General features: G+C 69.4%; 48 protein-coding genes, 1 tRNA gene and 1 riboswitch (1 of these 50 only partly in view). Of the genes, 24 read left to right on the top strand and 25 right to left on the bottom strand.

The features are described from left to right. The 3 genes from ACFVXA_RS11485 to ACFVXA_RS11475 all read right to left on the bottom strand — a co-directional run. Positions 1 to 404, bottom strand: the 5' portion of a protein-coding gene (locus tag ACFVXA_RS11485) for a GntR family transcriptional regulator (RefSeq protein ID WP_362017785.1). Its footprint begins 355 nt before the window's first position; 404 of the gene's 759 nt are visible here — the first part of the coding sequence; the start codon lies at positions 402 to 404; the stop codon falls past the left edge of the window. Positions 405 to 448: 44 nt separating this feature from the next. After that, positions 449 to 1,393, bottom strand: a complete 945-nt coding sequence (locus ACFVXA_RS11480; protein ID WP_390024742.1) for a hypothetical protein — start codon at positions 1,391 to 1,393, stop codon at positions 449 to 451. A 314-nt stretch (positions 1,394 to 1,707) separates the two neighbouring features. Then, a complete protein-coding gene (locus ACFVXA_RS11475) occupies positions 1,708 to 3,027 on the bottom strand; it encodes an ROK family protein (RefSeq protein ID WP_390024740.1) in 1,320 nt (439 codons plus the stop codon). 143 nt (positions 3,028 to 3,170) lie between these two features. Between ACFVXA_RS11475 and ACFVXA_RS11470 the strand changes: the two genes are divergently transcribed. The 3 genes from ACFVXA_RS11470 to ACFVXA_RS11460 all read left to right on the top strand — a co-directional run bounded on the left by ACFVXA_RS11470 (position 3,171) and on the right by ACFVXA_RS11460 (position 5,756). Next, positions 3,171 to 4,247 carry a Gfo/Idh/MocA family oxidoreductase gene (locus ACFVXA_RS11470; protein WP_390024738.1) on the top strand — a complete coding sequence of 359 codons (1,077 nt, stop codon included), beginning with the start codon at positions 3,171 to 3,173 and terminating at the stop codon, positions 4,245 to 4,247. Further along, the gene (locus ACFVXA_RS11465) at positions 4,244 to 4,708 is read left to right on the top strand and encodes a heme-degrading domain-containing protein (RefSeq protein ID WP_362017781.1); all 465 of its coding nucleotides are present in this window, start codon (positions 4,244 to 4,246) and stop codon (positions 4,706 to 4,708) included. Before ACFVXA_RS11470 ends, ACFVXA_RS11465 begins: the two co-directional genes overlap by 4 nt. A 181-nt stretch (positions 4,709 to 4,889) precedes the next feature. Further along, positions 4,890 to 5,756, top strand: a complete 867-nt coding sequence (locus ACFVXA_RS11460) for an LLM class F420-dependent oxidoreductase (protein ID WP_389464531.1) — start codon at positions 4,890 to 4,892, stop codon at positions 5,754 to 5,756. Between the two features lie 126 nt (positions 5,757 to 5,882). Here the strand turns inward: ACFVXA_RS11460 and ACFVXA_RS11455 are convergent, their stop codons facing one another. The 4 genes from ACFVXA_RS11455 to ACFVXA_RS11440 all read right to left on the bottom strand — a co-directional run bounded on the left by ACFVXA_RS11455 (position 5,883) and on the right by ACFVXA_RS11440 (position 8,753). Next, positions 5,883 to 6,755 (bottom strand): fumarylacetoacetate hydrolase family protein, encoded by an 873-nt coding sequence (locus ACFVXA_RS11455; RefSeq protein WP_362017779.1) that lies wholly within the window; start codon positions 6,753 to 6,755, stop codon positions 5,883 to 5,885. A 159-nt stretch (positions 6,756 to 6,914) separates the two neighbouring features. After that, positions 6,915 to 7,646, bottom strand: coding sequence for a YidC/Oxa1 family membrane protein insertase (locus ACFVXA_RS11450; protein WP_390024908.1), 732 nt, complete (start codon positions 7,644 to 7,646; stop codon positions 6,915 to 6,917). Positions 7,647 to 7,772: 126 nt separating this feature from the next. Continuing rightward, positions 7,773 to 8,090 (bottom strand): DUF6412 domain-containing protein, encoded by a 318-nt coding sequence (locus ACFVXA_RS11445; protein ID WP_362017778.1) that lies wholly within the window; start codon positions 8,088 to 8,090, stop codon positions 7,773 to 7,775. Between the two features lie 135 nt (positions 8,091 to 8,225). Next, positions 8,226 to 8,753, bottom strand: coding sequence for a winged helix-turn-helix transcriptional regulator (locus ACFVXA_RS11440; RefSeq protein ID WP_390024736.1), 528 nt, complete (start codon positions 8,751 to 8,753; stop codon positions 8,226 to 8,228). Between the two features lie 146 nt (positions 8,754 to 8,899). Here ACFVXA_RS11440 and ACFVXA_RS11435 point away from each other — a divergent pair, with 146 nt between their 5' ends. Beyond that, complete coding sequence (locus tag ACFVXA_RS11435) at positions 8,900 to 10,408, top strand: MFS transporter (protein ID WP_390024734.1); 1,509 nt, start codon at positions 8,900 to 8,902, stop codon at positions 10,406 to 10,408. 28 nt (positions 10,409 to 10,436) lie between these two features. Here the strand turns inward: ACFVXA_RS11435 and ACFVXA_RS11430 are convergent, their stop codons facing one another. Continuing rightward, complete coding sequence (locus tag ACFVXA_RS11430) at positions 10,437 to 11,240, bottom strand: class E sortase (protein WP_390024732.1); 804 nt, start codon at positions 11,238 to 11,240, stop codon at positions 10,437 to 10,439. A 338-nt stretch (positions 11,241 to 11,578) separates the two neighbouring features. On the opposite strand from ACFVXA_RS11430, the gene ACFVXA_RS11425 reads away from it, so the two are divergent. From ACFVXA_RS11425 to ACFVXA_RS11405, 5 genes are all read left to right on the top strand, one after another. Continuing rightward, positions 11,579 to 13,051, top strand: coding sequence for a beta-1,6-galactanase (locus ACFVXA_RS11425; protein WP_390024730.1), 1,473 nt, complete (start codon positions 11,579 to 11,581; stop codon positions 13,049 to 13,051). A gap of 236 nt (positions 13,052 to 13,287) precedes the next feature. Beyond that, positions 13,288 to 14,310, top strand: a complete 1,023-nt coding sequence (locus tag ACFVXA_RS11420; protein WP_390024728.1) for an SEC-C domain-containing protein — start codon at positions 13,288 to 13,290, stop codon at positions 14,308 to 14,310. Between the two features lie 301 nt (positions 14,311 to 14,611). After that, on the top strand, positions 14,612 to 15,049 hold the full coding sequence (locus ACFVXA_RS11415; RefSeq protein ID WP_362017915.1) for a very short patch repair endonuclease: 438 nt from the start codon (positions 14,612 to 14,614) through the stop codon (positions 15,047 to 15,049). Between the two features lie 10 nt (positions 15,050 to 15,059). Then, on the top strand, positions 15,060 to 16,046 hold the full coding sequence (locus ACFVXA_RS11410) for a DNA cytosine methyltransferase (RefSeq protein WP_390024726.1): 987 nt from the start codon (positions 15,060 to 15,062) through the stop codon (positions 16,044 to 16,046). A 46-nt stretch (positions 16,047 to 16,092) separates the two neighbouring features. Beyond that, positions 16,093 to 17,631: a DNA cytosine methyltransferase gene (locus ACFVXA_RS11405; RefSeq protein WP_362017772.1), complete on the top strand. Its 1,539-nt coding sequence runs from the start codon at positions 16,093 to 16,095 to the stop codon at positions 17,629 to 17,631. Here ACFVXA_RS11405 and ACFVXA_RS11400 read toward each other — a convergent pair. Genes ACFVXA_RS11400 through ACFVXA_RS11390 form a run of 3 tightly spaced genes read right to left on the bottom strand, consistent with a single transcriptional unit; the run spans position 17,622 to position 21,580 of the window. Beyond that, complete coding sequence (locus ACFVXA_RS11400) at positions 17,622 to 18,500, bottom strand: DUF6339 family protein (RefSeq protein ID WP_389933120.1); 879 nt, start codon at positions 18,498 to 18,500, stop codon at positions 17,622 to 17,624. The two genes, ACFVXA_RS11405 and ACFVXA_RS11400, sit on opposite strands and share 10 nt — an antisense overlap. Further along, the gene (locus ACFVXA_RS11395; RefSeq protein WP_362017770.1) at positions 18,497 to 19,492 is read right to left on the bottom strand and encodes a hypothetical protein; all 996 of its coding nucleotides are present in this window, start codon (positions 19,490 to 19,492) and stop codon (positions 18,497 to 18,499) included. The genes ACFVXA_RS11400 and ACFVXA_RS11395 overlap by 4 nt, the downstream gene beginning before the upstream one ends. A 3-nt stretch (positions 19,493 to 19,495) precedes the next feature. Continuing rightward, positions 19,496 to 21,580, bottom strand: coding sequence for a helix-turn-helix transcriptional regulator (locus ACFVXA_RS11390; RefSeq protein ID WP_390024724.1), 2,085 nt, complete (start codon positions 21,578 to 21,580; stop codon positions 19,496 to 19,498). Between the two features lie 576 nt (positions 21,581 to 22,156). Between ACFVXA_RS11390 and ACFVXA_RS11385 the strand changes: the two genes are divergently transcribed. From ACFVXA_RS11385 to drmB, 4 genes are read left to right on the top strand one after another with little or no spacing between them, the layout of a single operon-like run. Then, complete coding sequence (locus ACFVXA_RS11385) at positions 22,157 to 26,935, top strand: DEAD/DEAH box helicase (protein ID WP_390024722.1); 4,779 nt, start codon at positions 22,157 to 22,159, stop codon at positions 26,933 to 26,935. Continuing rightward, positions 26,932 to 28,836 (top strand): UvrD-helicase domain-containing protein, encoded by a 1,905-nt coding sequence (locus ACFVXA_RS11380; protein WP_390024720.1) that lies wholly within the window; start codon positions 26,932 to 26,934, stop codon positions 28,834 to 28,836. The genes ACFVXA_RS11385 and ACFVXA_RS11380 overlap by 4 nt, the downstream gene beginning before the upstream one ends. Beyond that, positions 28,833 to 32,075, top strand: coding sequence for a helicase-related protein (locus tag ACFVXA_RS11375; protein WP_362017767.1), 3,243 nt, complete (start codon positions 28,833 to 28,835; stop codon positions 32,073 to 32,075). The genes ACFVXA_RS11380 and ACFVXA_RS11375 overlap by 4 nt, the downstream gene beginning before the upstream one ends. Beyond that, positions 32,072 to 33,937, top strand: a complete 1,866-nt coding sequence (gene drmB, locus ACFVXA_RS11370; protein ID WP_383735090.1) for a DrmB family protein — start codon at positions 32,072 to 32,074, stop codon at positions 33,935 to 33,937. Before ACFVXA_RS11375 ends, drmB begins: the two co-directional genes overlap by 4 nt. Positions 33,938 to 34,149: 212 nt before the next feature. Here the strand turns inward: drmB and ACFVXA_RS11365 are convergent, their stop codons facing one another. Continuing rightward, positions 34,150 to 34,806: an ATP-binding protein gene (locus ACFVXA_RS11365; protein WP_390024718.1), complete on the bottom strand. Its 657-nt coding sequence runs from the start codon at positions 34,804 to 34,806 to the stop codon at positions 34,150 to 34,152. A gap of 226 nt (positions 34,807 to 35,032) precedes the next feature. On the opposite strand from ACFVXA_RS11365, the gene ACFVXA_RS11360 reads away from it, so the two are divergent. From ACFVXA_RS11360 to ACFVXA_RS11350, 3 genes are all read left to right on the top strand, one after another. After that, positions 35,033 to 35,881: a helix-turn-helix transcriptional regulator gene (locus ACFVXA_RS11360; protein ID WP_362017764.1), complete on the top strand. Its 849-nt coding sequence runs from the start codon at positions 35,033 to 35,035 to the stop codon at positions 35,879 to 35,881. After that, positions 35,878 to 36,084, top strand: coding sequence for a DUF397 domain-containing protein (locus ACFVXA_RS11355; protein ID WP_362017763.1), 207 nt, complete (start codon positions 35,878 to 35,880; stop codon positions 36,082 to 36,084). Before ACFVXA_RS11360 ends, ACFVXA_RS11355 begins: the two co-directional genes overlap by 4 nt. A 751-nt stretch (positions 36,085 to 36,835) precedes the next feature. Beyond that, positions 36,836 to 37,138 (top strand): hypothetical protein, encoded by a 303-nt coding sequence (locus tag ACFVXA_RS11350; protein ID WP_362017762.1) that lies wholly within the window; start codon positions 36,836 to 36,838, stop codon positions 37,136 to 37,138. 79 nt (positions 37,139 to 37,217) lie between these two features. Here ACFVXA_RS11350 and ACFVXA_RS11345 read toward each other — a convergent pair whose 3' ends face one another. Next, entirely contained in the window at positions 37,218 to 37,496 is a 279-nt protein-coding gene (locus tag ACFVXA_RS11345) for a tautomerase family protein (RefSeq protein ID WP_390024716.1), read from the bottom strand. A 252-nt stretch (positions 37,497 to 37,748) separates the two neighbouring features. Here ACFVXA_RS11345 and ACFVXA_RS11340 point away from each other — a divergent pair, with 252 nt between their 5' ends. Next, on the top strand, positions 37,749 to 38,270 hold the full coding sequence (locus ACFVXA_RS11340) for a MarR family winged helix-turn-helix transcriptional regulator (protein ID WP_384396066.1): 522 nt from the start codon (positions 37,749 to 37,751) through the stop codon (positions 38,268 to 38,270). Here the strand turns inward: ACFVXA_RS11340 and ACFVXA_RS11335 are convergent. Continuing rightward, positions 38,165 to 39,208 (bottom strand): GlxA family transcriptional regulator, encoded by a 1,044-nt coding sequence (locus ACFVXA_RS11335; protein WP_389512114.1) that lies wholly within the window; start codon positions 39,206 to 39,208, stop codon positions 38,165 to 38,167. The two genes, ACFVXA_RS11340 and ACFVXA_RS11335, sit on opposite strands and share 106 nt — an antisense overlap. A 354-nt stretch (positions 39,209 to 39,562) precedes the next feature. Between ACFVXA_RS11335 and ACFVXA_RS11330 the strand changes: the two genes are divergently transcribed. Beyond that, complete coding sequence (locus ACFVXA_RS11330; protein WP_389512116.1) at positions 39,563 to 40,024, top strand: hypothetical protein; 462 nt, start codon at positions 39,563 to 39,565, stop codon at positions 40,022 to 40,024. Positions 40,025 to 40,069: 45 nt separating this feature from the next. Continuing rightward, positions 40,070 to 40,588 carry a levansucrase gene (locus tag ACFVXA_RS11325; RefSeq protein ID WP_362017757.1) on the top strand — a complete coding sequence of 173 codons (519 nt, stop codon included), beginning with the start codon at positions 40,070 to 40,072 and terminating at the stop codon, positions 40,586 to 40,588. A 34-nt stretch (positions 40,589 to 40,622) separates the two neighbouring features. Here the strand turns inward: ACFVXA_RS11325 and ACFVXA_RS11320 are convergent, their stop codons facing one another. The 4 genes from ACFVXA_RS11320 to ACFVXA_RS11305 form a co-directional block, all read right to left on the bottom strand. Beyond that, positions 40,623 to 40,982 (bottom strand): VOC family protein, encoded by a 360-nt coding sequence (locus ACFVXA_RS11320; protein ID WP_389464510.1) that lies wholly within the window; start codon positions 40,980 to 40,982, stop codon positions 40,623 to 40,625. A 117-nt stretch (positions 40,983 to 41,099) separates the two neighbouring features. After that, on the bottom strand, positions 41,100 to 41,564 hold the full coding sequence (locus ACFVXA_RS11315; protein ID WP_389464508.1) for a hypothetical protein: 465 nt from the start codon (positions 41,562 to 41,564) through the stop codon (positions 41,100 to 41,102). Between the two features lie 402 nt (positions 41,565 to 41,966). After that, positions 41,967 to 43,475 carry an MFS transporter gene (locus ACFVXA_RS11310; protein ID WP_389512118.1) on the bottom strand — a complete coding sequence of 503 codons (1,509 nt, stop codon included), beginning with the start codon at positions 43,473 to 43,475 and terminating at the stop codon, positions 41,967 to 41,969. A 131-nt stretch (positions 43,476 to 43,606) separates the two neighbouring features. Next, positions 43,607 to 45,034 carry a DUF445 domain-containing protein gene (locus tag ACFVXA_RS11305; protein WP_362017753.1) on the bottom strand — a complete coding sequence of 476 codons (1,428 nt, stop codon included), beginning with the start codon at positions 45,032 to 45,034 and terminating at the stop codon, positions 43,607 to 43,609. A 209-nt stretch (positions 45,035 to 45,243) separates the two neighbouring features. On the opposite strand from ACFVXA_RS11305, the gene ACFVXA_RS11300 reads away from it, so the two are divergent. Further along, positions 45,244 to 46,602, top strand: a complete 1,359-nt coding sequence (locus ACFVXA_RS11300; protein WP_390024714.1) for an SGNH/GDSL hydrolase family protein — start codon at positions 45,244 to 45,246, stop codon at positions 46,600 to 46,602. Positions 46,603 to 46,717: 115 nt separating this feature from the next. Here the strand turns inward: ACFVXA_RS11300 and ACFVXA_RS11295 are convergent, their stop codons facing one another. From ACFVXA_RS11295 to ACFVXA_RS11280, 4 genes are read right to left on the bottom strand one after another with little or no spacing between them, the layout of a single operon-like run. Then, positions 46,718 to 47,620, bottom strand: coding sequence for a DUF1707 domain-containing protein (locus tag ACFVXA_RS11295; RefSeq protein WP_390024712.1), 903 nt, complete (start codon positions 47,618 to 47,620; stop codon positions 46,718 to 46,720). A 10-nt stretch (positions 47,621 to 47,630) separates the two neighbouring features. Beyond that, positions 47,631 to 48,608 (bottom strand): ATP-binding cassette domain-containing protein, encoded by a 978-nt coding sequence (locus ACFVXA_RS11290; RefSeq protein ID WP_389512136.1) that lies wholly within the window; start codon positions 48,606 to 48,608, stop codon positions 47,631 to 47,633. A gap of 59 nt (positions 48,609 to 48,667) precedes the next feature. Beyond that, positions 48,668 to 49,513 carry an ABC transporter permease gene (locus ACFVXA_RS11285; protein WP_362017750.1) on the bottom strand — a complete coding sequence of 282 codons (846 nt, stop codon included), beginning with the start codon at positions 49,511 to 49,513 and terminating at the stop codon, positions 48,668 to 48,670. A gap of 40 nt (positions 49,514 to 49,553) precedes the next feature. Beyond that, the gene (locus ACFVXA_RS11280) at positions 49,554 to 50,354 is read right to left on the bottom strand and encodes an ABC-2 family transporter protein (RefSeq protein ID WP_362017749.1); all 801 of its coding nucleotides are present in this window, start codon (positions 50,352 to 50,354) and stop codon (positions 49,554 to 49,556) included. Positions 50,355 to 50,556: 202 nt separating this feature from the next. Here ACFVXA_RS11280 and ACFVXA_RS11275 point away from each other — a divergent pair, with 202 nt between their 5' ends. Further along, a complete protein-coding gene (locus ACFVXA_RS11275) occupies positions 50,557 to 53,091 on the top strand; it encodes a transglycosylase domain-containing protein (protein WP_390024710.1) in 2,535 nt (844 codons plus the stop codon). Positions 53,092 to 53,170: 79 nt separating this feature from the next. Here the strand turns inward: ACFVXA_RS11275 and sugE are convergent, their stop codons facing one another. The 3 genes from sugE to ACFVXA_RS11260 all read right to left on the bottom strand — a co-directional run bounded on the left by sugE (position 53,171) and on the right by ACFVXA_RS11260 (position 54,384). Beyond that, positions 53,171 to 53,491 carry a quaternary ammonium compound efflux SMR transporter SugE gene (gene sugE / locus ACFVXA_RS11270; protein ID WP_384017341.1) on the bottom strand — a complete coding sequence of 107 codons (321 nt, stop codon included), beginning with the start codon at positions 53,489 to 53,491 and terminating at the stop codon, positions 53,171 to 53,173. A 32-nt stretch (positions 53,492 to 53,523) separates the two neighbouring features. Next, a riboswitch (guanidine-III (ykkC-III) riboswitch) is annotated at positions 53,524 to 53,595 on the bottom strand. Between the two features lie 50 nt (positions 53,596 to 53,645). Next, on the bottom strand, positions 53,646 to 53,948 hold the full coding sequence (locus tag ACFVXA_RS11265) for a co-chaperone GroES (RefSeq protein WP_103554526.1): 303 nt from the start codon (positions 53,946 to 53,948) through the stop codon (positions 53,646 to 53,648). Positions 53,949 to 54,045: 97 nt separating this feature from the next. Then, entirely contained in the window at positions 54,046 to 54,384 is a 339-nt protein-coding gene (locus ACFVXA_RS11260) for a DUF3618 domain-containing protein (RefSeq protein WP_362017746.1), read from the bottom strand. Between the two features lie 145 nt (positions 54,385 to 54,529). Between ACFVXA_RS11260 and bcp the strand changes: the two genes are divergently transcribed. From bcp to ACFVXA_RS11245, 3 genes are all read left to right on the top strand, one after another. Beyond that, positions 54,530 to 54,997 carry a thioredoxin-dependent thiol peroxidase gene (bcp, locus tag ACFVXA_RS11255; protein WP_390024708.1) on the top strand — a complete coding sequence of 156 codons (468 nt, stop codon included), beginning with the start codon at positions 54,530 to 54,532 and terminating at the stop codon, positions 54,995 to 54,997. 207 nt (positions 54,998 to 55,204) lie between these two features. Further along, positions 55,205 to 56,257 carry an HNH endonuclease signature motif containing protein gene (locus ACFVXA_RS11250; protein ID WP_390024706.1) on the top strand — a complete coding sequence of 351 codons (1,053 nt, stop codon included), beginning with the start codon at positions 55,205 to 55,207 and terminating at the stop codon, positions 56,255 to 56,257. A gap of 54 nt (positions 56,258 to 56,311) precedes the next feature. Then, positions 56,312 to 56,396 (top strand) — tRNA-Leu (locus ACFVXA_RS11245). Positions 56,397 to 56,509: the final 113 nt, after the last annotated feature.

Below are 56,509 nucleotides of genomic sequence, written 5' to 3'. Positions count from 1 at the left end.
CCCCGCGTCAGCCCGGCCTCGGCGGCGAGGGCCTCGGGGCAGGGGAAGCGGTCCAGCGAGATGAGCGTACGTCCGGGGGTGCGCCCCTGCCGCCGTACGCCTTCGGTGTAGCTGGCCAGCGAGAGCGGCTGCTCCAGTTTCGGTCCGGCGACGACCGTCCCCCGCCCCTGCCGCCGCAGCTTCCCTTCGAGCAGCAGCTCACGCAGCGCCTGGCGCACGGTCTCACGGGCGACCTCGTACTTCTCGGCGAGGTCCCGCTCGGTGGGAAGGAGGCCCCCCTCCCCCAACTCCTCGATGAGCAGGGCGAGGTGCGCCTTCACCGCGTAGTACTTCGGAATACGCCCGTGCTCCGGGATTCCGGAGCGGACGGGGGCGCCGGGGGCCTGATCGTTCGGGTAGTCCACGAGGGGATCGTCGCAGACCGGGTGCGCGCGAGGGGTTCCAGGTGTCAGCGGCGGCGTACCCGGCGGGATGCGGCGAGCAGGACCGCCCCCGCCCCGAACAGCACGAAGCCGACCGTCACACCGATGCGGTGCGGTGCGCCGGGCCCGGTGCGGGCCAACTCGTACGCGGATGGTGGTCCGCCCCTGTCATGTGCGCCGCCACGGCCCCCACCACCACGGCCGCGACTGCCGCCGCCGCCGCTGTCACCACTGCTCCCGCTGCTGCTGGTGCCGGCGCCGGCGCTGGTGTTGCTGCTGCTGCTACTGCTGCTGCTACTGCTGGCGCTGTCGGGAACGCCGCCGCCATCGGCTCCCGCGCTGTTCCCGGCGAGGGTCTCGTCGCCGCTCTCGGGTGTGCTCTTGTCGCCGTTCTCGTCCTCGATGCGGAACCGGTAGTCGTTCGACTGACCCACCCAGTCGCCGTCCTCGTTGCGGCGCTGCACGACGGCCGCGTTCGCGACGACGTCGTCGGGTGCGGTCGCGTCGGAGGTCAGGGAGAGGCGGACCTTCACGGTGAGCGTCCGCCCGGGTCCCACGGTGAACCCCGGGAACCCGTCGTCGAAGGCCCCCACGTTCTCGGCCTGGTCGGTCGTCTCGAACGTCACCGCATGCGGTTGATCCCCTTCGTAGAACTCCAGCCGCGCCTGGGCGGGCCGCAGCACCCGCTTCTGGTCCACCAGCACGACGACCGGGTGAATGTCGCCGCAGGAGTGGGCGGTGGTGTTGGTGAGGTCGATGTACCAGGTCCCGAAGTCACCGCCGACTTCGTAGGCGGCCGGCCCACCGTGGATCCGCGTCTTGATGGGGAAGTCCCGGGTGTCGGGGGCGGCGCAGGTGGGACGGGGGCTGGAGAGGGCATGGGCGGGGGCCGGGGGGAGAACCAGGCCCACCAGTGCGGCGGCCGGGGCGGCGGCGATCAGGGCGAACGGGAGGGATGTGCGCAGTCGCATGAGAAGCCTTTGGCCGATCGAGGGCGGCGGGGATCGGGATCGGAAGCGTCAGGCGGAAGCGGGCAACGGCTCCCGTGACGCTGCCACGCCCCCGCGCCGACGCCCGACCGCCACGCCGGTCCACGTCGCCGTCGGGTCCCGAAATCCCCCCGCCCGGCGGAGCTCAGCCCGTCCGGCGTTTGAGGACGAAGCCGTTCAGGCCGATGCGGGGGTCTGGGGGCGGAGCCCACAGATACGGGACGGGTAGGGGCGGAGGGGGCGAAAACCCCGTTGGGCCACGCCCTGTCACCTCACCCTCACCCTCACCGTCGCCCCTACCCTCGCCCTTCCCCCCGCCCGAACAACGGCGCCAACAGCAACTGCGCCGCCCCCTCCGCAACCCCCCGCGCCCCGCCAGGGGCAATACCCACCGGAACCGCAGCCCCCGCCCCCTCCCGCCGGGCCAGTTCGTCGAGGACCGCCCCGACACCCTCCACAAAGGCCTCCCGATGGGCCGCGACGGTCCGCCCGCCCAGCAGCACCAGATCGATATCCAGCAGCCCCACCAGATTCGCCGCCCCCGCCCCGAGCACCCGCGCCGCCTCCCCCACGGCCCCCCGCGCCACCGCATCCAGACACAGCACCTCGATGCACCCCCGGTTCCCGCACCCGCACACCGGCCCGTCCAGCTGAATGACCTGATGCCCGAACTCCCCCGCACCGGTCCGGGCCCCCCGATGCACGGCCCCACCGATCACCAGCCCGGCCCCCAGCCCCGTACCAAGATGCAGATACGCGAAGGACCCTCCGAAGCCCCCACCACTCCCGAGGCCCCCGCCACCCCCGAGGCCCCCGCCACCCCGGAAGCCCTCACCACTCCCGGAACCCCCGCCGGCCCCGAGACCCCCGTCACTTCCGAAGCCCTCACCACCCGCCAAGCCCCCGACGGGCCCGGCACCCCCCACGGCAACCCCCAGCGCCGCCGCGTTCGTGTCCTTGTCCACCACCACCGGCACCCCCAACCGCCCCACCAACGCGTCCCGCAGCGGAAACCCGTCCCACTCCGGAAAACCGGTGACCCGGTGCAACACCCCCCGCGCGTGATCGAGCGGTCCGGGCAGCGCGACCCCGACCCCCAGCACGGACACCGCCGCGTCCGCGATCAGGGTCTCCACCTCCCCGGCCGCGCCCTCGACGACCGCGTCCGCCCCGGCTCCGAGATCCAGCGGAGCCCTCCGTTCGGCCACCACGGTCCCCGTGAGATCACAGAGGACCGCCGTCAGCTCGTCCCGGTCCAGGTGGAGCCCGACCGCGTGACCGGCCTCGGGGACGAGCCGCAGCACGGTGCGCGGCTTGCCGCCGGTGGAGGCCCGGCGACCGGCCTCCGTCGCGAGGCCGTCCGCCCGCAGCCGCGCGGTGATCTTGCTGACGGCCTGCGGGGTCAGCCCGGTCCGCTCGGCGAGTTCGAGCCGGCTGATCCCGGCGGGGCCGGCCGTGCGCAGCAGGTCGAGCACGAGCGCGGCGTTGTGACTGCGCAGGCCGAGCAGATTCACCCCGGCCGGCCCGCTCCCTCCGACAGCCCCCGGCCCGACCCCCTCGACGGCCCCCGGCCCGACCCCCTCGACGGCCCCCGGCCCGCTCCCTCCGACGGTCATGGCCCCCGCACCACTGCTCCCGCCGCTGCTCCCGCCGTCAGTCCCGCCACCACTCCCGGGAACGCCACCCGCATAGCTCCTGTTCACACACCCATTGTCCCCCGCGCTTGCACTTTGGCAACAGCGTTGCGAAAGTAGAACCCATGACTGGTACTCCCCTCCGCGTGGGCCTCGTCGGCTACGGCCTCGCGGGCTCCGTCTTCCACGCCCCGCTGATCGCCGCGACCGAGGGGCTCACCCTCGACACGGTCGTCACGTCCAACCCGGAGCGGCAGGAACAGGCCCGCGCCGAGTTCGGCGACGGCCTCCGGTTCGCCGCCACGCCCGACGAGCTGTGGGCGCGCGCCGACGAACTGGACCTGATCGTCATCGCGTCCCCGAACAAGACCCACGTCCCGCTCGCGACGGCCGCCCTGAAGGCCGGTCTGCCCGTGGTCGTGGACAAGCCCCTCGCCGGTACCGCCGCCGAGGCCCGCGAGCTGGCCGGCCTGGCCGACGACCGCGGTCTCCTCCTCTCCGTCTTCCAGAACCGCCGCTGGGACAACGACTTCCTGACCCTCCGTAAGCTCCTCGACGAGGGCGAACTCGGCGACGCCTACCGCTTCGAGTCCCGTTTCGAGCGCTGGCGCCCGCAGCCCAAGGGCGGTTGGCGCGAGTCCGGCGACCCGGCAGAGATCGGAGGTCTCCTCTACGACCTCGGCAGCCACGTCGTCGACCAGGCTCTCGTCCTCTTCGGCCCCGCCACCGCGGTCTACGCCGAGTCCGACATCCGCCGCCCGGGCGCACAGGCCGACGACGACACCTTCATCGCGATCACCCACGCGAACGGGGTGCGCTCCCACCTCTATGTCTCCGCGACGACCGCCCAACTCGGCCCGCGCTTCCGCGTGCTGGGCTCACGGGCGGGTTACGTGAAGTACGGCCTCGACCCGCAGGAGGCGGACCTGCGCGAGGGCAAGCGCCCCGGCGAGGTGGCCGAGTGGGGCGTCGAGCCCGAGTCCCTGTGGGGCCGCGTCGGCGCCGGAGAGTCCCCGCTCACGGGCGGCGGCGGCCCTGTGCCCACGCTCCCCGGCGCGTACCCCGCGTACTACGCGGCGATCGCCGCCGCCCTTCGCGACGGCGCCCCCAACCCGGTCACCGCGCATGAGGCCGCGGCAGCGCTCGACGTCCTGGAGGCGGCCCGCCGCTCCGCCCACGAGGGAGTGGTGGTGTCCCTGTGAACGCGCCGGAGATCGCCGAACTGGAACAGCAGGAGAGCCGGTTCGTCCTGTCCCACTTCACGTACGACGACGCGTGGGCCCTCGGCACCATGCTCGTCGAGCTGGCCCGGGACCGGCACGCCCCCGTCGCCATCGACATCCGCCGCGGCGGCCAGCAGCTCTTCCACGCCGCACTGCCCGGCTCGACCCCGGACAACGACGCCTGGATCGACCGCAAGCGCCGCGTCGTCGAACGCTACGGCTGCTCCTCGCTCCTGGTCGGCTCCCGGTTCCGCGCCAAGGGCACGACGTTCGAGGACTCCTCGCGCCTGGACCCCGACATGTACGCGGCGCACGGCGGCGCGTTCCCGATCGCGGTCGAGGGCGCGGGCGTCATCGGCACGGTGGTGGTCTCCGGGCTGCCGCAGGTGGAGGACCACGCGATGGTGGTGGAGGCGCTGGAGCTGTTCCTGGCCAAGTAGCACCGCGGGATTAACCCGAGGCTCCCTCCGGTTGGGACTGTCGCACGAGACAGCGATCATGGAACGACGGATCATGGAACGACGGATCGCGGAACAACGGATCGCGGAACGACGGATCGCGGAACGACGGATCGTGGAACGACGGATCGTGGAACGACACCCAACCGGAGGGAACGGAACCATGAGCACCGCCCTGAAGGAAACAGTCGGCCGGTACGGCATCTGGAGCGTCGGACTCCGCTCGGAGGACCCGGACCGGCGCGCCGAAATCGCCGAGGCCGCCGCCGAGCTCGAGCAACTCGGCTACGGCGCCGTCTGGCTGGGCGGCAGCAGCGCCGCCCGTCAGGCCGTACCCCTGCTGGAAGCCACCTCGCGGCTCACGGTCGGTACCAGCATCCAGAGCATCTGGCAGTACGACGCCGACGCGAGCGCGGCGGCCTTCGCCGAGGTGGAGTCGGCCCACCCCGGCCGTTTCGTGCTCGGCCTCGGAGTGAGCCACGCCAAGCTCGCGGACCAGTACCGCCGCCCGTACTCGGCCCTGGCCTCCTACCTCGACGCGCTGGACGCGGCCGGAGTCCCCACCGAGCGCCGGGTCCTGGCGGCCCTCGGCCCGAAGACGCTGCACCTGTCGGCCGACCGGGCGGCGGGCGCGATCCCCTACCTGGTCACGCCCGAGCACACCGCCCAGGCCCGCGAGATCCTGGGCGAAGCCCCGCTGCTGGCCCCCGAGTTCAAGGTCGTCCTGGAGGCAGACCCGGGCCGCGCCCGCGCCCTGGCCCGCGAGACCCTCGCCATGTATCTCTCCCTCCCCAACTACACCAACAGCTTCCTGCGCCTCGGCTTCACCGAGGACGACCTGGCCGCCGGCGGCAGCGACCGCCTGGTCGACGCGCTGTTCGCATGGGGCGACGAGGACCGCATCCGCGAGCGCATCAACGCCTTCCACGACGCGGGCGCGGACCACGTGGCGATCCAGGTGCTGGACGGCGGCCCGAGGGACGGCCTGCAGCGGGAGGGATGGCGCCGGCTCGCCGCTGTCCTGACATGACCGGTCCGACCCAAGGGGTGCGGGGCCGCGGCGATATGCGGCTCCGCCACGAGGGCGGCGCGACAAGCCCCGCACAACCCGCGGCCGAACAGGCACCCGCGGTTCCCCGCCCTCCCGGCGGAGCACTTACGCGTCCTTCAGCTCCTGTCGCTGCCGCCCCAGCCCCTCGATCTCCAGCTCGACGACGTCCCCGGCCTTCAGGTACGGCTTCGGCTCGGGCTGCCCGAGAGCAACCCCGGCCGGCGTTCCGGTGTTGATGACATCGCCCGGGTACAGGGTCATGAACTGGCTGACGTACCGGACGACTTCCGCCACCGGGAAGATCTGCTCGGCCGTCGTACCGTCCTGCTTGAGTTCGCCGTTGACCCAGAGCTTCAGCGACAGGTTCTGCGGGTCCGGGACCTCGTCCGCGGTCACCAGCCACGGCCCGAGCGGGTTGAACGTCTCGCAGTTCTTGCCCTTGTCCCAGGTTCCGCCGCGCTCGATCTGGAACTCGCGCTCCGAGACGTCGTGCGCCACCGCGTACCCGGCGACGTGCGCGAGCGCCTCCTCATGGGACTCCAGGTAGCGGGCCGTACGGCCGATGACGACCGCCAGCTCGACCTCCCAGTCGGTCTTCACCGACCCGCGCGGCACGAGCACCGTGTCGTTCGGGCCGATCACGGTGTCCGCCGCCTTGAAGAAGATCACCGGCTCGGCGGGCGGCTCGGCGCCGGTCTCGCGGGCGTGGTCGTGGTAGTTCAGCCCGATGCACACGACCTTGCCGATACGGGCGAGCGGCGGCCCGACGCGCAGCCCGGACGCGTCCACCCCGGCCTCGTCCAGCGCGGGCAGCTCCCCGGCCTCGGCGGCGGAACGGATCCGGCCGAGCGCCGCGTCGTCGGCGAGCAGCGGCCCGTCGATGTCCGGGACGATGCCGGACAGATCCCGGAGGGTCCCCTCGGCGTCGAGCAGCGCGGGCCGCTCCGACCCCGCCGTACCGACTCGCAGCAGCTTCATGATCACAATCTCCCTCGATCGCGGGCGGTCGACCGATGGGTGCAGCCATCGGAGGACTGGTCGATCCTCCAAGCTCGGCGTCCAGTCCGCAATACCCCGTTCACGGACTGGACCGTCACCGCCCGCCAGCCACTCGTTCAGGTGGCAGCGACCACTCGTTCAGGCGGCTTCAGCGGGTCGGGGGTACAGCACCGCCCGCTCCACCGCGCTCCATGTCGTACTGGTCACCACGTACAGCGCGGCGGCCAGCGGCATCACCGCCACGGTGAAGAGCGTGAAGAAGGACATGAACGGCATGAACTTGTTGACCGAGGCGAGCCCGGGCACCTGCTGGTCCCCGTCGGCCACCGGAACGGCGGAGGCGGCCATCATCATCTTCGTACGCCGGTAGTTGAAGGTCGCGACAGCGGCGACCAGGACGAACAGCCCGAGGTACACGAGCCCCGCCGCTCCGAACACTCCCCCGCTCCCCAGCGCGTCCGCCCACCGGCCGCCGAGCGGCGCGGCGAAGAGCGCGTGCGACAGCAGCCCGTTGCTCTTGCCGCCGATCGTCGAGTTCGAGAACAGGTGGTAGAGGAGGAAGAAGGCCGGCAGCTGGAACAGGCTGGGCAGACAGCCCGACAGCGGCGACACCTTCTCCTCCGCGTGCAGCTCCAGCACCGCCTTCTGCAACTTCTGCGGATCCTTCGCGTGCTTCTTGCGCAGCTCCGCGACGCGCGGCTGGAGCTTGGCGCGCGCCCGCTGCCCGCGCGCCGCCGCCCGCGACAGGGGATGCACGAGCAGTCGTACGAGCGCGGTGAACAGGACGATCGCGGCAGCCGCCGCCGAGGCGTGGAACAGCGGCTGGAGCAGATCGGCGAGCTGCTCGACCACCCGCGCGAAAACGGACATGAACGTGGACAGGAATGTGGACATGGGTGAGCCCTCCGAGGGTCTCGTCGTGCCGAATGCGAATGCGGAATGCGGCATGACGACCCGCGCGGGGTCCGGCTACGGAGATGCGGTGCGGAGATTCCCCTACGCGGCGGCCGTCAGGAGGGCACGCCCGGGCGCTCGGGGGCGCGTACGCCCCGCCGCGTCGGGATCGCGTTGGGGCAGGAAGGCCGTACGGTGCTCACGGTCCCGGATGGCCGTCCGGACCCGCGTACGGGGGACGGCGGGCGCGCAGCGCGAGCCGATGAGGGCGCAGACGGCGAGCGCGGAACCGGCGCCGGCGGTCGCGGCCAGGGCCACGGCGACGGCGGCGGGGAGGCTGCCGGTGTCGAGCAGCGCGACTTCGAGCAGCAGAAGCAGCAGCACGGCGGCGGGGCGCATGCTCGCCCAGCTCCGGATCATCTGCTGCCCCCCTGTCCTGTCGTACGTCACGCGTCTCTTGTACGTCGGCCGGCTCACGCACTCCGGCCGGCTCTCGTGCGTCGGCCGGCTCGCGTACGTCGGCTTGCACTCGTACGTCGGCTTGCTCTGCGTTTGTTATACAGGAGCCGTCTCGATCGGTTCCAGCAGGCGCTTCGGCTTGAGCAGTGCGCGGCTGACCGGATCCGTCGGGTCGGGGTCGAGGCCGGGCCCCGGCACCATCTCGACGTCACGGACGGGGACGACGAACCCGCAGGCGGGGCACTCACCGTAGGGGCCGAGCTCCGTGCCGCAGGCCGCGTGGCGGAAGTAGCGCAGCTGCGTCTCGCTGAAGTGCTCGCGGCCCCACAGCCCGAGTGAGCGCAGGGTGGGCCAGAGCGCGATGCCGCGGTCGGTGACGACGTACTCGTCGCGCGACGGCGACTCCTGGTAGCGGCGCTTTTCCAGGATGCCCTCGGCGGTGAGCGTCTGGAGGCGGGCCGCGAGGACCGCGCGCGGGATGCCGAGGTGGCCGAGGAAGTCGTTGTAGCGCCGTACGCCGTAGAGCGCGTCGCGCATGACGAGGAGCGTCCAGCGCTCGCCGACGATTTCGAGCGCGCGGGCGATCGAGCATTCCTGCGTCGCGTAGTCCTTGCCGAGAGCCATGCCCTCCACTGTAGCCACTTTCCGACATCTTGGTTCAGTGAACGAACCTAGGTGCTACTGTCGTCTCGTAGCCATGGTTCATTGAATGAACCCACTCGGCCCGGACCCAAGCAGACTGACCCCCTACGGAGCCCGAAGGGCAGGCCATGTCCCAGCTCGACCGCACCCACACCACCGTGACGACCCCCTCGGCGCACCCAGGGCGGGAAGCCCGACGGGCGCCGGCCTCCGACCCTCGCGCCGCACCCTCCACACAGGAGACTCCCGGCGCGGCCCCGTCCGGAGAGCACACATCCCGCGCGGCCCCGTCCGGAGAGCAGTCGCCCCGCGCGGCCCCCACCCTCGCCCTCACCAGCGCGGCCACCGCCGTGGCCCTGATGACGTACACGGCGCCGTTGGTCACACTCCCCGACACCGCCGCCGCGCTGCACACCTCGGTCTCCGCCCAGGCCTGGCTGCTCAACGGCACCCCGCTGGGCCTGGCCGCGCTGCTCCTGGTCGCCGGCAGCCTCGCGGACGACTACGGCCGCCGCCGGATCTTCCTCGGCGGCACGGTCGCGCTCGGTATCACCACGGCGCTGGGCGCGCTCGCGTCGTCGACCTGGCTGTTCACACTGGCCCGTGTCGCGCAGGGCGCGGCGAGCGCGGCGATCCTCGCGAGCAGCCTGGGGCTGATCGTCCACGCCTTCCCGAACCCGCGCGAACGCCTGCATGCCACCGGCGTCTGGGGCGCCTTCGTCAGCGGCGGCATCGCGGTGGGCCCGCTGCTCGCGGGCGCGATAGCGGGATGGAACTGGCGGGGGGCCTACGCGGTGCTGGGCGCGGCGGCGTTGATCGTCGCCCTGTTGGGCACCCGGGCGCTCACCGAGTCCCGCGCACCGCGCGGTGGCCGCCCCGACCTGGCGGGCGCGCTGACGTTCGGCCTCGCACTGGTGGCCCTGGTGGCCGCGCTCACGTTCGGCCGCGACGGGTGGCTGCGCGCGCCGGTGGGCCTGCTGCTGGCGGCGTTCCTCATCCTGATGGCCGGCTTCGTCGTCATCGAGCGCCGGGCCCGTACGCCCATGATCGACCTCGGCCTGCTCCGCCACCGCCGCTTCCTCGTCTCCTCGGCCGGTGGACTCTTCACGGGCCTCGGGGTGATCGGCCTGTTCAGCTTCCTGCCGACGCTGCTTCAGCGGACGCTCGGGCTGTCCGCGATGGACACGGCGTGGCTGTTCCTGCTCTGGTCCGGCCTGTCCTTCGCGGTCGCCCTGCAGGCGCGCCGGCTCGCCGGCCGGGTCTCGCCGCGCCACCAGCTCGCCCTCGGCTTCGCGCTGCACGCGGTCGGCGTCCTGACGATGCTGGGCGCGCTCGACTCCGGTTCCTGGACGCGCCTGCTCCCCGGCTTCCTCGTCTCCGGAGTGGGCAGCGGCCTGCTCAACGCCTCGCTCCCGCACCTCGCGGTGGAGTCCGTCCCCGCCGCACGCGCCGCGATGGGCTCGGGCGCGCAGCAGACCCTCCGCTACATCGGTTCCTGCGCCGGGGTCGCCCTGACGATCGCCCTGGTGACCTCCACGGGTGGGCTCGCGCACGGCGCGGACATCGCCATCGGCGTCTCGGCTGCGCTCACGGGCGTGGCCGCGGTGAGCGTGCTGGCACTTCGCCGACGGGTCTGACGACGTCGGCGCGCTTCGGCCCCGGCCGCTAGCGAGGCCGCATGGACCGCAGCTTCCCCCACACCGCCATCCGGTACTTGGATGTGTACTCGGGGGTGCAGGTGGTGAGGGTGATGTAGTACCCCGGCTCGCTGTACCCGTACGACGGGCGGACGGTGCTGCGCGGCACCCTGGCGATGACCCCGCCGTCCCGCGCCGAGGTCTGCGGCAGGGCCGTGTCGACGACGTACGTGTAGAGCGCGGCCTTGGTCTCGACCGTGATCGTGTCTCCGCGCCTGAGCCGGTTGATGTACCGGAAGGGTTCGCCGTGCGTGTTCCGGTGCCCGGCGAGCGCGAAGTTCCCTGCCTGGCCCGGCTGTTGGGTGCCCTTGTAGTGGCCGACGTACCCCTTGTTGAGGACGTCCTGCTTGCCGACGCCCTCGGCGACGGGGACGCGGAGGGAGAGCCGGGGGATGGTGAGGACGGCGTAGGCCTGGGAGAGATCGGGGAGGGCGCGGGCGGCGGTGACGGCGCCGCCGCCTTGCCGCTGTCCACCCGTGGGGCTCGGGGTGTCCCGACCGTCGGAGCTCCCGGGGCTCGGGGAGCTGCCGCCGTCCCCCGCGCTGTCCGCGCCCCCCGGCGACGCAGACGGGCTCCCCCACTCCCTCTCCAGCGCCTGCACCTTGCGCTCGGCGTTGTGCTGGGCCTGCCGGTTGGTCCACCACAGCTGGTGGACGACGAGGAGCAGGAGGACGACTCCTACGGTGACGAGGAGTTCGCCGCCGGTCCACAGGGTGCGCCGGCGGAGGGCGCGCCGCCGACGGGTGCTGTGCTGCACCACGGGAACCCGCATGCGTACGCCTCCTTCGCCCGCTCGCTCGCCCGCTCGCCCGCTCGCCCGCTCGGCCGGTCGGCGGGCCGGGCCCGCACGATAGGCGCTGCCCCCTCAAGTCACCAGCCCCGTACACCTCCTGGCACGGGCCTCTCCCAGGGCGCCGCCCGAAACCCTTCGTACACCGGTTTTAGAAAGGGGCTCGAAAAGTGCGGTCACACCTCTCGACAACCCCACCCGCCGCGCCCGATGCTTCCTGATGGCATCAGCGGGACAGGCCGGGGCCGGTGGGACGACCGGTGCCGAATGGACGCGCAACTCCGCTGGGGCGAGCGGAAGTTGAGCGGAACGGAGAAGCCATGATCCGACGCAGAACACTGCTGGCCGCGGCGGGCGGCACGGTCCTGGGCGGCGCCCTGGCGACGGGCACCGCCCACGCGGACGCGACCATCGCCGTCAACCCCGCCACGACGTACGGGAAATGGGAGGGCTGGGGCACCTCGCTGGCGTGGTGGGCCAACGTGTTCGGCGCCCGCGACGACTTCGCCGACATCTTCTTCACCACCAAGTCGACGACGTACAACGGAACGTCGCTTCCGGGCCTCGGCCTGAACATCGCCCGCTACAACCTCGGCGCGTGCAGCTGGAACAGCGTGAACGGCGAGTCGATGGCCGCCTCCGCCAACATCCCCGCCTTCAAACAGATCGAGGGCTACTGGCAGGACTGGAACAACGAGGACCCGACCTCCTCGGCCTGGAAGTGGACGGCGGACGCCACCCAGCGGGCCATGCTGCTGAAGGCGACCGCGCGGGGCGCGACGAGCGAGCTGTTCGCCAACTCCCCGATGTGGTGGATGTGCCTGAACCACAACCCCTCGGGCGCGGCCGGCGGCGGCAACAACCTCCAGTCCTGGAACTACCGCCAGCACGCCTCCCACCTGGCGGCCGTGGCCCTCTACGCGAAGACGAACTGGGGCGTGACCTTCTCGACCGTCGAGGCCTTCAACGAACCGTCCTCCAACTGGTGGACGGCCACCGGCACCCAGGAGGGCTGCCACATCGACGCGTCCGTCCAGGCGGCCGTACTCCCTTACCTGCGCGGCGAGTTGGACAAGCGGGGTCTGACCGGCATCAGGATCTCGGCCTCGGACGAGACGAGCTACGACCTGGCCCGTACGACGTGGAGTTCTTTCAGTTCGACGACAAAGGCGCAGGTCAACCGCGTCAACGTGCACGGCTACCAGGGTTCGGGCGGCCGCCGCGACCTCCTCTACACGGACGTGGTGACGACCGCGGGCAAGGGCCTGTGGAACTCCGAGTACGGCGACGGCTCCGGCCTCACCCTGGCGGGCAACCTGTGCCTGGACTTCCGCTGGCTGCACCCGACCGCCTGGGTCTACTGGCAGGTGGTGGACCCGTCGGCAGGCTGGGCGACGATCGCGTACGACGCGAGCACACTGACACCCGGGCCCATCCAGACGAAGTACTACGTGATGGCCCAATTCACCCGCCACATCCGCCCCGGAATGACGATCGTCGACACGGGAGTGGACTACGCGGCGGCGGCCTACGACGCGACGGCGAAACGCCTGGTGATCGTGGCCGTGAACAAGGCGTCCTCCTCCCAGACCCTGACGTTCGACCTGTCCCGCTTCACCACCGCGTCCGGCGGCACGGGCGGCCTGGTCCCCCGCTGGAACACCCTGACATCGGGCACGACGGGCGACCGGTACGCGGCGCACTCGGACACGCACGTGAGCGGCAAGTCGATCGCGGTGCCGTTCGCGGCGGGGGCGGTGCAGACGTTGCAGGTGGACGGGGTGGCGATCTGAGAAGAGCGGAGAGGGGGGCAGCGACAATCAGCCACAACCATCCCCAACTAGAAATAATCATCCATAATTCTTCTCAACCAGGCGTAACCAGGCGCAATATGACGCCACCGGTGGAACTTGGCCGGCCCCACCCGGCGGAATGCGGCTGCCCGGGCGGAATATGCCCCCGGAGACTCCCGCCCCCCTGGCCTGCACCTCTCTCTTCTTTGTCGGTCAACGGCAGTACGGTGTCACCCATGCGCCCCGACACGCCTGCCGAGAACGTCGACCACCATGCCGAAGCGGCACGCCTGGAGCGGACCGCCGGCCTCTACCCCGAGGACGCCGAACACCTGCTCGTGCAGGCCGCGGCCCACCTCGAACTGGCCGGAGACCGCCCAGCCGCGACCGCGCTCTACGACCGTCTCCTGTCGTCCTCGACGAGTTCTCTCGAGAACCCCCACCTGGTACGAGCCCTCAAGGCCTCGAACCTCTGGGAGTACGGGCACGAGGCGGAGGCACGCGCGATCATCGACGGCGTCAGGACCGCATCCCCCCGCGACCCGGCCGCCTGGGTGATCGTGGCCGAGGCCCTGGAGTCGCACGACGAGCTGGAAGCGGCGCAGGAGACGTTCACGCAGGCAGCCCAGCTCCTCCTGGCGGACGTATCGGAACCCCCCTACGCCACCCGCCCCCTCCTCGTCGGCCGCCACCGCGTCCGCCGCATGCTGGGCGCGGCCCACGACGACTGGGACACCCTGGCGGACACCATCCACTCGTCCCCCATCTCCTTGGACGAGCTCCACGACCCGAAGCGGGTCTGGTCCCTCGGCTCGGACAACCCGGCCGAACTCCAGGCGGAAATCTCCCGCCTCCAGGCAGAACTGGGCGCCTACCGCGAGGCCCTCTCCCGCCCCTTCCCGGTGGCCGTCCTCCACTGGCCGTCCCCCGAACTGGCCGAACTCCTGACCGCGTACCCCACCCTCGCCTCGGAGTACCCGTCCCACGAGGAACACCTCGCGACCATAGAGGCCTCCCTCCGCGAACTCGCCGCCTCCGGCACCCCGAACCTCGGCATCGTCACCGGCACCGTCCCGTCATACGAGGCTTTCGCCGCCTCGGAGGCATCCTCCCCGGCAGACCCGACCCTCCTCCCGCAGTACGCGACGACAGTGGCGGCGCGGGGACTGGCGGTGGCTTGGCCCCCGCAGCGGGGGGATGTCTGCTGGTGTGGGTCGGGGCGGGGGTATGGGGAGTGTCACGGGGCCACGCAGGCCTGAGGTCGTCGGTGGTCTCGCCGCCCGAGGTTCGTTGCCTGAAACGCCTCCCAGGACTCACCGTCGGGGCGTTCCGGGAAACGACCCCCGGACATCCACCCCATTCATTCTGGCTCCGCTACTCCTCCACCACTCGTGCGCGCTAACGTCGCATGCAACCAGCTGAACTGGCACGCCCGCACGCACCCTGGGCTTGTCCCGACCCAGGGTGGAAACGGCGATCATCGATCGTGACGACATGCGTTCGTGAGGCTCGACGACAGTGAACAGCGTGATGCCTTCCTCTCCCGGTGTCTCGGCCCGCATGAAAAGGCAGGCGAGCAAGGACACGGGTGCCGAACTGGCCGTGCGACGGCTGCTGCACGCGGCCGGGCTGCGTTATCGCGTGGAGTACCCCGTGCCCGGCATGCCCCGGCGACGGATCGACGTGGCCTTCACCCGGGCCAAGGTCGCGGTCCTCATCGACGGCTGCTTCTGGCACGGCTGCCCTCAGCACGCCACTCACCCGAAGGCCAACGCGGACTGGTGGCGCCGCAAGCTGGACCGGAACATGGCCCGCGATCGGGAGACCACCGAGCATCTGCTCGCGGCAGGGTGGACAGTGTTGCGGTTCTGGGAGCACATGTCCGCGGAAGAGATCGCGGCGGCGGTACGTGCGGCGGTGGACCGGGAGAAGCGGGATCAGGACCGGCTGAAGCAGCGGGCGCGAGAGCAAGGTGAGCAAGGTCGCCGGAAGAGTTGAGGGGGAGCGGATGGTCGATCGACTCGGTTTCGTGGACGTCTGTTCCGGCGCGGGCGGGTTGGCGTCGGGGCTGGAGAGCGCCGGCTTCTCCCCGGTGCTCCTGCTCGACAACAAACGACAGGCCTGCGAGACGCTCCTGGCCAACCGGCCGCATTGGAACGTGGTCTGCGAGGACCTGGTCGAATTCCTACCGGACGAGTACCCGGAGACCCTGGACGTCGATCTCCTGTCGGCCGGCCTACCGCGAGTGAAATCCTCGGCCGCGGTAGGACGTTCGGACAGCGAGCAGGAATTGCGACTTCTCACTGCCACGATCTATCTGGTCCACTCGATCCAGCCGCGGGCCCTGTTGCTGGAGAACCTGCCCGCTCTCGTGGAGTCCTCGGCGTACGCCGGCGTGCGCGACTTCGTCCAGGCCGAGCTGGCGCATCTCGGCTACCGGTTCTGCTGGTTCGTGCTGAACGCAGCGGACTTCGGTGTGCCGCAGGAGCGCAGGCAGGGCATTCTCGTGGCTCTCAAGGAGCGGTGGTTCCACGCGTTCGCTCCGCCCGTGCCGACGGTGGAAGAGCATGTTCCGGTCGGTCGGGCCCTGCGGCTGTCGATGGCGGCCCGAGGCTGGTGCGACGCAGACGCCTGGGCGGCCCAGGCGCGGGCCGTGGCACCCACCCTGGTCGGGGGCTCGGACAATCGTGGCGGCGCGGATCTCGGCCCATCCGGCACGAAACGGGCGTGGGCGCGGATGGGGGTGAACGCAGGCGCGCTGGCCAACGAGGTGCCGGGAGCTGAGTACCACTGGCCGCGCTCGGACGACCCGGCGCAGATGGTGAAGATCACGGTGGACCAGGCGGCCCTTCTGCAGTCGTTCCCTCCGGAGTGGCGTATTACGGGACGGAAGACGGCTCAGTACCGGCAGATCGGTCACGCCACGCCCCCGCCGGTGGGCAGGGCGCTGGGTGCCGCCATCGCGACCGCTCTGCGCTCCTCCGACTGCATGTAGACGAGACGTTCTGTTCACCCCCGCGCGCTGGCTAAACTTCACGCACATGAGCCACATCAAAGAAGAACAACACTCCTCACCTGCGGTTTTCCGCATCGTGGACCTTTTTGCGGGTCCAGGTGGGCTGGATGTGGCAGCGGATGTGCTGGGGTACCAGATCACCGGCATCGAATGTGACGCAGGGGCATGCGCCACCCGCAGTGCGGCAGGAATGAACACCTTCAAAGGCGATGTCCGGCAGTACCGCGCGGCCTTCTTCCCCGACGCCCAGGTACTGACCGGTGGACCCCCCTGCCAGACGTTCACCGTAGCCGGGCACGGGGCGGGCCGCAGAGCGCTGGACCAGGTGGTGGAGTACATCGAGCGCCTCCACGACGCCGTGCGGAACAACGACCAGGACTGGACGGAGATCTTCCGAACCTGGCGCCGCATCTTCGAGGAACTCCGGCGGAAAGAGATCGAGGCCAAAGAGGTCAAGGCCGAGAAGAGCAACGTGGAGAACCTCAGGGGCAAGGTACGCAAGGCCATGAGGAAGAGGCTGGAGACCCTCGGGAACTCGCAGGGTGAGATCAAGAGCTTCCTGAAGCGTCTCAAAGCACCGCAGGCCCTTGCGTCCTCCGATGGCGAGCTCAAGGTCCTGATCAAGGAGTTCTGCGACCTGAATGATGAACTCGCCAAGTTGAAGGACAAGTTGGAAGAGCTGGGAGACGAACGGACTGGACTGGTCCTGCAACCTCTGTGGTGGGTGATCGAGCGGAGCAGGCGCCCCGGCTCGGAGCCGTACGAAGCCGTCGTCCTGGAGCAGGTACAGGCGGTGATGCCGGTGTGGGAGAAGTACGCCGAGGTGTTCGCCACTCTCGGGTACCGGACCAGAACGCAGCTCTTGCACACTGAGGCATTCGGGGTCCCACAGACCCGCAGGCGTGCGGTGCTCATGGCTCGTGTCGGTCGAACCTCCCTTGCAGAGGTGCCCGAGACCCACGAGCGCTATCAGACGGGGAGCCGCCCCTCGACCCGAGCGTCCAAGGCGGCTCACGCGGACGTCCTCCCTCTGGAAGCTCCGAAAGCGGCCTGGGTCTCCATGGAGGCGGCACTCAAGAAGGCACGAAGCATCGCGCCCGATCTTCCCGAGCGCCCTGCCTTCACCGTCATCTCGAACTACGGGACCGGGGGTGTACCTGAGGCGCGCGGCCGACGCGACCACGACGCCCCTTCCTCGACGATCACCGGGAAGGTGTCGCGGAACCGCGTGGTCCACAAGGGCACCGACGAGGACCTCCCCGGCGACCTCTCCCGCTTCGCCCCTGCCGAGGCAGGGGTCCTCCAGACGTTCCCTGTCGCATATCCCTGGACCGGCAACGACGTGCCGCAGCAGATCGGCAACGCCGTGCCTCCCAGGCTCGCCCTGCACGTCCTGCTGCGGGTGCTTGAACCCGGACTGAGCGCCGAAGAGGCCAGGTCAAGGCTGGAGCAGGCCACCACGGACCTGGAGAACTGGACGCCCGGCGAGCCGGTGGAGATCCGCCGGCACGTCGATCGGGAGGGTCACCTGCTCACGGGCAGGCGACCCGTCTCTCACCCCTGAAGCGTCCGGCCTCGGATCGGGGCCGTCTCGAAGAGCTCAGCGAAGTAGTCGGTGAGCGCGACCACCGACTCCTCCGGGACAGGCTCTTCGTCGGGCCCGTCAGGCAGGGAGTGCCTCGGCACCGGGGGCGCGGAATCAGCATCCGCGGCCCACTGGCGCAGCACCTCGGGATCGCGCGGCTCGTCCGGTGCCAGCACGTCGTAGACCAGGGTCGCAGCGGCAGCGTTGATCGCCGCCATGAGGCCCTCGACCTCACGGCCTGTACTGGCGATCCCGCGTCCCAAGATGCGTACGAGAGCCTGGGCAGTGGGACGGTGGTCGATCAGGTCCCGCCGCAGAGCGGAGTGGATGAGGTCCTGGTTGGCGCAGGCCGCCCCCACCGGGGAGTAGTCCTTGCCATTACGGAACATCTCTGCCGCCCACCACAGGCGCGAGAAGCACTGACGGTCGAGCGCGCCCTTGAAGCGGGCCGGGTTGATGCTCGACTCACTCCGCTCCGACGCGGGCGCCGAGAGATGCCGCCAAGCCACATAGTCCGGAGCGACGGCCAACGCGAGATGGTTCCAGAGCCTTCGGTCCGCGGCCTCACGCCGAGTGATGCGAAGAGTTGCGTGCAGTCGGGGCGCCAGCCAGGCGTCGGCCTGGGTCCGATTCTCCCGGAACTCGTGCATCGCGTCCTCCACAAGTTCCCTGAGCGGTTCGACCTCCCACCGGGGGTCGTCCTCCGGCAACGGTTCGACGACCTTGGCGAGATCGACACCGCCGTGCCCCTGGGTCCCCTTGAGCAGATCCTCCGTGAGAAGGGGGTCGGCCGCCGTCGCGGACAGCAGGCCGAGCCGCTGAGGAAGATGATGCGGCTTCTCGATCATGCTCTGTCCCCTCGGTTCATCTGCTGTAGTCCGCGTAGGGCATTGGCAAGCGCCTTGCTCGCCCCGGAACGCCGCACGGCGGCGTAGTGGATGCGGGTCTGGAGCTCCACCCACCCCGCGTCACCGGTGCGTCGGCGATGGACCTGGCGCAGCGCCTCCTCCACATGGACGCCCGGCACCACATCGGGGAGCATCTCCCGCAGCACTTCGCCCTGCCAGTCGGTGGGGAAGACCGGTGAGCCGTCGGGTTCGACCTCCAGATCACCGACAGAGCTGTGGAACACCGCGGTCCACACATCGGTAGCCATCTGGGAGACCAACATCTCGTGGACCTTGCTCTCGATTCCCCCGCTTTCACCGCCCAGAAGATCGGAGAAGCCCTCGATGTCAGTGTTGACCAGCACCGTCGGCACACGGCCCGAGGTGTCCACGATCCACGGTGCGTCGGAGTAGGGGTGCAACCACTCCCGCGCGCTCTTCGAGAAACTCATCTGCTTCACGTCAAGGCGCAGACCACTGAGCGGCTCCTCGGCGGCCACGTCGACGGTCCAGTCGTCGTCGGTCTCGGCGATCGCCCGACCGGGCACATCGTCGACTGTGGCGACTGCATGGGCCGCGAGGGTGGCACGGCCCACGTGATCATCGCGGAACACCTCGATGGCACCGGACCACTCCTTGCTCTCCGGGGCGTCCTGCCGGAGGTCGACGGCAGTACGCACATTGGTCTCGCCGTCGGTGAGCACTGCCAGAACACGCAATTCGCTCCACGGGGCATCGGAGGCGTTGGCTCCGGGGGGCAGAGTGGCGGACAGACCGATCCTGGCCGACACCCAGTCCTCACGCTGCGCCACACCCAGAGCCACGGTCCGCTGCTGAGTGGAGTACGCCGAGGTGTCCAGCTGGTCGCGTGATCCGTCGGGCAACTTGAGGGAGACCGAGGTCACCCGAAGGGCGATCGGGCGGTTCAGCCGCTTGTACGGGTAGAACTTCATGCCTCACTCCCCCTTGCCGGCGCGCAGTTCGAGAACGAGCCGTGTGAGCGTCGTACGGACCGGATGACCGGCGACGTCGGTGGAGCCCCGGAACGTGGCTCGCCGGACGCCCGGCGTGAAGCGGAGCACCCCGTCCTCGACCTCACAGCCGTCCACCGCGACGAGCTCTGCCCACTCGAGTTTGGGGCGACTGCCTGAGCGCACGTCGAGGAGGACCACCGGTGTCATGGCGGGCAGTTCGTCACCACGAGGCAGCTTCACCTCGGCCGTGATCTGCCACTCCCCGCCCGCACCGATCGAGGCGTCGAGTCCGTCCAGCTCCGGGAGGACCGGCCCGGAGCCGCGCCTGCGCGCGGGCTTGCGCGGAACCGTGAGTGCCTTCCGCAACTTTGCGCCCCCCTGGCCGCCGGAACGCTTCGGCTGGGCGACCAAATCCTTCACAGCGGTGTTGACATCGGTTGTCAAACGGGCGATGCGATGGTGCGCGGTGTGCGACCAGCGGAGGGTCAACTCCTCGGACTGACCCCAGCGGTCATGCTCGGGGGGCTCGGCCGCACGCAGGAACTCCTCGGCCTCTTCGGCGAAGGGAACCGACTCTCCGGCCGCGTGCCCCACCAGGAGAACAGCCTGAAAGGCGTTGACGCCCAACGGCAGGCCGGCGACACCGGACTTCTTGATGGTCATTCGATTGCCGCGCAGCGAGTGCACCTGGTTCGGGATGCCATCCGCGTCTTCGGCCTCCGTGACCAGAAGCACCGCGGGGTGCGTACCGAGCGTGCCACGGCGGCCGCCGGAGAGAGGCAGCCGGAACGGGACCCTGTGGAGAGCGACCTGACCGGCCTCGGTGAGCCGGTCCACGGTTGTCCCGTCGTAGAAAGCACGCAGCGCCCGGGTCCGAGAGGGTTGGGAGACGGTGGGATCGACCTTCTCCTCGTCTATGACAACCTCACCGTTGCGCAGCGTACGGACTGAGGTCTCCAGGAGGGGAAGTCGGCTTCCGCCACCGGTCATCGCTGCCCAGAAGTCCCGCCCCAGTGCCTCGACCAGACGTCTGTGCATGGCTCGGATGTCGCGTGTTCCGTCGTCGTCGCTCCCGTCCTCGTCGTCGGCATCAAGGTCGAAAGTGCTCTGGTCGAGGCTTGCCACGTCATGGGCACCGACGATGAGGAAGGAGGTTCCCGGCTCGTCGCTGTCGCGGGTGAGGTGAAGGCGCTCGACCGTCTCCTCGTCGGCCCACCAGGAACGAGCCACCTCTGCACCCGGGGTGTCGGGGTCCGGGCGCCCCAGCCAAGCGGGGCCCGCGTACGAGCGACCGTCGACAGAACGCCACGGCAACTCCAGTCGTCCGATGACACGGCGTTCGGTTCGGCCCTCGTGAGCGAGCGAGAGAGTGGAGTTGATCAGAACCATGCCGAGCGCACTGGTCGCCCAGAGCGTCGCCTTGCCGAGACCGTAGGAACCGCCCGCGCTCTGCCCCGACTTGAGACTCTCCAGTTGGCGGCGGACGACAGCCGCGAACTTGCCGTCGTCGTAGTCGTCGCCGGTGAGACCAGAGGCGTTGTAGTCGTCGATCCTGAGGAGGACCAATCGGCCCTTCTCGAACATGTCGCTAACACCGGCGTCCACGACACGTCCGACCTTCTGTTGGGAAGCCGACTGTGAGACCGCCATGTAATGGGGGTGGAGTTCATCCCAGAGGATGGCCCTGCGGAAGGCGTCCAACGCCTCGCCGGTGAGCTCGTGGAGGGTGTAACGCACGCGGACCGGGCGGCCGTTCTCCGCGAGCCGCTCGTCGAGGCTGTTCTGGCAGGTCTCGCGTGCCAGCACCCCCACGTCTGCATCGAAGGCGAACGCCGCGGCGTTGCCCAACTCCCGCCCGCCATCGGCGTGTCCGGGACGGTGGTACCAACCGATGGGCAGGCCGGCCAGAGTGTCGGTGGTGCGCGTGTGCACGGTGGCCAGGTCGGTATTCAGCGCCTGAGCGATCCGTTCGATCGTCTCCGGCCTCGGTGTGGCTCGCCCGGTGATCCAGGCGGAGACGGCTGCGCGCGTCACGTCCACCGCCTCGGCCAACTGCGTCTGCGTCATACGCGCCAGCTTCAACTGCCGCGCCAACCACGGGCCGAAGTCCTCGCCTGCTTCCACTCTCACTTGCGCTCCGGTCTCGGCTCGTTCCTACGACGACGCCTCCACACTACCCCCGCGATTGACACAAGGAGCGACTGTCAAAGGAAGTTTGACTTCCGAGACTCTCAGCTCCAGTCACCCACTAAATATCAATCATCCAGTTTTCAGTTGATTTGGCGCCCATTGTCCAATATTGCACCCTCGAAGTGAAGGTCGACGCCCCCGCAGAAATGCGGACCTTCGACCTCCACTTCCACCCCCAACGAACCGTAGAGGCAAGGCACTTGCGTACGCCGATTCGAATCCGCTAGCGTCTTTCATCGGCAGCCCCACCTGTCTCGAGAGAATCGTTTCTCCGATCCCGGCCACAGGTGTGCATTGTTCCAAAACAGATCACTTTTGCTGCCTTGAGAAGTGCACTTCCTTTCCCTTGCCCTGCCGCGTGCGCAAATCCGTTTTCTAGGAGTACGGCGGCTCCCGCTGCAACCGCTTCCGGCATGAACCGCGTCCGTCACATCGCCTGCCCCGCCCGTGCTCATGGATCGGAGACCCGTGTTGTCCGTTGAACCGCCCTCGGTAGTGAAGACCGTGCTCGAGCAGTCCTCCCGCGTTCTGCAAACGTACGAGGTCGACCCCGGACTGGTAGCCGAACACTCGAACGGCGAGCGGCGCATCACGCAAGGCGGATACGGCGACCGTCAGCTCTTCGAACTCGTCCAGAACGCGGCAGACGAAATCGCGGGGGAACCCGGCGGTTCCATCCACGTGATCCTCACCGAATCGCATCTCTACTGTGCCAACGAAGGAACTCCGGTTACGCCCGAGGGCGCGGAAACCATTCTCCGAATGAGCATGTCCCGCAAACGCGGCGGGCAGATCGGTCGATTCGGCGTGGGAGTCAAGTCGGTCCTCGTGGTCACCGACGCCCCGGAATTCTTCAGCCGAACCGGCAGCTTCGGTTTCGATCGTGCGTGGTCGTACGAACAGATCCGGGCCGTGCCGGGGGTCGTGGAGCGGTACGGACCTGAATTCGACGCTCCCGTGCTGCGGATGGCCCGACCGCTCGACGAGAACCTCGAGCGTACGGCCGATCCGATCCTCGACGAGCTGCTGACCTGGGCGACCACCGTCGTACGACTGCCGCTGCTCACGAGAGCGGACGACCGGCTCGGCCTCGACATGCACGGAGGTCGCGCGCGTCTTCCCGGCGAGCAGCGCGAGGAGTTCCCGGTCGGCTTCCAGCTGTTCTCCCCTCACGTGGCGAAGGTCGTCCTGGAGGACCGTCGCCTTCGTCCGCTCGCCCGCCGGGTATTGACCACCGAGCAGAGCGGCGATCGGCACGCCGTGGTCGAAGAACGGACTGGCAAACCGACGGCCACCGACCGCTGGCGCGTCTTCACCGTGACCCACGAGCCCGGGCCGGCCGCCAGGGCCGATGCCGGTGAGCTCCACGGCCGAATCGCGCTCGAACTCGCTTGGGCCGTACCTGACCTGGCGAGGAATTTGCAGAGCGGACTGCACGTCAGCCCGAAGTCTCGTGGCCGGGGACGCTTCTGGTCCTTCTTCCCCACCAAGTACGAGATGTCGCTGAGCGGCATCCTCAACGGGGCCTGGAAGACCAACGAGGATCGGCAGAACCTCCTCGACTCCTCGCCCTTCAATCAGGAAATGATCAAGGTGTCGGCGACGCTCGTCGTGGACGCCCTTCCCTCTCTCGCTCCCAGCGAGGACCCGGCTGCCTACCTTCCTCTGCTGCCCGGGCGTGTGAAGGAAGCGATCAGTTGGGCGGACGAGTTCCTGACCCGGGAGATCTGGTCCAGGGCCGCGGTGCGCCCGTCGTTGCCCGACCAGGACGGGGTTCTTCGCGTCCCGACCGAGCTGCGCTTCCACCCCCGCTTCGACAAGGAGCAGAAGCGCCTCGCCGGCTGGCTGCGGATGTGGCATGAGTGCCCCGGTCGCCCCACGAACTGGCTGCACCCCAGCGTCGAGACCGACACTCTGCGCTCCGGAAAGGTCGAGCACATCCTCGACGCGGCTGGGCACGAGCGTACCGGCGTGCGCGAGTGGCTGGAGGCGCTGGTCGAGAGCAAAAGCGTCGAAGCCTCGACTGTGGCCATCCGCATCCTCGCGGACATGATCGAAGTTCAGAACCCGTTCGTCGAAGAGGCACGGAAGGCACGGATCGTGCTCACGGAGGAGCACGGTCTCGTCGCCCCTGTGCCCGGTCGGGTGTTCCGCCGCGCGGAACAGGGTGGACTGCGTGAGTCCACGGTGTACGTGGTCGATGACATCGCCCGGAACTCGTCGCTCGCCCACGCTCTCAACGTCCTCGGCATCCGGGAAGCGGACGCCGAAGGACGCTTCGTCAGCGTCCTCGACCAGGGCTTCGACGGCTACGGGGACACCGAATGGGAGCGGTTCTGGGAGCTGTTCCGGCAGGCCGGGGGACGCCGGTTGGCCCACAGAGTTCTGGAGCGGGTGCCGACACCTCGTGACACGCTGCGGGTGCGGACCGCCGACGGGAAGTTCCGGCCGGCGCGGGACTGCATGCTCCCGGGGGCGGTGGTCGACGCCGGGCGAGACCCGAGCATCGCCGTCGACAAGGAATTCCACTCCGACGATCTCTCCTTCTTCCCCGAGATCGGGCTGCGGGAGCGCCCCTCGACGGGAGTCCGGCCGGAGGGCGAGGCCTGGTTCGAGGAGTATCGGGAAGCAGTCCACTCCGCCTACCTGCGGAGCCTGGACGAGCGTGCTCCCCGTCCGTCCCTCAGCCGGATGAAGTTGGACGGCTCCGCGATCGGTGGTCCGCTGCACCTCTTCCGCTCCCTTTCGGAAGAGTCTCGGGCCGCCTTCCTGAAGGTCTTGGCCGACGACGACGTCGTGGACAACTGGACCTGTCGGGTCGGTGCTCAGTCGAGCACCCGCCAAGCTGTCATCTCGCCGATCCGCTGGATGCTCAAGAAGTACGGCACGGCCGCCACCTCCCAGGGGATCAAGCCGCTGAAGGAGGCCGTCGGGCCACAGCTCGCCGCTTACCGCGATGTGCTGCCGGTCGCCGACATCTCGCCGGAGAAGGCCCGCAAGCTGCGTCTGCCGACCACCGTCGACGATGTACCGGCCGACCGCTGGGACACGCTTCTCGCCGACGTGTCCGTGAGCGAGGACGACGGCTTCGTCGGCGCCACCTACGTGATGCTCACCCGATTCGGCGCGGACTTCCCCGAGGACGCTCTGACCCGGTGCCGCATCGGCGACGTGTGGGGCGCACGTCCTGACAACGAGATCACGCTTGCCGTCGGGAGCGCCGAGTATCGGGCGCTGCGAGCCGAACAGCTTCCCGCGCTGCTCGTGGCGACTCCCGAGGACGCCGAGCTGATGGTCGAGAAGTGGGGCATGCTCCGCTACGCCGACGTGATCAGCCGGGAGACCCGCGAAGTCCCCGAAGGTGACCCGGTGCCTCTGGTCGAGCTGTACCCCGCGCTGCGTCAGCGGCTGAACAGTGCCAACCGGAACAGTCTGGTGCAGCGGTGCACCGAACTGGAGGAGGTGACCCGCACCCCCAAGGGCGCGCAGGCCGCTGCTCTGGACGCCGTGCGCCAGGGCAGCACGGTCAAGGTCCGCGTCCCGTTGAACCCCGAGACGATGCTGCGGCTGATCGACCGCGAGCTGGAGCTCGGCCTCGGCACGACGGGCTGCCGGGCGGTGTTGGAGCAACAGGACCGCATGGCTCGGGACAGCGAGATGAAGGCAGCGGTCAGAGCCGTGCGGGACGCGGAGGACGTTGTCGCCAAGATCGAGCTGCTGATCGGTGCGGACGCCCTCCGGACCGGGCTGCCCGAAGGTCTGTTGGAAGCCGAACTGCAGGAGACCGACAGCACCGAGCCGTCCGGTCACCGGATCGCGCAGATGGCGTTCAACGCACACGGCGACGGAGTGCTTCAACAGCACGCCAGGGACATCCAGGCCAGGTTCCCCAACGCACCTGTCGCCTACGGAGGTTCATCGGCTGCCGTCACCTTCGTGTCGGACCTGAAGCTGCCGGCGTCCTTCGCCGGCTCCAGGACGCCGTCTCCGCCCGCCTTCGAGACCGTGGACGGCCCGCAGGACTTTCCCGCACTCCACGGCTACCAGGAGGATCTGGTCCGGAACATCTCCACCCTCCTCGACCGGCTGGCCCCGCAGCGCGGCATGTTGTCTCTGCCCACCGGCGCCGGCAAGACTCGGGTCACCGCCGAAGCCGTGATCCGCTGGGTGAAGCGGGTGGGTGACCTTGAGGGACCGCTGCTGTGGATCGCGCAGACCGAGGAGCTGTGCGAACAAGCGGTACAGAGCTGGAAGTTCGTGTGGAGCAAGGTTGGCGCGGAGCGGCCGCTCACCATCAGTCGGCTCTGGAGCAGCAACGAGGTGGGGAACGTCGTCGAACACCCACACCTGGTCGTCGCCACCGACGCCAAGCTGGAACGATGCCTGGACACCGAGCAGTACGCCTGGCTGCGACAGGCTGCGCTGGTGATCGTGGACGAGGCGCACACCGCTATTTCCAAGCGTTACACCGACATCCTTGGGCAGTTGGGGCTCACTCAATACGAGACGGGACGGCATCTGCTCGGTCTGACCGCCACTCCGTTCCGCAACACCAACGAGGACGAGACCCGTCGGCTGGTCAACCGGTTCGGTAACCGGCGCCTCGACGAGGGCGTCTTCCCCTCCGGTGATCCGTATCGGGACCTCCAAGAGTGGGGAATGCTCGCCCAGGTCGAGCACCACACCCTGGAGGGCGGTCGGATCGAACTGACCCGGGACGAGAAGGTGCAGGCCGACCGGATGGCGGTGCTCTCCCGCGCCGCCGAGCAGCGTCTCGCCGACGACCACGCGCGCAGCCGCCGTATCGTCGACAAGGTGGCCGACCTTCCGAAAGGTTGGTCGACCCTTCTCTTCGCCACGTCCGTGGATCATGCGAAGTACTTGGCAGCCAGGTTGAACGACCGTCAGATCCCTGCCGCTGCTGTGGACTCGACCACAAGCCCCCAGGATCGGCGCAGGCGGATCGAGGACTTCCGATCGGGTCGCATCCGAGTCCTCACCAACTACGGTGTCCTGACCCAGGGTTTCGACGCACCCGCCACCCGTGTCGTGGTGGTTGCCCGCCCGGTCTACAGCACCAACATCTACCAGCAGATGATCGGTCGTGGTCTGCGCGGTCCCAAGAACGGCGGCAAGGACACCTGCCTGATCCTCAACGTCAGCGACAACATCGCGAACTTCGACACCAGGCTCGCCTTCACCCAGTTCGAGCACCTCTGGAGCCGGAAGTGACCGACGCATACCTCGACAGTCCTCCGCTCACCGATGAGCAACGGGCCGTGGTCGAGCAACCCTGGGACGCGCGTGTCCTGGTCACCGCCGGGGCCGGGGCGGGAAAGACGCACACATTGGTGCGCCGACTCGATGCGCTGTGCGGTCACGAGGACCCCGACGAGGCGTTGGAGGCCGCCGAAATTCTTGTGCTCACCTTCTCCCGCGCCGCCGCCCGCGAGTTGCGCGAGCGGATCGCCCGCCACGGGGAGCGGGCCCGCCGGGTGCGCGCCCAGACCTTCGACGCCTGGGCGTACGGAGTGCTCCTCCAGGCGTACCCGGACGCCGAGTGGGGTGCGGCCGGCTTCGACAAGCGGATCAAGGCCGCTACCGAAGCGATCGAGAAGGGTGCCCTGGAGGCCGGCGATGCCGTTCCACCCGCCCATGTCGTGATCGACGAGGTGCAGGATCTGTTGGGCGACCGCCGGGAGCTGGTGGAGGCACTGTTCGACCGGTACCAGGACAGCTGCGGCTTCACTGTGGTCGGCGACGCCGCCCAGTCCGTCTACGGCTTCCAGATCGACGACCTGCACGAACGCGCTGCTGAGACCGGCCGGTTCTTCGAGTGGCTGCGACGTTCGTTCCCCGACGACCTGGCGGAGCTGCATCTGACCGAGAACTTCCGGGCCGTCACTTTCGAGGCCCGGATCGCGCTGGCGCACGGGCCTCGGCTCCAGCAAGTCACCGACGCGGACGAGGAGGCGACGCTCTACGAGGAACTGCGCGACCTGCTTCTGGATCCGGCGAACGGGATGGGCGACCTCGCCGATCCGTTCACCTTGGACGGGTTGCGGTCCTTCCCCGACACCTGCGCGATCCTCACCCGCGACAACCGCCAGGCCCTGGTGGTCTCCGGGTTGCTCCACGAACACGGCGTCGAGCACCGGCTGCGGCGCCCCCTCGAGGATCGGCCGGTGCCGTACTGGGTAGCCGAGTTGCTGCGAAGCACCGAGGCGACCAGTCTCACCGAGGACCGGTTCCGCTCTCTGCTCGCGGAGATCCCTCTGCCGTACGAGCCGAATGCGACCGCCCTGTGGACCGTGCTGCGTCGAGCCGCACGCGCGACCGGGCGCGCTGTGCTCGATCTGGAGCGCCTGCGCCGCTCGGTCGCCGACGGCAGGTTCCCCGACGAAGCGGCCGACCCGGAGAGCACACGGATCGTCGTCTCCACCGTGCACCGGGCCAAGGGCCTCGAGTTCGACCGGGTGATCGTCCTGACCCCGCCGACCATCGCCGAGCTCCACAAACAGCACAAGGACGAACTGGACCTCCCCGCCGAGGCCCGAGCCTTGTACGTGGCGATGACGCGCGCCCGCCAGGACCTCTACCACGTGGGCTCCCCCGAGCTGCCGATGCTCAGGAGGGCGGGTGGCAAAAGGAACGGCCGCCGGTACGTCGGCGGGTGGCGGTCGTACGACAGATTCGGCATCGTCGCCGAGGCGGGCGACGTCTGTCGGGACAACCCGCCCGGCCATGAGACGGACGCCGTCACCACCCAGAGGTATCTCCTGGAACAGGTCCGCTCCGGCCAGGAAGTGGTGCTGCGCAGGCGCCACGACCTGCCAATGGGCGAAACACAGAGCCCGCCGTACACCCTGCTGCACGACGGGCGGGAGATCGGCGAGGCGTCGCAGCGGTTCCGCGAGGAGCTGTTCCAGGTGCAGAAGGTGAATCGCACCTGGGACCCCTGGTGGCCCCACGAGATCCGCGACCTGCGGATCGACACCCTGGAGACCGTGACGGGCAGCACGGCCGCCGGCGCCAACGCCGGACTGGGTGAGCGAGGCGTGTGGATCGTCCCGCGGATCACCGGCATCGGCCGGTTCCGGAGAGCCGACAACGACGAGGAGCAGCGCGCATGACGCACGTGGCAGGCCGACACTCCGAGCACTACCGGGTCCGGGACCAGGAACTCCTCGTGGGGCTCCGCCGTGAACTCCTCGGCCCCGCCGAGGATGCCGCCCCGCACGACCGGGACGAGGTGCTCACCCGGGACGCGCCGATCGACCGCTACCTGACCGGCGTGCTGTACCCGCGTGCCTCCAAGGAGCGAAAAGTCGAGATCGCTGCCGAGCAGAACGGCACGGACACCACGCCCGTACCTCCCCGCGACGACGCCGAGGAGTCCGGCACCGCGCAGGATGTCGGCGTCGCGGGGGACAGACGCCCCTCCTCCATGGGCCTGACCTTCGCCGTCGACCCGAGAAGCGACACGATCGTGGTCTCGACCCGCGCGGCCGTCTACGAACCCACGGACGCCGACGGCAACCCGATCCCCGCTCGCCGAGCCGAAGCCCGCACCACCGCCGAGCAGCGGGAGCAGTGGCGACGCAGGGAACTCCAGCTCCCGGACAAGCACATCGACCTGAACGCACCCGCGCCGGCCGAACCGATCGAACTCCTTGCCAAGAAGGTCGCGCTGCACGTCATCGTCCGGCGACCCGACCGGAAGACCGGCACGGTCACGGTCACCGTCACGTTGATCAACCAGCAGAAGATCGGGGAGCGGGATCTCCAGGATGCCTTCTCCTTGTTCCAGTGCGGGCTCACGGTCCGGGCCGCCGACGGTTCCACTGCGTTCGTCGAGCGCCCCGCCCCGATGTCCGCCCACGACCCGGAGATCGCCACGAGTCGGCTGCTGCACCGCCACGCCCCGACCTTTGCCGTCGGACACGGCTGCTCCGCCGCATGGGACTGGACCCCGTCGCCGATCGGCGTGACAGAAACCGTCCCGCCCGCCGTGCCCGAAGTCCGGAGCGAATTCGTGCCCAGCGTGGAGGTACTGCTCACCGACTCAAACCCGGAGATCGACAGCTCATCGCTATCCATGCTGGGGCTGGCCGAAAACTCCGACGCCGAGGTTCTGGCCGCTCTGGAAGCGCTCGCCACGGGTTACGAACGCTGGATCGACCGCAAGTCGGACGAGGCGGACGCTCTGACGGGCGAGATCCACGAGAAGCCCGCACGGGACCAGGTGAAGGCCTGCCGCGAGGCCCTGGGCCGGATCCACACGGGCATCGGGCTGCTGCGGGCCAAGCCCGACTTGATGCTGGCGTTCCGGCTGGCCAACCGTGCCATGGCCGACCAGCGCGCCCGCAGCAAGTGGGTGAAGGACGGACGCGTCGGCGCTCCCGCCCCCGCGGCCGGCGAGTGGCGCCCGTTCCAGATCGCTTTCGTGCTGCTCTGCATGGCCGGCATCGACGATCGCGAACACCCCGATCGGAAGATCTCCGACCTGCTGTGGTTCCCTACCGGCGGTGGCAAGACGGAGGCCTACCTCGGACTGATCGCCTTGACCTCCTTCCTGCGCCGTATTCGCATGGGCGCTGACGGCGGCGGTGTCACGGTCCTCATGCGCTACACACTGCGGCTGCTCACCCTTCAGCAGTTCGAGCGGGCGGCGACCCTGCTCTGTGCCATGGAGCACCTACGGCGCCGCACTCCTGTACTCGGTCATGAAGAGTTCTCCGTCGGCATGTGGGTGGGGCGCTCCGCCACTCCCAACATGCTGGCCGAGGCCGACGCCAAGCTCAAAGAACTGCGTGCGAACCTCGACAAACGCCTCGCCACCGAGAACCCCGTCCAGTTGCACTCCTGTCCCTGGTGCGGGACCCGCCTCGACGCCCGGAACTACGAGGTGGACGAGGACGTCAAGCGGATGCACGTCCGCTGCTCCGGCGCGGGCTGCGACTTCGCAGACGGCCTGCCCGTCCACCTTATCGACGAGGCGGTGTACGACGCCCGACCGACGCTGGTGATCGCCACTGTCGACAAGTTCGCCTCGATGCCGTGGCGGCCGGCGACCTCCGCGCTCTTCAACCTCGACGAGCCGGACGACGGCACCCCTCCTCCGGAGCTGATCGTCCAGGACGAGCTTCATCTGATCTCGGGTCCGTTGGGAACGCTCACCGGCCTTTACGAGACCGCCGTGGACGCGCTCGCCGACTGTCCCAAGGTGATCGCTTCCACGGCAACCATCCGTCGCGCCGCCGATCAGGGGCGCCACCTCTTCGCCCGTGACGTACGACAGTTCCCGCCCGCCGGTCTGGACTCCCGCGACTCGTGGTTCGCCGTGGAGACTCCGCGGGAGGAGAAGGCCAGCCGCCGCTACGTCGGGCTCCTGGCTCCCGGCACCAGCCAGTCCACCCTGCTCATCCGCACATACGCCACGTTGTTGCACCGGGCCGAGCACGCGGGCACCAAGGACGAGGTGCGCGACGCGTACTGGACTCTCGTCGGCTACTTCAACAGCCTCAGGCTGCTCTCCGCGGCCGAGCTCCAGGTCCACGACGACGTGGTGGCGTACCTGGAACTGCTCGCAGAGCGCGAAGGCGTGACGGTGCGCTCGGTCGGCAACTACTCGGAACTGACGAGCCGGATCGATGCCAGTGAAATCCCTACCCGCCTCAAGGGCATCGAGAAGAAGCACCCCGACGAGGACACCGTGGACGTCCTGCTCGCCACCAACATGATCGCGGTGGGCGTGGACGTGGACCGCCTCGGTCTCATGGCTGTGATGGGGCAGCCGCAGACAACCGCAGAGTACATCCAGGCCACCAGCCGGGTCGGCCGCGCGCACCCCGGCCTGGTCGCGGTCATGCTCAACTCGTCGCGTCCTCGCGACCGTTCCCATTACGAGACCTTCCAGCACTTCCACTCGGCTCTCTACCGCGAGGTCGAGTCCACCTCCGTCACCCCGTTCTCCGCCCGCGCCCGCGAACGGGGCCTGCACGCGGTGATCGTCGCCCTCGCCCGCATCATGATCCCGGCCGCCCGACCCAACGAAGGCGCCGGCAAGGTCGAGTCCTACGTGGACATCCTCAAGGGCCGCATCAAGTCCGTGCTCATGGGCCGCGTGAGCGCGGTCACCCCGGAGGAGACCAAGGCCGTCTCACGTGGCTTCGACGAATTCGTCGAATGGTGGCGCAAGGAAGCAAGTAACCACAGTGGCCTGCTCTTCGAACCGAAACGGGGCAATCGTGCCCCTTCGCTCCTGAGGACGTACGACGACGAGTCCGAGGGCACAGAGGCGTGGTCCACGCTGTGGAGTCTGCGCGATGTCGACGCCGAGACCGCCCTGTTCATGGAGGGAACCCGATGACCCCGCCCCCCGCCCGTCGTCGCCGGACCGCCGCGAGCGGCGGTACGCCCGCCCACAATCTTCCGCGACGCGGTGCGGTCCGCCGCGCCCAGGCGATCACCACGTACGGCGTCGGATCGCTCATCGCCGTCGACCAGGAGTCCTTCATCGTCTCGGGCCTGGACGAGGCCGACCAGAGCTGGAATGCCGACGAATCCCCACGGATCAGCGAACGGCGCCTGGCTCGACTGCTCGGCGTCGACCACTTCCGGTTGCCGCCGGCGTCCGACGACACCAGCAGGGACGGCCTCCGGGTCCGACGCTTCCCCTTGATGCACTCCTGCCCCGAGTGCACCGAACTGCAGCGACACGGCGACTTCAACCCGCCCGCCGGTCGAAGCACCTGCGGCACGTGTGAGGTCGACCTCGTCCCCTCCCGTTTCGTCACCGCCTGCGAGGCCGGACACCTAGGCGAATTCCCCTACTGGCAGTGGGTGCATCGCTCTGCCGACCGTGGTTCCACAACGATCGGAAAGTGCGGGGGAAGGCTCAAGCTGCGCTCGTCCGGGCGTACGTCCTCTCTCCGCTCGATCCTCGTCTCCTGCACCTGTGGACAAGCACCCGAGGTCTCGATGGAGGGGTCCTTCCGCAGGAACGCGCTGAGGGACCTGGGCCTCAAGTGCCGAGGCCCCCGCCCGTGGCTCGGCACGTCCGCCCCGGCTCGGGAGTGCGGACTCCCCCTGCGTACGCTCCAGCGCGGTTCTTCTTCGGTGTGGCAGCCGGTGCTGAAGTCGGCACTGTCCATCCCGCCGTGGAGCAACCGCCGCGAGGATCCCCTCGACGGCCACTGGGAAAAACTCAGGAAGTACGACGACCGCGCGGCCGTCGCGATCTACCTCGACGCTGTTTTCGACGAGGAGTGGCCCGTTTCCCTGGACGAGGTGATGACGCTGCTCGACGCGGAGCGCGAAGAGGACCCCGACAGTGAGGCGGCCCCCACCTTCGACCACCGCTATCGCGCCCTGCGCAACAAGGAGTACGAGCGTCTCCGCTCGGGCAACGACGAGAGCGAGCACTCCCGCGACGAGCAGTTCGTCTGCGAGACCCCACTGGGCGACCAGAGCTTGCTCGACCCACTCGGCGTCACCGGCCCGATGCTGGTCAAGAAGCTCCGCGAGGTACGCGCCCTGAAGGCGTTCACCCGACTCATCGACGCCGAGTCGACGACCGATTCCAAGGAGATGCCGCTCTCCGAACGTCCCCTGCGCTGGCTCCCGGCCATGGAGGTGAGGGGGGAGGGGGTCTTCCTCCGCCTGGAGGAGGACCGACTCGGCACCTGGGAGAAGGCGTCAGCGGTGGCAGCCCGGGTCGAGCGGATGCGTACCGCCCACCAGCGAGTGCTGGAGCAGCGGGCCGACGACCCGAGCCGGGCCGTTCCCTCCCCCGCCACCCCTCGCATGGTGCTGCTGCACACCCTGGCCCACGTTCTCATCAACGAGTGGAGCCTGGAAGCCGGCTACCCTGCGGCTTCCCTACGCGAGCGCCTGTACGCCAGTGACGACATGGCCGGGCTGCTCATCTACACGGCGACGAGCGACTCGGCGGGCAGTCTCGGCGGTCTCGTCGCGCAGGGTGAACCGGAGCTTCTCGACCGCACTGTGCGTTCGGCCGTCCGCCGCGCCGAGTGGTGCTCGTCCGACCCCCTCTGCGTGGAGTCCGAGTCGTCCGGCACCGGCGGCACCAACCTCGCCGCCTGCCATGCCTGCGTGATGCTCCCCGAGACGAGCTGCGAGCACAACAACATCCTGTTGGACCGCGCACTGCTCGTCGGCACCCCGGAAGATCCATACCTGGGCTTCTTCGCGGACGTACTGGAGCAGTGACATCCGGCCTGCCATCGGGCACCGACACAGATCGGTGCCCTGCTCCACCGAATTCTCAGTAGGCTCGGGGACTGGTAGCTCTCCGCTTCCAGTCCCCGCTGCCTAAGACCTTCATGACGCACAACAGCGAGAGCTTCTTCATTCCGAGCTTCTGCGAGCGCACGACTCAGCGTCTCGAAGCAACCCCCGTCCCTGCTGTCTCCGAGAGTTCCTCACCGTAGGACTTGGCAAGGCAGACCATCCTCCGTGGTCTGCACCTCGAAACGGGTCTGAGCTCTGTCGAGAATCTCATCCGCATCAGAGCCGTGTGCCCGAAGCCAGTGGAGGAAGTCCGTGATGACATCGATCACCGCTTCTTCGGCCATCTTCATGCTCAGCCTGCTCCCGTTCGATTCGCAGGGCAGCCTCGCCTGCTGGTAGAGACCTAACAGCGCCTCGGCTCGTGTGACGCCGGCTCCTCCCACATGCCCGTTCTCCGAGGTGAGCGACGTCGACAACTCGCACCAGGTCACTTTTCGATCGGGACGAAGCAGGACTCCCCAGCGGTCGGCCACAGCGCCGACGAGAGCCATGCCCCGTCCGGCCTCGGAGTCAGAGGTCGCGTCGACGAGGGTGGGCAGGGCACGCGGGTCGGGGTCGTGGACCTCGATGCGCAGATGAGTGCCGTTCATGGAGACCGCGAGTGTGGCCGGGGTGCCGGGGCCGACGTGCGTGATGACGTTGGACACCAGCTCGCTGACGCAGAGCTGGGCCCCGTCGGTGAGGTCGTGCAGACCCCAGATGCCCAGATGCAACCGCATGATGCGGCGCAGGGCAGCGACTTCCTCGAGATCGGCCGTGAAGGTCAGGTCCCACGGCTTCCGTGACATACACGCTTCCTGGATCACCAAGACCCCTCTCGTTGTCTGCCATCTCCACGTGATGGACGGAGCGTCACGCGCTCTCACGGTGAGTGGCGTCGTCGAATAGAGTGGCGTCGGCACATCCCGTCATGCAATGTGCAGGGCGAGATTCCCACTTCCGAGTGATTGGCAGGCGGACACCTTGGCGCGAGACTGAACACCCGCTATTCGTCGGACCGTTGAGAGGCTAGAGATGGCCGGTTCACCGACGGCACGCCGTCGCCGTCTCTCGATCGAGCTGAAGAAGCTCCGAGAGAAGAGCGCACTCACCTGCGCGCAGGTCGGCCAGGCCGTGGACTGGAGTGGTTCCAAGGTCAACCGCATGGAGACAGGCAGCGGCCGCGTCCAACCGTCGGACATCGATGCCCTGTGCCGGTTCTACGGGACCGACGACGAACTGCGAGAGTTCCTCAAGTCATTGGCTCGAGAGGCCAAGACGCGTGGTTGGTGGCAGGTGCACGGCGCCGGCGTCCCCGAGTGGTTCAACATCTACATCGGCCTGGAGCAGGATGCCTCCACGTTCCGGCAATACCAGTGCGAATTGATCCCTGGGCTCATGCAGACCGAGGCGTACACCTGCGAGCTCCACAAGACGGGAGCCCACATGTCCGCCGAGGACATCGACAGGGCGGTGCGGGTACGCATGGAGCGCCAGGCCATGCTGACGCGAACCGACGCCCCTGATGCTTGGTTCATCGTGAACGAGGGCGCTCTGCGCAATGTCATCGGAGACCGGGCGCTGATGCGGGAGCAGCTCGAACGCCTCCTGGAATCAGCCCAGTTGCCGTGCGTGACCCTGCAGATCCTTCCATTCGACTCGGGTACGTATCCGGCCACGGGCACGTTCACCATGCTGGGCTTTCCGGCTCCGGAAGACCCGGACCTGGTGTACCGGGACGGCATCACCGATGCTGTGTACCTGGAAGGCGAGCATCATGTTCGTGAGTACACGAGGGCATTCGACGGCTTGCGAGCCGCGGCCCTCAGCCCTCAGCGGTCCGCCCAGCTGATCAAATCCGTTCTGAAGGAAAACGCAAGGTGAGCATTGCAGAGTCCAATGACCGTGACCGTCCGGTGTGGTTCACGTCGTCGTACAGCAATGGCGCCGGAGGCGAGTGTGTCGAGTGTGCGATGGCCGGAGAGCGTGCCTTTGTACGGGACTCCAAATGTGAGGCAGGCCCAGCCATCACCGTTGGCCGCGACGCATGGTGCGCCTTCGTGGGTGTCCTGAAGCAATACGTTTGACGCACTGACGCGAGAGTCTCCACAGCGGCACTCGTTCCGCTGTAGGACATTCCTCACAAGACGGTGAATGGCAAGGGGCAGACGATCGTGAGCGCACAGTACGCAGAAACGCCCGGACCTGCGGCGCTGCCGTTGAAGACCATCGGCGACATTCGGGCTGCCCTTCGATCCGGCCATGGCTTTCCGGGCGACCGGGAATCCTTTGAAGCAGCGACTTCGACATCGCCATGCAGGAGGGCACCGACCTCGCGGTGCGGTTGAAGCAGGAGGCACGGGGGCTGTGAGCGGCGTGATCGCGCCGTCACTGTGCGGGCGGCCCAGCGGGCGAAGGCTCTCGGTGCCGAGCAGCCACTGGAGACTCTTCGGCAGGAGCTGGAACAAGCGCCCAGGCTCGGGGTTCTGCCAGGTCACGGTGACCCCTGAGGACGGCGTTCCCACTGAGTGACTTCTTGCCGCGTCTCCTGGCCGACGTCCTCGACGTCGGCCAGGCCATCGCGTCGCGGTCGTGCACGCAGACCTGGCTGGACTGGGCCACCCCGGGAACACCGCCGGAGCCTTTGGCGCGGGCGGGCTCGACGGCAGGCGCATTGGCTTCAGGAGCGGTCCGCACGGTCGTCGCCCGACCGTCGTGGGCAGGACGCTCGGGCGGGTGGAGGAGAGCGAGGGCGGCCGTCGGTCGGCCGCGCGGGCGCGTTAGCCTCGGTTCGTTCGACAGACGTAGCAGTCGACAGAGGCAGCGTGGGAGGCAGTGATGGCGAAGGTACCGGCCGCGGTGGTGGCCGCGGGTGGGCTCATCGGCGGGTACGGCGTGGCCCGCTGGACCAAGAAGCGGCAGCTCGGCGGGGTCGTGCTGGCCGCCGCCGGGGCCGCCGCCGCGCAGCAGTGGAAGCAGCAGGCGGGCGGGAAGGCCGCCGGGGCGCTGACCGCCGCGTACGTCGCCGCCTTCGCCGGGTCCCACCCGCTGGCCAAGAAGGTGGGCGCCTGGCCCGCCGTCTTCGGCGTCGCCGGAGCCGTGGCCCTCGCCTCCTGGGCCGTGGCCGACCGGCACGCCTGACGGCACACCCGGGCAACACGCCTGATCGGCACGCCTGAGCAGCTCCCGCCGCAGCCGGATCGGGCGGTGCGCCGCCTCCTCAGACGACGTCGCCCCCCACCCCCGACCGCCCCGCCGGAACCCCGACGATCAGCACCGTCACGTGCTGGCGTGCGGCCTCGCCGAGGACCGTGACCGCCGCCTCCGTAAGGGACTTGATCAGGCGGGCGGGCGCGTCGGGGATCCGCGGATGGGTGAGTGCGCCTTCGCGCAGGTTGAGGGTGATGACCGGCGCGGGCGCCTCGCCGGGTATGCCGGCGGTGCCCCAGCGGTGCTCCGGGATGCCGAACAGCTCCACGACGGCGACCGGCGCGCCCACTCGCCGACCACGGCGGCCACCGCGTCGGTCAGGGCGCGGATGAGCTTCGGTTCGATCGATCCGTCGAGCGTCTCCTCGCGGATCTGGACAGTCAGATGCGGCATGGGGAATCTCCGTTCACGTGGCTCTGCAGACCTGCAGACCTGCAGACCTGAGAGTGGATCGCTAACCTGGCGACTGCTTCCCTTTGAGGGCAAAGAAGCTTTGGTAGCAAAGCAACTTTGATCTCAAAGCTAATGAGAAGGGTGGACGATGTCAACGAGCGTCGACGACGCCGTCAGAGCCCTGCTGCTGCTCATGCCCCGCATGGTCGGCCGGGCCAAGCGCATCCCCGTACCCGAGGAGCTCCAGTCGCTCGCGCTGGCTCCCCGGCACCTGTCGCTGCTCTCCTACCTGCTCTTCGACGGGCCCATGACCGTCAACGACCTGGCCGCCCGCCTGGAGGTCGCGCCGACGACCGTCAGCCTCATGGTCGGCGAGCTGAGCGGGAAGGGGATTTTGGAGCGGCGGGAGGACCCCAGCGACCGGCGGCGGCGCATCGTCAACATCACCGACGCCCAACGGCCGTCCATCTCCGCGTGGTTGTCGCGCGGAGCCACCGCCTGGCGTCGCGCGCTGGAACCGCTGACCTCCGATCAGCGGCAGCTGGTCATCGACACCCTGCGCGCCTACGAGGCCGCGGCCGCCGCACCCGAGAGCGAGGACGAGGGAGAAGGAGAAGGAGAGGGAGAAGGAGAGGGAGAGGGCGACGTCGGTTCGGCCTCCGCTCCCTGAAATGCCCGCCGGTACGCGTGCGGGCTCGTCCCCACCACCCGCTTGAAGCGTTCCCGGAACGCCGTCGGTGAGCCGAACCCCGCCTGGGCCGCGATGCGTTCGACCGGATACGTGGTCGTCTCCAGGAGGTACTGGGCGCGCCGCACCCGCGCCCGGTGCAGCCACTGCAGGGGCGTCGTGCCGGTCTGCTCGCGGAAGCGGCGGTTGAGGGTACGGGTGCTCATGCCGGCCCGGGCGGCGATGTCCTCCAGGGTCAGGTCCCGGCCCGCGTTCTCCTCCAGCCAGTCGAGGAGCGGCTCCATGGTCGCGCCGGCCGGTACCGGCGGCAGGTCGTGGACGATGAACTGGGCCTGCCCGCCCTCCCGTTCCAGCGGCATGACCGACATCCGGGCGGCATGTGCGGCGACAGCCGACCCGTGGTCCTTGCGGATCATGTGCAGGCACATGTCGAGGCCCGCGGCCGCGCCTGCCGAGGTGAGGAACTGGCCGTTGTCGACGTAGAGGACGTTCGGGTCGACCGTCACGGCCGGATACCTGGCCGCCAGGTCCCGCGCCGCGATCCAGTGGGTGGTCGCACGCAGACCGTCCAGCAGGCCGGTGGCGGCGAAGACGAAGGCGCCGACGCAGATCGAGGCGATCCGGGTGCCGTTCGCCGCCGCCGCGCGCAGCGCCTCCGCCACCCCCGGCGGGAGCGGGACGGTCGGGTCGGCGACGCCGGGCAGGACGATCGTGTCCGCCTCGGCCAGCGCCTCCAGGCCGTACGGGGCGCGCAACGTGAAGGGGCCCGCGCTCACCTCCTCGTCCGCCGAAGCCGAACAGACCCGGATCCGGTACGCCGCCCGGCCGTCCGGCAGCCGGGCCCAGCCGAAGGCGTCGATCGGGGCGGAGAGGTCGAACGGGATGACCTGGTCGAGCGCGAGTACGACCACTGTGTGCATGGCTAGAGGGTAGGCGTACGACGGGTTCCAGTCAGCCCGAGGGGGCAGAGGGCGGAGGTCCTGGACCGGCGCCGGCAGAGGCCACCGGCGGACCCTGCGCTCTCTGAGTACGCCGGCAGAGGCCACCAACGGACCTTGCGCCCGCCGAGTACGCCGGCAGAGGCCACCAACGGACCTTGCGCCCGCCGAGTACCTCGGCAGAGGCCACCAACGGTCGCCCCACTCCCCGAGTGCGTCGGCAGGGGCCACCAACGGTCACCGCACTCGCCGGCAAGCACCCTCTGGCGAGAATCCGTTGCCCCCTGGCAAAAGTGCCACTTTTGCCAAGATCCGTCCCGCCCCTACCGTCACCCCGTGACCAAGTTCCTCCTCGCCGTTCACGTCCTCGCCGCGATCGTCGCCGTCGGGCCCGTCACGGTCGCCGCGAGCATGTTCCCGCCCATCGCGCGCAAGGCCCTCGCCGCCCCGGACGACTCGCAGGCGGTCGCGACCACCGGTCTGCTGCACCGCATCTGCCGGGTGTACGCGGCGGTCGGCGTCGTCGTCCCCGTCTTCGGGTTCGCCACAGCGAGCAACATGGGCGTGCTCGGCGACACCTGGCTGATCGTCTCGATCGCGCTGACCGCGCTCGCGGCCGTGGTCCTCGCGGCGCTGGTGCTGCCCCGGCAGAGCGCGATCCTGGACGCGATCCCGGAGGGGAGGGGGAACCGCGCGGCCACCGTTCAGCTTGCCATGTTCACCGGGATCTTCAACCTCCTCTGGGCCACCGTCACCATCCTGATGATCGTTCGACCGGGGTCCACCACAGGGGCCTGAATCCCGCCGCCCACGGGAGCGCTGCGGGGGCTTAGGATCCCGCCCATGTACGCACAGCAACAGCAGCAGCCGCAGTCCGGGCCCGGAAACTACCTGGCCTTCGTGGAGCGCCAGTTGACGGCCGACGGATGTAGCACGCGGTGGGAGGACTGGGCCGGGGTGCCCGTCCTGGTGGGGCGGCGGGCCGACTTCCGGATGCGCTGGATGGCGACCAAGCTGCACCTGTTCACGGTGGCCGCAGCGGTACCGGAGATAACCGTGCCCGCCATCTCGGCCTTCACCGACCAGGTGATGAAGTACGCCAAGGACACCAAGGGCGGCCTCCCCGTCGGCATGCAGAACGGGGTCGGCGCCTTCCCCCTGCTGGTCAGCGACCGGGTCGATCCGGCCGCCGTGCAGTGGGCGGAGGCGCAGCAGCGCATCAAGTTCGCCTGTATGACGCGGCCTGTCGTGGTCGACAGCGCGCGCAACTACGTGGGGATGTACCGCGGTAAGCCGGCCCTCGGGCGCGTCTACGCCTCGTACTTCATCGAGAAGGGCTCGCGGTACTTCTACGGCCAGTGAGCCCGGGGGCCCTCGACGGAGGCGAGTCGCCGGCTCACCTCCGATGCCCCAGCACATTCACGACCCGCCCGTTCGGATCCCGTACGAAGAAGCGCCGCACCCCCCACTCCTCGTCCCGCAGCTCCCGTACGACCTCCGCGCCCGACGCGATCACCTCCGCGTACACCGCGTCGACGTCCTCGACCTCCACGCTCAGGTCGGGGACGACGGGGGCCGTCCGCTCCTCGGTCAGGAAGCTGATCTGGGCGGTGGGGTTGGACGGGGAAGCGAGGGTCATCACCCAGCCCTGGTGCATGACTTGCTCGAAGCCGAGCAGGCCGTAGAAGTCCCGGCTAATCGTCATGGCCTTCTCGGACTCGACCTGGATGTCGGGGACGACCCTGCGGACGGTCATGATGGCGGCTCCTCTCGCTCGTCGCTCCTGGCTCCTGGCTCCTGGCTCGTCGCTCGTCGCTCGTCGCTCGTCGCTCGTCGCTCGTCAGGGTCGTGCTCGGCGGCACGCCCTCGCGCCTCACAGACGATGCGCCAGAATCAGTTCCTCGTCCGCCGAGTCTGCCCTGAACTGCCGGGCCACCGCAGCCACCACGAGCACCCCGGCCGCCGTCAGCAGCGTGCAGAACGCCCACGCCAACGGCCACGCGTTCGCGAACCCGTCCGGCGGACCGGGATGCGTGCGCAGGGATGCGTACAGCAGCGCCGACGGCGGGGCCGCCACCAGCAGCAACGGCCAGGCCAGCGCGTCCCGGTGGCCGAAGTAGGCGGCCAGGAGCAGCAGGGCCAGGGCGAGGAGGACGACGCCCGGGCCGGTCAGCGGGGTCGCCTCGAGGGTCGAGTTCTCCGTCTCGGGGCGGTTGCGCAGGTCCCAGGGGAGGCAGAGGAGGTACGCCGTCGCGGAGAGGACGGCGCCGAGCGCGCGGGTCAGCCAGCGTTCCGGCCAAGGGCGCGTTCGCAGGGGGCGGAGCAGCTTCTCGGTCATGCGTACGAGGGTTGCCGCCCGGGCGGCGGGCCGACAGAGTACGCGTACTCAGAAACGGCCACCCGTAGCGCCGCCCCGCACGGGAGAGCCGGCCCGCCACAGCGAGCGCCGCACAGGACAGCCGGCCCGCCACCGCGAGCGCCGCACAGGACAGCCGGCCCGCCACCGCGAGCGCCGCACAGGACAGCCGGCCCGCCACCGCGAGCGCCGCACAGGACGGCGGGACCGCCGCCCCGCACAGGACCCGGCCCGCCACAGCGCCACACACGGCCGACCCCACCACCGCTCCGCACACGGCAGCCCGCCACAGCTACACACACGGACCGGCCGGAGCCACGGCGCCACACACCGGCCGACCCCCGGCAGCCCCCACCCCTCCCCCCACCCCCCGACTCCCCCAATTCACCCCGCCGAAGCAGGCGCCGACGCCGCGCCCGCCTTGCCCGGGGTCACCGACAACGGCGTCGCGATGTCCTCCAGCGACCGTCGCTCGGCGTTCACCGCGAGGAACGCGGCGACGAGCCCCGCCGCGCACATCAGACTCGCGCCGATCCGGAAGGCGAGGACGGTGTCGCCGACCACGCCGGACGAGGTGAGGTCGGCGAAGACGAGCGGTCCGCTGATGCCGCCCGCGGCCGTTCCGATGGCGTAGAAGAAGGCGATGGCCATCGCTCGGGTCTCCATCGGGAAGATCTCGGAGACGGTGAGGTAGGCGCTGGAGGCGCCCGCGGAGGCGAAGAACAGCACGGCACACCAGCAGCCCGTCATCGTCGCCGCGCTCAGCGAGCCCCGGTCGAAGAGCCACGCCGTGCCGAAGAGCAGCAGACCCGAGATCAGATAGGTCGAGGAGATCATCACCCGGCGGCCGACCGTGTCGAAGAGCTTGCCGAGCAGCAGCGGGCCGAGGAAGTTGCCGGCCGCGATGACGGCGAAGTAGTAACCGGTGCCGCCGGTGGGCACGTCGAAGAACTTGGTGAGGATGGCGCCGAAGCCGAAGGTGATCGCGTTGTAGAGGAACGCCTGGCCGATGAAGAGGGCGAGGCCGAGCACGGCCCGTTTCGGATAGCGCCCGAAGACGGTCCTGGCGATGAGCCCGAAGCCGATGCTCTTGCGCTGCTGGATGGTGATCTCGCCCTCCGGGGACGGCAGCGGCTCGCCCTTCTCCTCCTCGATCTCCCGTTCGACGGAGGCGACCAGCCCCTCCGCCTCCTCGCCCCGCCCATGGATGAACTGCCACCTCGGGCTCTCCGGAACATGGCGCCTGACCAGCAGGATCACCAGTCCGAGGACGACTCCGAGGCCGAAGGTGAGGCGCCAGCCGAGGTCCTTGGGGAAGATGCTCGTGTTCAGCATGAGGATGGACAGCAGCGCGCCGCCGATCGCGCCCAGCCAGTAGCTGCCGTTGATGATCAGGTCGACCCGGCCGCGGAACCTGGCGGGGATGAGCTCGTCGATCGCCGAGTTGATGGCCGCGTACTCCCCGCCGATGCCGAAGCCGGTGAGGAAGCGGAAGGTGAAGAACCACCAGGAGTGGAAGGACAGCGCGGTCAGCGCGGTCGCCGAGAGGTAGACGACGAGGGTCACCATGAAGAGTCTTTTGCGGCCGTAGCGGTCGGTCAGCCAGCCGAAGAAGAGGGCGCCGACGCAGGCGCCCGCCACATAGAGCGCCGCCGCGATACCGGTGACCTGGGCCGAGGAGATGGGCAGACCGCTGCCCTCCTCGGAGAGCCGGCCGGCGATGTTGCCGACCGTCGTGACCTCCAGGCCGTCCAGGATCCAGACGGTGCCCAGACCGATCACGATCATCCAGTGCCAGCGGGACCAGGGCAGCCGGTCCAGGCGGGCGGGGACGTTCGTCGTGACGGTCCCGGTGGTGGCGGGCACGGACTCCGGCGAGGCTGCTGCGGTCATGGGTCCCTCTCACACTCCCTCGGGCCGCGCTCTGCGTCGAGCGGACCCTTCAGCTCCCGTGAACGCCCGTGAGCTCCCCTGAGCTCCGCCGGGCGAACCGAACGCTGCCCGGGTTCCCCGGCCGGGTGCGGTTACGCCCCCACCGCCCGCGACACCACGTAGATCAACAGTCCGGCCAGCGATCCCACCACCGTGCCATTGATCCGGATGAACTGCAGGTCGCGGCCGATGTGGGCCTCGATCTTCTTGGTGGTGTGCTCGGCGTCCCAGCCCGCGACGGTGTCCGTGATGAGCGAGGTGATCTCCTTGCGGTACGTCGTCACGACGTACACCGCGGCGCCCTCGACCCAGCTGTCGACCTTGGCCTGGAGCTTGGGCTCGGTGGCCATCCGGGCGCCGAGGGAGAGCAGGGACGCCCGCACGCGCAGCCGCAGCTCGCTGCGCTCGTCCTCGGCGGCGGAGACGATCATGGATCGTACGGCCGTCCAGGCGGAGGCGATCAGGTCCTGGACCTCGCCGCGGCCCAGCACCTCGCCCTTCAGGCGCTCGACGCGGGCCCGCGTGTCCGTGTCGGACTGGAGGTCGCAGGCGAAGTCGGTGAGGAAGCGGTCGAGGGCGCCGCGGGCCGGGTGGGACGGGGCGTCGCGCATCTCGGTGACGAAGCGCAGCAGCTCCTTGTAGACCCGCTCGCCGACCTTCCTGTCGACGAAGCGGGGGGTCCAGCCGGGTGCGCCGCCCTGCACCGCGTCCATGACCTGGTCGTCGTGCTCCACCAGCCAGTCGTGGGCGCGGACGCAGATCAGGTCCACGACCCGTTTGTGGCCGCCGTCCGCGACGATCTTCTCCAGCATCTTCCCTATGCCGGGCGCGATCTCCTGGGCTTCGGCGCGGCGGGTGATGGCCTCGCCGACCACCGCCTGCACGTCGGAGTCGCGCAGCACCGTGAGGGCGCCCCGGAGCGCGGCGGCCAGCTCGGCGGTCACCCGGTCGGCGTGCTCCGGGTCGGCGAGCCAGGCCCCGAGGCGGCTGCCGATGCCGACGGCGCGCAGTCGCTGTCGTACGACCTCCTCGGAGAGGAAGTTCTCGCCGACGAACTCGCCCAGCGACACCCCCAGCTGGTCCTTCTTGGTGGGGATGATCGCGGTGTGCGGGATGGGCAGGCCGAGCGGGTGGCGGAAGAGGGCGGTGACCGCGAACCAGTCGGCGAGCGCGCCGACCATGCCGGCCTCGGCGGCCGCCGCCACGTACCCCGCCCAGGGGCCGGCGCCCTCGTGGGACGCCCATGTGGCGAGTACGTACACCAGTGCGACGAAGAGCAGCAGGCCGGTCGCCGTCGTCTTCATCCGGCGCACCCCGCGGCGCTTCTCCTCGTCGGCGGGGCTGAAGGAGGTCATCGTACGGTTGGCCGTCGCGCGGTTCGCCGTCGCCGGGTTCGCCGTCTCCGAGGCCGCTGTCCCCGAGGTCGCCGTACGCGAGGCCGCCGTCGTCCGGTGCACGGGGGTGCCCGGCCTGGCAGGCCGCTCCACGTCGCTCGGTTCACCCGATGTCGTACGTCCCATTCACTCCACCCGTCCGCCGGCCCCGTACACATTGTCCCTTCCTGACCGACTCCTGGAACGGAACAGGAGTTCCCGGCGTCTGTTCGGATGGGGAATCGACCAGGGGGGTCCCTTAGGGGGCACTGTCTGTCTCCCTTCACCCCATGACGCATCATGGGGTCATCACATCGGAGCCTCGGGCTCCCATCGCCCGAGGAGACACGCACCGCATGACCAAGCGTCACGCCGGGGGTGCGGGGCTGTCCCCCGCCAGGCACGGCGTCATGCTCGCCGCGATCATCGCTGTGGTCGTGGTCCTTTCCACCGCCATATACGTCGGTGTCTCGGCCGACGAAGGCGGCGACCAGAAGAACCTCGCCGGCGGCCGCGCCCCGCAGAACCCGGCCGCCCCCGCCTCCACCGGCACATGGGTCGGCGCCTGGTCGGCCTCCCCCGTCGGAGCCGAGCCGGGCACCGAGACGAACGGCATGGCCGGCCGTTCCGTGCGCAACGTCGTGCACACGAGCGCCGGTGGTACGAGTGCCCGCGTCACACTGTCCAATCTCTACGGACAGCAGCCTTTGAACATCACGCACGCCACGCTCGCCGTCGCCGCCACCGTGAACAACGCCGCCGCCGCGACCGACACCATGCGCCGCCTCACCTTCGACGGCGCCCTCTCGGTCGTCATCCCGGCCGGGGAACAGGTGCTGAGCGACGCCGTACAGGTGCGGATCCCGCACGGCTCGGACGTCCTCGTGACGACGTACGCACCCACGCCGTCCGGCCCGGTCACCTACCACCCGCACGCCCGCCAGATCTCGTACGTCGCCGACGGCGACCGCACGGAGGACGTGAGCGGCACCGCGTACACCGAACAGAGCGAGTACTGGCGCTACTTGACCGCCCTGGACGTACTCAGCGACGACTCGGCCGGCACCGTCGTCGTGCTGGGCGACTCGCTCACCGACGGCATAACCTCCACGGTGGGGGCCAACCACCGGTGGACCGACGTCCTTTCGGAGCGGCTGCGCACCGCGGCCGGCTCCGGCGACGCACCGCGCTACAGCGTCGTCAACCAGGGCATCAGCGGGAACCAGGTCCTGGCGGCGGGACTCGGCCGCCCGGCCGACAACCCGAGCGGCCTCGCCCGCTTCGGCCGTGACGTACTCGACCGGACGAACGTCAAGGCCGTCGTCATCGACCTCGGCGTCAACGACATCCTGCGCAACCCGAACCAGGTCGAGCCCGAGACGATCACCGACGGGCTGCGGAGGCTGGTGCGGCAGGCGCACGCACGTGGACTGCGCGTCGTCGGGGCGACCCTGATGCCGTTTCGGGGGCACCGGGGGTACACCGCCGGCCGTGACGCCGTGCGGCAGGCCGTGAACGCGGAGATTCGGGCGGGGAAGGTGTACGACGCCTTCGTCGACTTCGACCGGGCGTTGCGTGACGCGTACGACCCTCGTCGGCTCCGGGCCGACTACGACTCGGGGGATCACCTGCATCCCAGTGACAAGGGGTACAAGCGGATGGCGGAGGTGTTCGACCTGGGCGACTTGAAGGGGTCGGCGCCGGCGGAACTGTAGGGTCCCGCGCTTCGGCTGAGAGTCCTTCGACCGGCAGCCCTTCGACTGAAAGCACTTCGGCTCAAAGCACATCGGCTGAAAGCACTTCGGTGAAAGCCCTTCGACGGGCCCGAGTTCAGTAGTCGCCGTGGCGCCTGCGGTGGCGCTCGTCCCGGCGCTCCCGGCGCTCCTCGTGCCGTTCCCTGCGCTCCTCGTGGCGCTCGCGGATCAGGTCGCGGGCCTCGTCGAGCGCGTCGAACATCTCGCCGAGACCCTCGCGCCGCGCGTCCTGGGAGCCCCCCAACTCCTTGCGGGCCGCCTTGCGTTCCAGTTTCTCCTGGCGGCGCTCCTCCTTGATGCGCAGGCGCTCGGCGCGGGTCAGCTTGCGTTCGACACCGACGCCGCCCCAGAAGGCGAAACCGGTGACGACGACGCGCGGGGCGCCGGGCTCGCCGGGCCGGCCCTCCTCACGATGGTCGAAGCCGCCCATGATGCCGATGCCGCGGACGACGACCTCGACACCGGGCGGGACGACGACGTTCACGCCGCCCATGACCGCGACGCAGTTGATCACGACCTCGCGGTCGGCGAAGTCGGCCTCGCGCAGGTCGATCTCCCCGCCTCCCATGAAGGCGAAGGCGTTGAATCGCCGCGGTGCGGTCCAGCGCCCCTTGCGCTCGAAGCCCGACAGGATCGCGACACCCCACTGGGACGAGCCCTCGCTGCCGGTGATCCGGTGCGCCCACGCCCCGCTCGCCACGGGGTGCTTGACCATGGAGACGGGCGCCGCGGTCGCCGGACCCGGCAGATCGCGGGTGATCGGCGCCAACTCCCCGTACGTACGCGCCTTGTACGTCGTCTCCAGGCGCTCCTCGAACTCCTCCATGTCGAGGCGGCCCTCCGCGAGGGCGTCCCTCAGCTGTTCGACGACTCGTTCGCGATCGGCGTCGGAGGCACGCAGATCCGGCTCGGTGGACCCGGGGTCCCGCGGCGTCAGCCGCTGATCGTCGCTTCCCCCGGAAAAGTCAGCCTCGGTCATGGGAGTCAGCCTACGAGACCGCCTTCTCCGCGTACATGCGGCTGATGACCGCCTCGATGTCCGGCTCCCGCACCGAGAGATCCACCAGCGGGTACTCGGCCGCGATCCGCGCCACCAGCGGAGCCGCCGACCGGTCCGCCGGGAAGGCCAGCCACTGCCGGGGCCCCTCCACCTTCAGCACCCGCGCCGACTCCACCTCGATCGGCGGAAGCTCCCGCTCCAGGTCCACGACCAGGGTCCGCTCGCTCTCCCCCACCTCGTGCAGCCCGGCCAGCGGTCCGTCGTACATCAGCCGCCCGTGGTCGATGACCATCACCCGCCGGCACAACTGCTCGATGTCGGTGAGGTCGTGCGTGGTGAGCAGGACGGTCGTACCGCGCTCGGCGTTCAGATCCCGCAGAAACTCCCGGACCCGCGCCTTGCTGATCACGTCGAGGCCGATCGTCGGCTCGTCGAGATAGAGGACCTCCGGGTCGTGCAGCAGCGCCGCCGCGATGTCACCGCGCATCCGCTGCCCCAGGGAGAGTTGCCGCACGGGGACGTCCAACAAGGCGTCGAGTTCGAGGAGTTCGACGCAGCGGTCGAGGTTCTCGCGGTAACGCCGGTCCGGGATGCGGTACATGCGATGCATCAGCCGGTACGAGTCGATCAGCGGGAGGTCCCACCACAGGGTCGTACGCTGCCCGAACACCACCCCGATGCGCTGCGCGAGCCGGGTCCGCTCACGGGACGGGTCGATGCCCGCGACCCGCAGCCGGCCGCCGCTCGGGGTGAGGATGCCGGTCAGCATCTTGATGGTGGTGGACTTGCCCGCGCCGTTCGGGCCGATGTAGCCGACCATCTCGCCGCGCGGCACGGTGAAGGAGAGCGAGTCGACGGCGCGCACCTGGCGTCGCTCGCTGCGCAGGAACCCCGTCTTCTTGCGTACGTCGAAGACCTTCTCGACACCGTCGAGCAGGATGAAATCCCTGTCCACGGGCCCGACCACGGCCTCGTCCACGTCCCTGTCCACGTACACGCCCCTGTCCACGTCCCTGTCCACGTCGGCTAACTCCCCGTACTGCGATACGACCGAAGCCCCGCGCGCCAGGCGATCCCCGCCAGCGCGCAGCAGCCCGCCGCCACCAGCGGCGGTGTGAAGGCGACCCACGTCGGCAGGTCGAGCGGATAGGGCCGCCCCAGCACGTACAGCGCGGGCAGCCAGTTGACGAAGGCGAGCGGGAGGACGAAGGTCGCCCCGCGCAGCAGGTCCTTGGCGAAGACGGTCGGCGGGTACTGCAGGAGCGTACTGCCGCCGTACGTGAAGGAGTTCTGCACCTCGGAGGCGTCCTGCGCGACGAACTGGAAGGCCCCGCCCGCGACGAACACCGCCCCGAAGATCGCACCGCCGCTGAGCAGCATCAGCGGGATCATCAGCAGCCGCAGCGGCGTCCAGGAGATGTCGAGTACGGCGACGGCGTACCCGAGCACGAACAGCCCCTGCGAGATCCGGCCGAGCCGGCGCAGCGCGAAGCGGTCGGCGGCGACCTGCGCGAGGACGGGCGCCGGGCGCACGAGGAGCGTGTCGAGCGTGCCGTCGCGCACCCGGCGCCCGAGCCGGTCCATCGAACCGAGCGCCAGGTCGGCGAGACCGAAGGCGGTGCCCGCCACGCCGTACAGGAAGGCGACCTCGGGGAGGCTGTAACCGCCGAGCCGGTCGACCTGCGAGAACATCAGCAGGATCGCGACGAAGTCGAGGGCGGTCGCCGCGAAGTTGCCGAAGGTGGTCATCGCGAAGGAGGCGCGGTAGGCCATCGTGGAGCGGATCCACATGGCGGCGATCATGCGGTAGGCGCGCACCCCGTCCCGCACGCGGGCGTACGCGCCCTGCCGCTCGGGCAGCCAGGAAGCCACCCGCGCCCTCTCCTCCACGTCACCCACCCCATCCACCGGGCTAGCCACCCTGCACCACCACCCTCCGTGTCGCCACCGACTGCAGCAGGCGCCCGGCCGCGAGAAGCGCGACCGCCCAGGACGCCTGGAAGGCGTAGGTGCCCAGGGGGTCCGCCGTGCCGAGCAGGACGTCCACGGGTGCCTGGATCAGCGACGACCAGGGCAGGGCGCGTACCACCTCGCCCAGCGCGCCCGGGAAGACGTTCAGCGGCAGCAGCATCCCCGAGCAGAAGATCCCCGCGATCCCGGCCAGCTGCGCCGCGCCCGCTCCGTCGAGGAGCCAGAACGCGGACAGCGCCACCAGATAGCGGACGGCGAAACTGACGACCACGCCGAGGGTGACCGCGACCAGGAAGGCGATCCACGTCAGCGGGTCGGCGGGCAGCGCCAGATCGAAGAAGAACGCGCCGAACGCGAGCGGGACCACCCCGCGCCCGAGCAGATGGAACAGCGCCCGGCCCAGGTCCTGGGCCAGCCACCACAGCTGGAGGTCGGCGGGCCGGTACAGGTCGATCGCGATGTCACCCGTACGGATTCTCTCGATCAGCTCGTCCTGGAAGCCGCCGCCCAGCACCGCCACCACCATGAGCAGCGCCTGGCCCAGCCACACATAGCTGAGCGCCTGCGCCTGGTCGTAGCCGCCGAGGTGCGGCTTGGTGTCCCACAGGGCGATGAAGATGTACGCCATGATCAGGCCGAAGACCGTGTTGGTGAACACCCCCGCCGCCGTGGCGGTCCGATAGGTGGCGTAGCGCCGGAACCCGCCCACCGCGACGGCCGCGTACAACCGCCCTGTGCCCACAACTCCGCCCCTCTGTGCCGCGTTGAGCCAAAGCGCAAGAGGCTAGCCCCGGGGCGATGTCGCCCGCCAGGCATTTTCCGGGCACGACGCGTGCCGGGCCCAGGGAACGGAACGCTTGGTGCGACAGTCTTCAAGAGGGGGCGCACAAGGCGTACGAGGGCGTACGGGGACGTACGCATGCGAAACAGGAGTCCGGCGACACATGAGCGACGAGCCGCAGCCACAGCAGAACAGCCAGGGCTGGGCACCCAGGAAACCGGAATCGAGCATGGGACCGGGACCGGGTTCGGGATCGGCACCGGGAGCGGCACCGGGCCCCGCCGGACCACAAGGAGCATCGGGCGAGCCCGGCGAGAAGCAGCAGCAACAGCAACAGCAACAGCAGCAGAACGAGAAGAAGCAGAAGAAGGCGAAGCGGACCGGCTGGCGTCGGCTCGTCCCGACCTGGCGGAGCGTGCTCGGCACGTTCCTGGGCGTGATACTGCTCCTGATCGGCCTCTTCGCGCTCGGCTACTACCTGGTGAAGATCCCGCCCGCCAACGCCGCCGCGACCAAGCAGAGCAACGTCTACCTCTACGCGGACGGCAGCCAGCTCGCCCGCGACGGCGAGGTCAACCGGGAGAACGTGACGCTCGCCGAGATCTCCAAGGACGCCCAGCACGCGACGCTCGCCGCCGAGGACCGGGACTTCTACACCGAGTCGGCGGTCGACCCCACGGCGATGCTCCGCGCCGGCTGGAACACGGTCACCGGCAAGGGCAAGCAGTCCGGCTCGACGATCACCCAGCAGTACGTGAAGAACTACTACCTGGGCCAGGAGCAGACGGTCACCCGGAAGGTGAAGGAGTTCTTCATCTCCATCAAGCTCGACCGGGAAAAGAACAAGGACGACATCCTCGAGGGCTACCTCAACACCAGCTACTACGGCCGCAACGCGTACGGCATCCAGGCCTCCGCCCAGGCCTACTACGGCGTCGACGCCAGGGACCTGACGGTCGGCCAGGGCGCCTACCTCGCGGCACTCCTCAACGCGCCCAGCGAGTACGACGTGATCGCGCACCCCGAGAACAAGTCGGCGGCCGTCGCCCGCTGGAACTACGTACTCGACGGCATGGTCAAGAAGAAGTGGCTGAGCCAGTCCGCCCGGAACGACGTGAAGTTCCCGATGCCGAAGCAGGCCAAGGGCTCGGCGGGCATGTCCGGGCAGCGCGGCTACCTGGTGCAGGCGGTCAAGGACTATCTGACGTCCAACAAGATCATCGACGAGGACACCCTCGCGACGGGCGGCTACCGCATCACCACCACGCTACAGAAACCCCGGCAGGACGCCTTCGTGAAGGCCGTCAACGACCAGGTGATGGACCAGCTCGACAAGAAGAACCGCAAGGTCGACAACTACGTGCGCGCGGGCGGCGTCGCCATCGACCCGTCCAGCGGCAAGGTCGTCGCGATGTACGGCGGCATCGACTACACCAAGCAGTACGTCAACAACGCGACCCGCCGCGACTACCAGGTCGGCTCCACCTTCAAGCCGTTCGTCTTCACCTCTGCCGTACAGAACGGCTCACAGACCCAGGACGGCCGCACCATCACCCCGAACACCCTCTACGACGGCACCAACAAGCGCCCCGTGCAGGGCTGGAGCGGCGGCCCGTACGCACCCGAGAACGAGGACGGCAGGTCGTACGGCGAGATCACCGTGCGCACGGCCACCGACAAGTCGGTGAACGCGGTGTACGCGCAGATGGCCGTGGACGTCGGCCCCGGCAAGGTCGAGAAGACGGCCGAGGCCCTCGGCATCCCCTCGAACACCCCGGACCTGACCGCCACCCCCTCCATCGCGCTCGGCCCGGCCACCGCCAGCGTCCTCGACATGACGGAGGCGTACGCCACGCTCGCCAACCACGGCAAGCACGGCACGTACACGCTCATCGAGAAGATCACCAAGGACGGCGCGGCGGATGTGACCCTGCCGTCCCAGGACACCCAGCAGGCGGTGAGCCGCGAGGCCGCCGACACGACCACCTCCATGCTGCGGAGCGTCGTCGAGGGCGGCACCGGTACGGCGGCGCAGGCCGCCGGCCGGCCCGCCGCGGGCAAGACCGGCACCGCGGAGGAGGACCAGGCCGCCTGGTTCGCGGGCTACACGCCCGACCTCGCGACCGTCGTCTCCGTGATGGGCCAGGACCCGGAGACGGGCGCTCACAAGTCCCTGTACGGGGCCCTCGGCCAGGCCCGTATCAACGGCGGCGGCTACCCGGCGCAGATCTGGGCCCAGTTCACGAGGACCGCCCTCCAGGGCACCCCCACGACGGACTTCGACCTGCAGCTCCAGCCGGGCGCCGAGCAGGTGGCACCCCCCACCTTCGAACCCCCGGTCCCGACCACCGGCGGCCAGGACACCGGCGGCAGCACGGCCCCCGGCCAGGACACCCAGGGCCAGAACCAGGGGCAGACCCAAGGCCAGAACCAGGGCCAGACCCAAGGCCAGACGCAGGGCCAGACCGAAGGTCAGTCCCAAGGCCAGACGCAGGGCCAGACCGAAGGTCAGTCCCAGGGCCAGACGACCGGCGGCACCACCACCGACGGCGGCACGACCACCACGGGCGGCACCACCGACGGCGGCACCACCACCGACGGCGGCACGACGACCACGGGCGGCACGACGGACGGCGGCACCACGGGGACGACCGCGGGGGGCGGACCGCTGGGCGGGCTCACTTCGAGAAGGCACTGACGCGGGCTGCCTGGAGAGCACGGCCGGGACCGAGGACGTGAGACCGAAGGCGCCCGATCGGTGGCCGGAGGCGGGCTGATCAGTGGCCGGAGGTGACCTTCAGCCCCACCACCGCCACCAGCAGCAGGCACACGAAGAAGATGCGGGCGGCGGTCGCCGGCTCCCCCAGGACGGCCATGCCGAGCACCGCCGCGCCGGCCGCGCCGATGCCCACCCAGACGCCGTAGGCGGTGCCGATGGGGAGGGATTTGGCGGCGTACGACAGGAGGACCATGCTCGCGATGATGCCCGCGCCCGTGAGGACGCTCGGGATCAGCCGGGTGAAACCGTCCGTGTACTTCATCCCGATCGACCAGCCGACTTCGAGCAGACCGGCGACCAGCAGCAGAACCCAGGCCATGAGAGGCACCTCCGAGAGACGGGCGTGACGGGGGTGCGTCGTCTTTGCCTGTGTCCCGGTACGGCGCGTCTCGTCGGGGTCCTTCCACGGTAGCAAAAGCACGACAAAAGGGGCTGGTGACCATGGTCACCAGCCCCTTCGATCGACGTACGCCCTACAAATACAAGCCGGTCGAGTCCTCGGAACCCTCGAAGCGGTCCGCAGCCACCGCGTGCAGATCCCGCTCGCGCATCAGCACGTACGCGATCCCGCGCACCTCGACCTCGGCGCGGTCCTCGGGGTCGTACAGGACGCGGTCGCCCGGCTCGACCGTCCGGACGTTCTGCCCGACCGCGACGACATCGGCCCAGGCGAGGCGCCGGCCGACGGCCGCCGTCGCGGGGATCAGGATGCCGCCGCCGGAACGCCGCTCGCCCTCGGCGGCGTCCTGCCGCACCAGCACGCGGTCGTGCAGCATCCGGATGGGCAACTTGTCGTGGTGGGTGCTGTGCTTTTCCCGATTGGCGCTCACGCCCCGAACCTACCTGCCTCAGCCGCTTCCGTACCTGGGTGGGTCAGTCCTTGCGTCGCCGCGAGCCCACGGCGAACAGCCCGGCGATCCCCACCACGACCAGTGCCACCGGCACGATGCGTTCGAGCCGGGGCGCGCCCTCCTCGGTGACGAACTGGCCCTTCACGTCGCCGACGACCCGGTTGACGCCGACGTACGCGCGTCCCAGCGTGTGATCGATGTGGGAGACGACCCTGGCCTTCGCGTCCCCGACGATCGTCTTCGGGTGCACGCGCACGCCGATCTCGTCGAGGGTCTCGGCGAGGGTTTCGCGGCGGCGCTTGATGTCCGCCTCGATCTGCGCCGGAGTCCTGGTATCCGACGTGCTCGACGTATCCGACACCGCGCTGCCTCCGTGGTCGTGTTCTGACTCTGTGCCTTCGACAGTCTGTCAGTTCATACCGTGCCGCACCCCTCGGCACCCCCCATTACGCTCGTTCCGTATCCGTACCCTTATCCGTTCCATCCCCCGGCCACGTGAGGTAACGATGAGCGAGCGACTCCAGCCCGGCGACACCGCCCCCGCCTTCACCCTGCCCGACGCCGACGGCAACGAGGTATCCCTCGCTGACCACAAGGGCCGCAAGGTCATCGTCTACTTCTACCCGGCCGCCCTGACCCCCGGCTGCACGAAGGAGGCCTGCGACTTCACGGACAACCTCGACCTGCTGGCGGGCGCCGGCTACGACGTCATCGGCGTCTCCCCCGACAAGCCCGAGAAGCTCGCCAAGTTCCGCGAGCAGGAGTCCCTGAAGGTCACCCTGGTGGGCGACCCGGACAAGCAGGTCCTGGAGGCGTACGGCGCCTTCGGCGAGAAGAAGCTGTACGGCAAGACCGTCGTCGGCGTCATCCGCTCCACGGTGATCGTGGACGAGGAGGGCAAGGTCGAGCGGGCGCTGTACAACGTGAAGGCGACCGGCCACGTGGCGAAGATCATCAAGGATCTGGGGGTCTGAGCCCTCTGGGGAGCCGGGGCAGGTCCGGTCACCCACGACCGGCCGGCCCTCCTCCACCCGGCTGTGACCACGATCTGGTGGGCGACCCAGCCCGCCGTCAGAAGTGGCACGGGGCGCTCCACATTCCGAACGTGACCATCCGATAAGCGGTTCGTTATTCCGTACGAGGAGACGAACTGGTACCCGATATCGGAGGTGTACGCAGGCGTGCGGAGCACACCGGAACCGGCGATGAGGACCAACCTTGACCGCGCCGAGCCACGATCCGACCCCTACAGCAAAGAACGGCTCGCGCCGGTCGTCACCGAAGCCCGCAACTGGACTGACCTCATGCGACGCCTCGGCCTCAGCTCAAGTGGGGGACAACGGCGCGTGCTGCGGGAGAAGGTGGCGGCGCACGGACTCGACACGCGCCACTTCGCCAAGCGCAGCCCTTGGCGTAAGTATCCGGATGCAGCCATCGCCGAAGCGGCCGCCTCGTCGTCCTCGCTGCGCGAAGTGGCCCTGAAGCTGGGCGCCACCCCGGCCACGGGGACGCTCTCCCACATCCGACGCCGCATCAGCGCGGCGGGCATCGACATCAGCCACTTCCCCGGCATGGATCGACCCGAAGTGGATCTGCCCTTCACTCCCGAGGAACTGCGGACAGCCGCGGCCGCGGCGACAAGCGTGCGTGGCGTGGCCCGCGCACTGGGCGTTTCGGATGACAGCCGCTCGCGCGCGACGCTGAGCCGCATGCTGTGCGCTCAGCGCATCGACGTCAGCCACTTCTCCTACCGGCGCACACTGATTCCCGAGGACAAGCTGCGCGCCCTCGTACGATGCTCCACCAGCTACGCCGACGTGGCGCGCGGTCTCGGCATGGAGGTCAACGACACGAATCACCGACGTGTCCGCCGCGCCGCGTCCCGCCTCGATCTCGACACCAGCCACTTCAGGCGCCGAGCCTGGGGGCGCCCGGATCGCCCGGCCCCCTCATCGACCGCGCACCGGGTGCTGGTCGTCCTACCGGATCAGGCCGGACGGACCAACAGGACCCAGCTCCACCGGGCCATGGCCGAGATCGGGGTGCCATACGCCTGTGTGGAGTGCGGCAACACCGGTGAATGGCGGGGGCGCCCGATTACCTTGCAGATCGACCATGTCAACGGAGACTGGCGGGACAACCGCAGGCAGAACCTGCGGTATCTGTGCCCCAACTGTCATGCATTGACGGAGACGTGGTGCCGCCAGAAGGGGAGGGCACCTCTCGCCGGGTGACCCGTCCTCCCCGTACACTGAACGCCGCCGGTCGAGCGTGATGACCGTTTTTGAGCGGCCGTGATGGAATTTGGCAGTCATGCTGGGTTTAGGTCCCAGTGGGTTCACACCCGTGTGGGTTCGAGTCCCACCGGCCGCACTGCCGACGAGACGTGGGGGGGGCGGGGAAATAATAGGCCACCACGCGGGTGTGTTAGGCCCAAACCAACCCCCCCACCCCCCCCCCCCCCCCCCCCCCCCAGGCCCCCCGGC

This window comes from Streptomyces sp. NPDC058246, assembly GCF_042881985.1.
GTDB lineage: Bacteria > Actinomycetota > Actinomycetes > Streptomycetales > Streptomycetaceae > Streptomyces.
The sequence above is the reverse complement of the archived record's forward strand: the minus strand, read 5'-3'. Positions and strand labels throughout refer to the sequence as shown.

Excerpts from the sequence above, each read along its gene's own strand:
- ACFVXA_RS11480 (WP_390024742.1), bottom strand. The coding sequence starts at position 1,393 with ATGCGACTGCGCACATCCCTCCCGTTCGCCCTGATCGCCGCCGCCCCG.
- ACFVXA_RS11475 (WP_390024740.1), bottom strand. The coding sequence starts at position 3,027 with ATGACCGTCGGAGGGAGCGGGCCGGGGGCCGTCGAGGGGGTCGGGCCG.
- ACFVXA_RS11470 (WP_390024738.1), top strand. The coding sequence starts at position 3,171 with ATGACTGGTACTCCCCTCCGCGTGGGCCTCGTCGGCTACGGCCTCGCG.
- ACFVXA_RS11460 (WP_389464531.1), top strand. The coding sequence starts at position 4,890 with ATGAGCACCGCCCTGAAGGAAACAGTCGGCCGGTACGGCATCTGGAGC.
- ACFVXA_RS11455 (WP_362017779.1), bottom strand. The coding sequence starts at position 6,755 with ATGAAGCTGCTGCGAGTCGGTACGGCGGGGTCGGAGCGGCCCGCGCTG.
- ACFVXA_RS11450 (WP_390024908.1), bottom strand. The coding sequence starts at position 7,646 with ATGTCCGTTTTCGCGCGGGTGGTCGAGCAGCTCGCCGATCTGCTCCAG.
- ACFVXA_RS11445 (WP_362017778.1), bottom strand. The coding sequence starts at position 8,090 with ATGATCCGGAGCTGGGCGAGCATGCGCCCCGCCGCCGTGCTGCTGCTT.
- ACFVXA_RS11440 (WP_390024736.1), bottom strand. The coding sequence starts at position 8,753 with ATGGCTCTCGGCAAGGACTACGCGACGCAGGAATGCTCGATCGCCCGC.
- ACFVXA_RS11435 (WP_390024734.1), top strand. The coding sequence starts at position 8,900 with ATGTCCCAGCTCGACCGCACCCACACCACCGTGACGACCCCCTCGGCG.
- ACFVXA_RS11430 (WP_390024732.1), bottom strand. The coding sequence starts at position 11,240 with ATGCGGGTTCCCGTGGTGCAGCACAGCACCCGTCGGCGGCGCGCCCTC.
- ACFVXA_RS11425 (WP_390024730.1), top strand. The coding sequence starts at position 11,579 with ATGATCCGACGCAGAACACTGCTGGCCGCGGCGGGCGGCACGGTCCTG.
- ACFVXA_RS11420 (WP_390024728.1), top strand. The coding sequence starts at position 13,288 with ATGCGCCCCGACACGCCTGCCGAGAACGTCGACCACCATGCCGAAGCG.
- ACFVXA_RS11415 (WP_362017915.1), top strand. The coding sequence starts at position 14,612 with ATGAAAAGGCAGGCGAGCAAGGACACGGGTGCCGAACTGGCCGTGCGA.
- ACFVXA_RS11410 (WP_390024726.1), top strand. The coding sequence starts at position 15,060 with ATGGTCGATCGACTCGGTTTCGTGGACGTCTGTTCCGGCGCGGGCGGG.
- ACFVXA_RS11405 (WP_362017772.1), top strand. The coding sequence starts at position 16,093 with ATGAGCCACATCAAAGAAGAACAACACTCCTCACCTGCGGTTTTCCGC.
- ACFVXA_RS11400 (WP_389933120.1), bottom strand. The coding sequence starts at position 18,500 with ATGATCGAGAAGCCGCATCATCTTCCTCAGCGGCTCGGCCTGCTGTCC.
- ACFVXA_RS11395 (WP_362017770.1), bottom strand. The coding sequence starts at position 19,492 with ATGAAGTTCTACCCGTACAAGCGGCTGAACCGCCCGATCGCCCTTCGG.
- ACFVXA_RS11390 (WP_390024724.1), bottom strand. The coding sequence starts at position 21,580 with ATGACGCAGACGCAGTTGGCCGAGGCGGTGGACGTGACGCGCGCAGCC.
- ACFVXA_RS11385 (WP_390024722.1), top strand. The coding sequence starts at position 22,157 with ATGGATCGGAGACCCGTGTTGTCCGTTGAACCGCCCTCGGTAGTGAAG.
- ACFVXA_RS11375 (WP_362017767.1), top strand. The coding sequence starts at position 28,833 with ATGACGCACGTGGCAGGCCGACACTCCGAGCACTACCGGGTCCGGGAC.
- drmB (WP_383735090.1), top strand. The coding sequence starts at position 32,072 with ATGACCCCGCCCCCCGCCCGTCGTCGCCGGACCGCCGCGAGCGGCGGT.
- ACFVXA_RS11365 (WP_390024718.1), bottom strand. The coding sequence starts at position 34,806 with ATGTCACGGAAGCCGTGGGACCTGACCTTCACGGCCGATCTCGAGGAA.
- ACFVXA_RS11360 (WP_362017764.1), top strand. The coding sequence starts at position 35,033 with ATGGCCGGTTCACCGACGGCACGCCGTCGCCGTCTCTCGATCGAGCTG.
- ACFVXA_RS11350 (WP_362017762.1), top strand. The coding sequence starts at position 36,836 with ATGGCGAAGGTACCGGCCGCGGTGGTGGCCGCGGGTGGGCTCATCGGC.
- ACFVXA_RS11340 (WP_384396066.1), top strand. The coding sequence starts at position 37,749 with ATGTCAACGAGCGTCGACGACGCCGTCAGAGCCCTGCTGCTGCTCATG.
- ACFVXA_RS11335 (WP_389512114.1), bottom strand. The coding sequence starts at position 39,208 with ATGCACACAGTGGTCGTACTCGCGCTCGACCAGGTCATCCCGTTCGAC.
- ACFVXA_RS11325 (WP_362017757.1), top strand. The coding sequence starts at position 40,070 with ATGTACGCACAGCAACAGCAGCAGCCGCAGTCCGGGCCCGGAAACTAC.
- ACFVXA_RS11320 (WP_389464510.1), bottom strand. The coding sequence starts at position 40,982 with ATGACCGTCCGCAGGGTCGTCCCCGACATCCAGGTCGAGTCCGAGAAG.
- ACFVXA_RS11315 (WP_389464508.1), bottom strand. The coding sequence starts at position 41,564 with ATGACCGAGAAGCTGCTCCGCCCCCTGCGAACGCGCCCTTGGCCGGAA.
- ACFVXA_RS11310 (WP_389512118.1), bottom strand. The coding sequence starts at position 43,475 with ATGACCGCAGCAGCCTCGCCGGAGTCCGTGCCCGCCACCACCGGGACC.
- ACFVXA_RS11305 (WP_362017753.1), bottom strand. The coding sequence starts at position 45,034 with ATGGGACGTACGACATCGGGTGAACCGAGCGACGTGGAGCGGCCTGCC.
- ACFVXA_RS11300 (WP_390024714.1), top strand. The coding sequence starts at position 45,244 with ATGACCAAGCGTCACGCCGGGGGTGCGGGGCTGTCCCCCGCCAGGCAC.
- ACFVXA_RS11295 (WP_390024712.1), bottom strand. The coding sequence starts at position 47,620 with ATGACCGAGGCTGACTTTTCCGGGGGAAGCGACGATCAGCGGCTGACG.
- ACFVXA_RS11275 (WP_390024710.1), top strand. The coding sequence starts at position 50,557 with ATGAGCGACGAGCCGCAGCCACAGCAGAACAGCCAGGGCTGGGCACCC.
- sugE (WP_384017341.1), bottom strand. The coding sequence starts at position 53,491 with ATGGCCTGGGTTCTGCTGCTGGTCGCCGGTCTGCTCGAAGTCGGCTGG.
- ACFVXA_RS11265 (WP_103554526.1), bottom strand. The coding sequence starts at position 53,948 with ATGCTGCACGACCGCGTGCTGGTGCGGCAGGACGCCGCCGAGGGCGAG.
- bcp (WP_390024708.1), top strand. The coding sequence starts at position 54,530 with ATGAGCGAGCGACTCCAGCCCGGCGACACCGCCCCCGCCTTCACCCTG.